This is a genomic window from Methylocystis sp., from assembly GCF_050251305.1.
Classification (GTDB): domain Bacteria; phylum Pseudomonadota; class Alphaproteobacteria; order Rhizobiales; family Beijerinckiaceae; genus Methylocystis.
The window spans coordinates 1-56895 of sequence record NZ_JBFWNB010000016.1 but is presented as its reverse complement, the minus strand read 5'-3'; the positions used below and the strand labels follow the sequence as shown (position 1 = coordinate 56895).

Genomic DNA, 56895 nt, shown 5'->3' with positions numbered 1-56895 from the left:
CGGCGCGCGGCGATCAGCTCTATGTGCGCGAGCGTGAATGGGAGGCGGCGCACGACTATTTCCTCTGGATGGATTGTTCGCCCTCCATGGCCTTCGGATCGTCGCTAGCGACCGACGACAAGCTCTCGCGCGGCGTGACGCTGGGACTTGCGCTCGCCGACGTGCTCGTTCGCGGCGGCGAGCGGGCGGCGGCGCTCGGACTGACCGCGCCGATCTCGGCGCGCGACGTGATCGATCGACTCGCGCGCGCTCTGGCTGAAAACGCCCGCGAAACGGCGCGCGACGATCTTCCGCCGCAGGCGCCGGTGCGTCCGCGCGCGCGCGTCGTGCTGATCTCAGACTTCCTGATCGAACCGGACGCGCTCGCCGCCCGACTGCGGCGCTTCGCCGACGCCGGCGCCTCCGGCGCGATCCTGATGGTGACCGACCCAGCCGAAGAGACCCTGCCATTCGCAGGCGAAACCACGTTTCTTGACACCGACGGCGGCCCCTCCTTTTACGCGGGCGACGCGCGCAGCCTGCGCGCCGCCTATGCGCGACGCTTCGAGGCGCATCGCGACGCCGTGCGGCGCGCCGCGCAGCACGTCGGCTTCACGTTCCTGCAGCATCGCACCGACAGGCCGGCCGCCGAGGCGGCGCTGGCGCTGGCGATGGGGCTGCTCGGTACGAACGGGGTCGGCTTCGAGGAGCGGCGCTGATGGTTTCCTTCGCCGCGCCGCTCGCGCTTCTGGGGCTGATCGGGCTCCCGCTCATTTATTGGCTCTTGCGCGTGACTCCGCCGCGTCCGCGCGAGATCTTTTTTCCGCCGACGAAGATCCTGCGCGAGCTCAAGCCCGACGAAGAGACGCCGTCGAAGACCCCTTGGTGGCTGATGGCGCTGCGGCTCGCGCTCGCTGCAGCGCTGATTGTCGCGATGGCCGGTCCCGTCTGGGCGCCGAGCGGCGTCGTCGCCTCTTCGGCGCCGACGCTGATCGTGATCGACGACGGTTGGCCCGCGGCGCCGACCTGGGACCGGCGCATCGAAGGCGCCGCGTCGATCATCGATTCCGCCGCGCGCGCGGGCGCGCCGGTCGCCGTCGCGCTCACATCTGAAACCCAGGCGCCTGCGCCAAGCGACGGACCGCGCGCCATGGAGAAGCTGCTTTCGGCGCGGCCGAAGCCGTTCTTGCCCGAACGCAAAGCGATCGGCGAACAGACTCTGGCGTTCGCCCGCGCGCATCCCTCCGCGCGCATCGTGTGGATCAGCGACGGCGTCGCGCAGGGCGGCGCCGGCGATTTCGTGCGCGCGCTGAAAGACTCGGGGGCGGGCGGCGTCGAAGTTTACGTCGAAGTTCGCGCGCTGCGGGCGCTCGCCGCGCCGGCGAACGACGCCGCCGCATTGAGCGTCGACGTGCTGCGCGTCGGCGACGAAGCGTCGGCCACCGTCGACGCGCTCGACGCCAAAGGCCAGACGATCGGGCGCGCCGCCGTGGATTTCGGCGGCGCAAGGCGAGTCAGAGCGAAAATCGAGCTGCCCGTCGAACTGCGCAACGAGGTGAGCCATATGCGCGTCGCGGGCGAGAATTCCGCTGGAGCGGTCGCCCTTCTCGACGCGCGCTCGAAAGTGAAGCGCGTGGCGCTGGTCGGCGGAGAGAGCGCCGACCAAGCGCAGCCGCTGCTCTCGCCGGTCTACTATCTCGACAAGGCGCTCGCGCCCTTCGCGCAAATCCGGACGGCGCGTCCCGGCGTCGTCGAGCCGGTGCAGGCGCTGCTCGCCGAACGGCCTAATATTCTGGCGCTCGCGGATGTCGGCCTTCCGCCCGGCGAAACATTCGACGCCGTGTCGCGCTTCGTCGAAGAGGGCGGCGCGCTCGTGCGGTTTGCTGGGCCGCGCCTCGCCAACGCCGACGACGAACTGTTGCCGGTGCGGCTGCGCCGAAACGGGCGCGTGCTCGGCGGCGCCATGTCCTGGGAAGAGCCGAAATCGCTGGCCGAGTTCGACGCCGCGAGCCCGTTCTTCGGACTGCCGGCCTCGAAAGACGTCACCGTGCAGCGCCAGGTGCTGGCCGAACCCGATCCGGGACTGGCCGGCAAGATCTGGGCGCGCCTGTCCGACGGCACCCCGCTTGTGACGGCGGAGCGGCGCGGCAAGGGGCTCATCGTGCTGTTTCACGTCAACGCCGACGCCAGCTGGTCAAATCTGCCGATCTCAGGACTTTTCGTCGAGATGCTGAAGCGGATCAGCGCCATGGCGGGCGAGTCGGCGCCCTCAGGCGAGCGGTCCGACGTCGTCGCCGATCAGTCGGCTCTCGCGCCGATGCGGCTGCTCGACGGATTTGGCGCGCTCGGCGCGCCCGGCCCGACCGCGCAAAGCATTCCGCCGGGCTTTGAGGGGCCTGCGAGCGCCGAACATCCGCCGGGGCTTTACGGCGCAGGCGAGGCGTTCGTCGCCGTGCAGACCTTGCGGCCAGGCGATGAAATCAGCGCCTTTGATTTCGCCGGCGCCGGTCTGACCGCAAGCGTGCTGCGGATCGGCGGCCAGCTCGATCTGCGGGGGCCGCTGCTCGTCTTCGCTCTTGCGGCGTTCATCGCCGACGCGCTGATCGCCATGGCGCTCGCCGGAAAGCTCCGTCTGCGGCCCTTCGGCGCCGCGGCCGCGGCGCTGCTCGGCCTGCTGTGCGTGACGGCGATGATCGACGAAACGCGCGCCGAGACGCCGAAGCCCGCCGCCGCCTCGCAGCGTGACAAGGACGCTGCGCTGACGACGCGGCTCGCCTATGTGCTGTCGGGCGACCAGCATGTCGACGAAACCTCGCGGCTGGGCCTCGAGGCGCTGACGCAGGCGCTGAACGCCCGCACCTCCTTCTCGCCCGGAAACCCGGTCGGCGTCGATCCGGCGAAGGACGATCTCGCCTTCTATCCCATGCTCTATTGGCCGATCGTCGCAAGCGCGCCGCAGCCATCCGCGAGAACCGCGGCGAAAGTCGCCGCCTATATGAAACAGGGCGGCACGGTCGTCTTCGACACGCGCGACGCCCTTTCGCAGCGCGTCGGCGGAGCCTCGACTCCGGAGACGCAATGGCTGCGCGATCTGACGAAAGGCCTGGACATTCCGCCGCTCGAAGTGACGCCGCGCGATCACGTCATCACCAAGACGTTCTACCTTCTCGACGGATTCGTCGGACGCTACGCCAATGGCGAGACCTGGGTCGAAGCGCTTCCGCCGGAGGCCAAAGATCAGGCGGCGCGTCCGGTGCGCGCGACGGACAGCGTCTCGGCGATCATCATCACCTCGAATGATCTCGCCGCCGCCTGGGCGCATGACAAGCGCGGCCAGCCGCTGTTTCCCTTGACCCCCGGCGGCGCGCGCCAGCGCGAATTCGCGCTGCGGGGCGGCATCAACCTCGTCATGTACACGCTGACCGGGAATTACAAATCCGACCAGGTGCATGTGCGCGATTTGCTCGAGAGGTTGGGGCAATGAGCGTCTGCGCTGTTCCCAGCGGCTCCGCATTCAGACGACGGCCGGTGGCGAGCCGGGTCACGCCCGGCCGTGACGGCGCCACAGGAGTCGCGCGCGCATGAGCGATCTCACCCTCGCCTTCGCGCCGCTCATCCCCTGGTCGGCGCTCATCATGCTCGGCGTTCTGGGCGCCGGCGCGCTGGCGCTGATGGCGGCGAAAGGGCAGCGCGGCGCGGCGGTCCGCGCCGTCGCCTTCGCCCTGCTGATGGCGGCGCTCGCCGATCCATCGCTGGTGCGCGAGAAACGCGATCCAGAAAAGAGCGTCGTCGCCGTTATCATCGACAAGAGCGAGAGCCAGAATTTCGGCGCGAGAAGCGCGCAGACGGAAGAGGCGCGCAAGGCGCTCGACTCGGCGGTCGCCAAATTCGGCGACGTCGAAACGCGCACGGCCACAGTCACGAACGATGCGTCCGGCAACGACGGCACCAAGCTGTTCGGCGCGCTCGCCGAAGTCTTGAAGGACGTGCCGCCGGAGCGCGTCGGCGGCGCGATTCTTCTCACCGACGGCGTCGTTCACGATATTCCCGCGAAGGTCGAAGCGCTTGGCTTCAAGGCGCCCGTGCATGCGCTTGTGACCGGCCACCCGGGCGAGCGTGACCGCCGCATCGAGCTTGTCGAGGCGCCGCGTTTCGGCATCGTCGGCAAGGACCAGATCATCCGCGCCCGGGTCGTCGATCTCGGCGGCGACGGACGGCGCATTCCGATCTCGGTGCGGCGCGACGGCAAGGCGCTGCCGACCTTCAGCCCGGTTCCCGGCGATATCGTCAGCATTCCGGTGCGCATCGAACATGGCGGGCAGAATGTCGTCGAACTCGAAGTGCCCTCGGCGCCGGGCGAACTCACGCCGCTCGACAACAAGGCCGTGCTGTCGATCGAAGGCGTGCGCGACCGGCTCAAAGTGCTGCTTGTGTCGGGCGAGCCGCATCCCGGCGAGCGAAGCTGGCGCAATCTTCTGCGCGCCGACGCCAATGTCGAACTCGTGCATTTCACGATTTTGCGTCCTCCGGAGAAGCTCGACATCACGCCGGCGAGCGAATTGTCGCTGATCGCGTTCCCGACCGCAGATCTCTTCGGCCGCAAGATCAACGAATTCGATCTCATCATCTTCGACCGCTATTCGAGCCAGACGACTCTGCCGTCGATCTATTTCGAGAACATCGCCAACTACGTCGAGAACGGCGGCGCCTTTCTCGCGGCGGTCGGTCCCGATTATGCGACGCTGCGCGGGCTCTATTACTCGCCGCTCGAAAACATCCTGCCGGCGCGTCCCGACGGCGCGCTCGTCGAGCAGGCGTTTCGCGCCCACGTCAGCAAGGATGGCGAGAAGCATCCGGTGACGCGCGGACTCGCAGGCGCCGGCGCAGAGCCGCCGAATTGGGGCGAATGGTTCCGACAGGTCAACGCCAATGTGGTGAAAGGCGACTCGATCATGTCGGGCGTGCGCGACAAGCCGCTGCTGGTGCTGTCGCATGAAGGCAAGGGCCGCGTGGCGCTGCTGCTGTCCGACCAGATCTGGCTCTGGGCGCGGGGCTATGAGGGCGGCGGCCCGCATGTCGATCTGATGCGCCGGCTCGCGCATTGGCTGATGAAGGAGCCGGATCTCGAAGAAGAAGCGCTGCGCGCTTCGGCGCATGGCCGCGAGGTCAGCGTCGAACGCCAGACGATGAAGGAACGGCCCGCGCCGGTGATGGCGACGGCCCCCTCCGGCGCGCGCGACGAGATCGCCGTCGCGCAGAGCGAGCCGGGACTGTGGCGCGCGCGTTTCGACGCCAAGGAGATGGGCCTGTGGCGTTTCGAGAGCGAAGGTCTGACGGCGCTCGTCAATGTCGGCCCGCCCAATCTGCGCGAGTTCCGCGAAGTGGCGTCGACGACGGAAAAACTGCAGCCGATGATGGAAGCGACGGGCGGGACGGCGCGGCGACTCTCAAATGGCGGCGCCGACACTGTCGCGATGCCGCGCGTCGTCGAATTGCGCGACGCCAATCGCTACGGCGGCGGGGACTGGATCGGCGTCAGGCAGACCGGCGCCTCGACGCTGGTCGGCGTCGAAATCGCGCCGCTCGGTTTGGGTCTATGGGCGATGCTGGCGCTCGTCGGCGCCGTTGTGGCGGCCTGGGCCTGGGAGGGGCGGCGGTAGTGGTGGCCCTGAATAGACGTGCTCTAATGTTTAACCGTGATAGAGTGACGCCATGAATCAACATCGGGCGCCATCGTTCGTCCCCGAGCCGCAAACCTTGATCGGGACGTCTCGCCGCTTCGGACCATTCGGTCCGGCCTATGAGATCATTGGCGTTGGCGAGGAAGAGGGCGGCGGCGATCGCTGGATGCGTATTCGCGTGCTCGAGTCGGGAGAAGTCGTAGACTACAAGTTTAGCGATATTCTTGATGATCCGAAGGAGCGTTGATGTTCGCCATCGCGTTTGATCTGGTCGTCGCCGAAACGCAAATCCATCATCCCAAAGGCGTCGCACAAGCCTATTCAGACATTCGCGACACGCTCTCCAAATTCGAGTTCGACTGGGTCCAGGGCAGCCTTTATGTCAGCAAGAACGAGGATTTGGCCAAACTCTTCTCCGCGCTCATGGCGCTACGGAACCTGCCTTGGTTTCCCAACGCCGTGCGCGACATACGCGCCTTTCGCGTCGAGCAATGGTCGGACTTCACCCAATTGGTGAAGGGAGCGCCCGGCAATATGGGCGCATGACGCCTTTTTCATTCAATCGGCCTCACGTCCCGGCGCGCTGAGAGCAGGCCGCCGTCCTTCCGTCGAAGGGGCGTTCGCGAAACAAGCCGGGTCGGACGATCGCCGCAGCGCATTTCAACCGAACCTCCACCAGATCACCCTCGGCAAGCGACCATCCCGCAAGGGGGAGGTGGGCGACGGCGTCTCCTGCTAATCTCCGCCGTCTCGGAGATTCGCCTTGCCCCTCTACCGCGCCATTGGCCTCATGTCCGGCACGTCCATGGACGGCGTCGACGTCGCGCTGATCGAAACCGATGGCGACGCCGCCGTCGCCTTCGGGCCGACGGGTCATTACCCCTATAACGACGCCGACCGCGCGCTCCTGCGCAATGCGCTCGCCGAAGCCGCGACACTCGAAGACCGCGACGCGCGGCCGGGCGTTCTCGCCTTCGCCGAGCGCATGGTGACCGACCGTCACGCCGAAGCGGTCGAGGCGCTGTTGCGCGAAAACGAGATCGATCCGGCGAGCATCGATATCGTCGGCTTTCACGGCCAGACGGTGCTGCATCGTCCCAAGCAGGGGCTGACCATTCAGATCGGCGACGGACCGGCGCTCGCCGCGCGTCTCGGCGTCGACGTCGCCTATGATTTCCGCGCCATGGACATTGCCGCGGGCGGAGAGGGCGCGCCGATCGTGCCCGTCTTTCACCGCGCGCTCGTCGCGGCCGGCGGCATGAAGGGCGAAGTGGCGCTGCTCAATATCGGCGGCGTCGCCAATGTCACCTATGTCGCCGAACATGAGGCGCCGATCGCCTGCGACACCGGCCCCGGCAATGCGCTGATCGACGATCTGATGCTCCAGCGCACCGGCGCGCCGATCGACCGTCACGGCCATATGGCGGCGCGCGGACGGGTGAACGAGGCGGCGCTCCTCAAAATGCTGGCGCATCCGTTCTTCGATCTGCCGCCGCCCAAATCGCTCGACCGCAACGCCTTCGCGCTCGACGCCGTCGCCAAGCTTTCGACCGAAGACGCCGCCGCGACGCTGACCGCCTTCACGGCGGCCTCGGTGTTGCGGCTCTTCCCGCATCTGCCGACTCAGCCGCAACTGCTCATCGTCTGCGGCGGCGGCGCGCGCAACCCGATCCTCGTGCGCGAGCTCGTGATGCGCCTGCCATGCAAGGTGACGACCGCTGACGCTGTCGGCTGGTCGGCGGATTCGATGGAGGCGCAGGCCTTCGCCTATCTCGCCGTGCGGCTGCTGGAAGGGCTGCCGATCACCTTCCCGACGACGACCGGCGCGCCGCAAGCGATGCGCGGCGGCGTGCTGGCGCGGGCGGCGTCATAAGGCGCGACGTCAGTCGCCGCGCGCGGGAATGGCGATCCGCGGCGGATTGCCGAGACGCCTGTCGAGATAGGCGTCGACATGCGCGATCAGCGGCTCGACCTTGTTCTCGAAAAAGTGGTTCGCGCCTTCGACCACCGCATGTTCGATCACAATGCCCTTCTGCGTCTTGAGCTTCTCGATCAGCCCGGTCACTTCCTTCAGCGGCGCAACCCGGTCCTGGTCGCCGTGAATGAAAAGTCCCGACGAGGGGCAGGGCGCCAGAAAGGAGAAGTCAAAACGGTTCGCCGGCGGCGCGACCGAGATGAAGCCCTCGATCTCGGGGCGGCGCATCAGCAGCTGCATGCCGATCCACGAGCCGAAGGAGACGCCGGCGATCCAGCAGGCGCGCGCTTCCGGATTGACGGCCTGCGCCCAGTCGAGCGCCGCCGCCGCGTCGGAAAGTTCGCCGGAGCCATGGTCGAAGGCGCCCTGCGAGCGGCCGACGCCGCGGAAATTGAAGCGCAGCACGGAAAAGCCCCGCTCCGCAAAGGCGTAGTAAAGATGATAGACAATCTGATTGTTCATCGTGCCGCCGAATTGCGGGTGCGGATGCAGAATGATCGCAATCGGCGCGCCGCGCGTGGCGGACTGGTGGAAGCGGCCCTCGAGCCTGCCGGCGGGACCGGTGAAGATAACCTCGGGCATTCGTAATCCTTGAGAGACGGGCAGGCGCGCCTTCTACCACGCGGGCCACAGTGAAATGCAAGGAAATTCGGCATTTCGGGGCGCGCCGCATAAATTTGGCCGCTTGGGCCCAAGGATTTCAGAGCCTGCGCCGTCAATAGTCTCAACGGCGTCAATAAGCGGGGGCGATTTGCCGGGCGAAGACACCGACGGCGAACTGGCGCAACGGGCGGCGTCCGGCGACGGCGCGGCTTTCGCCACGCTGGCCGAGCGCCATTACGACCGCGTCTATGCGCTCGCCTGGCGCTGGAGCGGCGCGCGCGCCGAGGCGCAGGACATCGCCCAGGACACGATGGTGAAGATGGCGACGGCGATACGCTCTTTCCGCAATGACTGCGCCGTCACGACCTGGGTCCATCGCATCGCCTATACGACCGCGGTCGATCATATTCGCGCCCGGCGCAGAGTCGTGGCGCTCGATCCCGCGCAAGTTTTGGCGCTTGCGGACGGCGCCGGAAACGACACCCCAGAGGACGACATCATGGGGCAGGACCTTTGGCGCGCCGTGCGCGCGCTGCCCGATCAGCAACGCGACGCCGTGCTGCTCGTCTATGCGCAGGATCTGTCGCACGGCGAGGCGGCGGCGCTGATGGGCTGCTCGGAGAAAACCGTGTCGTGGCATCTGCACGAGGCGCGCAAGCGCCTGAAGACCACGCTGGAGGCGGCGCGATGATCGAACGCGATCTCATGCGCCTCAAGGAGACTCAGGTTCCGCCGCCCGAAGACGGCGCAAAGCGCGCCGCGCTCGCGGCCGCCGCCGCCGCCTTCGAAAAAAGCGCAGCCGACGCCCAAGGATCGGCCGCGCCGCAACGTCTCAGTCCCGCCTCCTCTCCAACGGAAGGGAAACGGACGATGCGACAGACGATCCATTTCAATCGCGCGCTGGCGGCCTCGATCGCCGCGCTGATGATCGGCGCCCCCGCCGCTTTCATGCTTTCGCGCAATTTGACGCCGGGCGGCGACAACCGTTCCGATCTTCCGATCGGCCGCGCCACGCCGCCGGCCGAAATGGCCGCGGCGCCGCGCATGGAGGCGCCGTCGACGATTGCGCCGGCTCCGGCGCCCCCCGCGTCCGTCGCGCGACGCGCAAAATCCAGGACGGCGGCGGGCGCGATTGGCGGCGCAGCCGACACGCGCGCCGGGCCGCCGCAACTCGCCGGTTCGGTGCGCAACGAGGCTGAACAGCGGCTGACGCGATCCGCGCGCGACGCGAGATCCGTTTCCGCCGTCCAGCCGGGCGCGCCGCCGCTGCCGGTCGATGCGCAGGTCGCGCCGGAGAGCGCGTTTCGAGACAGATTCGATTCAAAGGACATCAACCCGGTCAAAGTCACGGCGACGGATCCCGTTTCGACCTTTTCGATCGACGTCGACGCCGCCTCCTACGCCTTCGCCCGGCGCGCGCTCAACGAAGGCCGCCTGCCGCCGAAGGATTCGGTGCGCGTCGAGGAGTTCGTCAATTATTTCCCCTACGACTATCCGAAGCCCGAGAGCGCGCAGACTCCGTTCAAGCCGACGATCACGGTGACGCCCAGCCCCTGGAATGCCGACAACCGCCTCGTGCATGTCGCGATCCAGGGATATGCGCTGCAAAGCGCCGAGCGTCCCCGCGCCAATCTTGTGTTTCTGATCGACGTGTCGGGCTCGATGGCGCCGCAGGACCGACTGCCGCTCGTCAAGAACGCGCTGCGCATGCTCGTCGACGAATTGCGGCCTGAGGACACGGTCGCGGTCGTCACTTACGCGTCGGGCTCCGGCGTCGCGCTCGAACCGACCAAGGTGTCCGACAAGGCCAAAATTCTGGCGGCGGTCGACGCGCTCGGCGCAGGCGGCTCGACCGCCGGCGCGCAAGGCGTACAGGACGCTTACCGGCTGGCCGAGGCGAATTTCGACGCATCCGCGGTCAACCGCGTGATCCTTGCGACGGACGGCGATTTCAATGTCGGCGTCACCGATCAGCGCGAATTGAAGGGGCTGATCGAACGCAAGCGCGAGAAGGGCGTCTTCCTGTCCATACTCGGCGTCGGCCAGGGCAATTACAATGACGCGCTGATGCAGGCGTTGGCGCAGAATGGCAATGGCGCGGCGGTCTATGTCGACAATCTTAACGAGGCGCGCAAGGCGCTGGTCGAGGAAGCGTCGTCGACGCTTTTTCCGATCGCCAAGGACGTGAAGATTCAGGTCGAGTGGAATCCGGCGCGCGTGTCCGAATATCGGCTGATCGGCTATGAAACCCGCGCGCTGCGGCGCGAGGATTTCAACAACGACAAGGTCGACGCAGGCGATGTGGGCTCGGGCCATCGCGTCACCGCGATTTACGAGATCACGCCGGTGGGTTCGCAGAAGAAACTCGTCGACGACCTGCGTTACGGCAAGCAGAAGGCGGCCGCGCCGGCCGCCGGGCAGACGGGCGCCGACGGCGAACTCGGCTTTCTGAAACTGCGCTACAAGCTGCCGAAGGAAGAGGCGTCACGTCTCATCACGCAGCCGATCGGCGACTCGCGGACGATCGACAGCGTCGCGCATGCGCCGCAGGAGGTTCGCTTTTCCATCGCCGTCGCCGCCTTTGCGCAGATGCTGAAAGGCGCGCCCTATCTCGGCAGTTATGGCTATGACGATGTGATTGCGCTGGCGCAAAACGCCAAGGGCGACGATCCGTTCGGCTATCGCGCGGAATTCGTCAATCTGGCGCGGCTGGCCAAGTCCGCGCGGCCCTGAACGACGCGCATAACCCTCTTCGACGGGGGAGGGTTATGCGGCGCGCGCGATCTCCAGCCCACGGAAGATCGCGCAGCGCTGGAAGACCGGCAGGCTCGGCGCGACGCTTTTCTGGTGGCAGAATTTCGCGGTGAGTTTCGCGAGCCCCTTGATGTCGCGGCCCGTCGCCTCGGGAAAGGTCGCGACCAGCCGGTCGATCAGCGCATCGTCCAGCGCCAGATCGAACTGCCCGGCCATGACGCGCCAGATGCGCCGCCGGGCTTCTTCGTCAGGCGGCGCATAGCGGATCAGCGCGATACAGCGCGAGACGATCGCCTCGTCGATATCGTCCACGCGGTTCGTCGTGAGAAACAGCAGTCCGTTGAAATATTCGAGAACGCGCAGGAAGACGCCGACGACGGCGTTCATGGCGATATTGTCGTCGCGCCGCTTGATATAGACGTCGGCCTCGTCGATCAGCATCACCGCGCCCCAGCGCTGCGCGCGCGTGAGAATGTCCTTCAGCGCCGTCTCCATCGTCGAGACATTGAGGCCGAGCTGGCCCGAATGCACGCGGTAAAGCGGACGCTGAATGATCTCCGAATAGACTTCCGCCGTCAGCGTTTTGCCGACGCCGGGCGGTCCGGCGCACAGCACGGTCGTGCCGCCGGATTTGCCCTGAACGATGTCGTCCATCAGCACATCCATCTCGGCCGTCAGAATGTCGATCAGATCCGTCTGTTCCTCTGGCAGAACGAGCTTTTCCTTGAGTTCCGGCTGGTAGCGATACGGCGCCATTTCGTCGACATGCACCCAGACGTAGTGATGCAGATCGAGATGGAACATGAAGATGTAGGGATGAACCGGAATCTGCGTGAACAGCCCCTCAGGGATCAGCGCCCTGATTTCGGCGAGTTCATCCTCCGCCGCGAAGCGATTGCTCTTGCCTGCCTTGCGCAGGAAATGGCCAAGGACGTCGCCCGGCGCCTCCAGCGTCAGACTGCGCCCGGTGAGAATGCTTTCGTCATTGACGAGACGCGCCTCGGAGCCATTGCTCGAAAGCACGATGAGGTCCTTGCGCGACCAATCGGTGTCGCGATGCGTCGACGTCGGATCTTCGGCGTGGAAACCGATTCCCTTCGCCGAGAACTGCGCCCCGTATTTTCCGCGCCAGTCGTAATAGGTCTCGCTCGAAGCCTCGAAGGTTTCGATCAACGCCGGCGTTTCCCGCACGAAGCCGCGCGCCGCCAGGATCTCGCCGATGGTGCGGCCGGCGATGTCGGCGCTCATGATGCGGATCACGTTGGATTGCAGCGTTCCTTTGGCGTTGGCCTTGATCTCGATGAGGATTTTTCCCGCCTCGTCGTTCGAGGCCGGGACGTAATCGAAACGCGTGATGACATAGGGTAGGGGTTTCGACGTGACATTGGCGGTGAAAAGCCAGCCACGTATCGCGTCGGTCGCCAGGTAGCGCACGAGCGCCGGCAAGACGTCTTCGAGGTCCTCCGCGGCGAAGCGGGCGCTCTTCGCCTCCATCGCCGAGCGCAGGGTCTCGAGTTGCGCGGCGCGGGCGCGCAGCTGCGGCCCGGCGTCCCGGAAGAGCGCGCCAAGAAAATCGAGCTCCTCCGCATTGAAGTGCGAGAGATCGGCCTCGACGCGGTCGGAAAAGCGCAGCTGAGCGGAAAGGCATGCGTGGGCCGGAAAACGCGCGACGAGCGCCTCCACATGAGGCCTGTCAATCTCGATCTGCATGAAGCGCCTTTCGCAGGGAAGCCGAACGCGCAGCGCCGATACAAGAAACGCGCCGGGCCCTTCGCGCTCTGCTACACTGCCTAACAAATGCCCACGCGCGTCTATCTCGACCACAACGCAACGTCGCCGCTGCGCCCTGAAGCGCAGGCGGCGATGCTCGACGCCCTCAAGACCCTCGGCAATCCCTCGTCCGTCCATGCCGAAGGCAGGATGGCGAAGGCGATATTGGAAAATGCGCGTTCGGTGGTCGCAGAGGCGCTTGGCGCGCCACGGCGCGGCGTCGTCTTCACCAGCGGCGCGACCGAGGCGGCGAGCCTCGCGCTTTCGCCGGCGCTCAGCGCCGAGGGCGACGCGGCCCCGATCGACGTCCTGCTGATCGGCGCGGGCGAGCATCTCTGCGTCTTGCAGGGCCACCGCTTTCCGTCCGACGCTGTGGAAATCGTTCCGCTGACCCGCGAAGGCGCGATCTCGCTGGAGGCGCTGGACGCGGCGCTGGCGCGACGTTCCGGCCGGCGCCCGATGCTGGCGCTGCAGGCCGTCAACAATGAGACGGGCGTCGTTCAGCCGGTGGCCGCCGCGGCCGCCCGCGTCCATGCGGCGAAGGGCGTCGTCGTCTGCGACGCCGTGCAATCCGTCGGCCGGTGTGAGACGACATTCGCGACGACGGACGCGGACATTCTGTTCCTTTCCTCACATAAGCTCGGCGGGCCCATGGGGGTCGGCGCGCTCGTCTTCCGCGACGAAAGCCTGCATCTGCAGGCGCCGATCTTTCGCGGCGGCGGTCAGGAGTTCGGCCGCCGGGCGGGAACCGAGAATATCCCTGGAATCGCAGGCCTGGCGGCGGCTCTGACGGCCGCGACCGCGGATTTGGCGGGAGAGGCGACGCGGCTCGCCAATTTGCGCGACGCGCTGGAGCGGGAAGTCTTGAAAGTCGCGCCCGACGCCCGATTGTACGGAATCGGGACGCAGCGCGCCCCCAACGCCAGCGCTTTCTCCATCCCTGGCCTCGCCCCGCGCACCATGCTGATGGCGCTCGACCTCGAGAATGTCGCGCTCTCGGCGGGCTCAGCCTGTTCCTCAGGCAAGATGATGGAATCCCATGTGCTTGCGGCCATGGGCGCGACCGAGAAGGAGGCGCTGAGGGCCAGTTTCGGTTGGTCTTCGACGCAAGAGGATGTAGAAGTGTTTGGAAAGGTTCTTGCACGTGTCGCGGATCGCATGCGGTCCCGACATTCCGCCGCCTAGCCGACGCCTAACGGGCTGGGCGGAGGCGGAACGATCGGCCGGCGGGCCTTGAACCCGTCGTGACGAGGAGAAAAGAGAATGGCGGCTCGTCAGGAGACCGTTGCGCGCGTCGAGTCGATCGACGTCGACGCCTATAAATACGGGTTTTCGACCGATATCGAATCGGAAAAGGCCCCCAAGGGCCTGAATGAAGACATCGTTCGTTTCATCTCGGCGAAGAAGAACGAGCCGCAGTGGCTCACCGACTGGCGCCTGGAAGCCTACCGGCGCTGGCTGACGATGCCCGAGCCGCGCTGGGCGCGCGTGCACTATCCGCAGATCGACTTCCAGGATCTCTATTATTACGCCGCGCCGAAATCGACGCCCGGCCCGAAGTCGCTCGACGACGTCGACCCCGAGCTGTTGCGCACCTATGAGAAGCTCGGCATCCCGCTGCGGGAACAGGAGATTCTGGCGGGCATCGAGACCCGCCGCGTCGCGGTCGACGCAGTGTTCGACTCGGTGTCGGTGGCGACGACCTTCAAGGAAGAGCTGGCCAAGGCGGGCGTGATCTTCTGCCCGATTTCCGAGGCGGTGCAGACGCATCCGGAACTGGTGCGCAAATATCTCGGCTCGGTCGTGCCGGTGACCGACAATTTCTACGCGACGCTGAACAGCGCCGTCTTTTCCGACGGCTCCTTCGTCTATGTGCCGAAGGGCGTGCGCTGCCCGATGGAGCTGTCGACCTATTTCCGCATCAACGAGCAGAAGACGGGGCAGTTCGAGCGCACGCTGATCATCGCCGACGAAGGCGCCTATGTGAGCTATCTCGAGGGCTGCACGGCGCCCAAGCGCGACGAGAACCAGTTGCATGCAGCGGTGGTAGAACTCGTCGCGCTCGACGACGCCGAAATCAAATATTCGACGGTGCAGAACTGGTATCCGGGCGACAGCGAAGGCAAGGGCGGCATTTACAATTTCGTCACCAAGCGCGGCGATTGCCGCGGCCGCAACTCGCATATTTCCTGGACTCAGGTCGAGACCGGCTCGGCGATCACCTGGAAATATCCCTCATGCATTCTGCGCGGCGACGGCGCGCAGGGCGAATTCTACTCGATCGCGGTCTCGAACGGCTATCAGCAGGTCGACAGCGGCACCAAGATGCTGCATCTCGGCAAGAACACGAAGAGTCGCATCATCTCCAAGGGCATTTCGGCCGGCCGTTCGCAGAACACCTATCGCGGCCAGGTGTCCGCACATCGCAAGGCGGAGGGCGCGCGCAATTTCACCCAGTGCGACAGCCTGCTGATCGGCCATGGCTGCGGCGCGCATACGGTTCCCTATATCGAGTCGAAGAACCCGACCGCGCAGTTCGAGCATGAGGCTACGACCTCGAAGATCTCCGAGGACCAGCTGTTTTACGCCATGCAGCGCGGGCTTTCGGCGGAAGAGGCGACGGCGCTGATCGTCAACGGCTTCGTGCGCGACGTGCTGCAGCAGCTGCCGATGGAGTTCGCGGTCGAGGCGCAGAAGCTGATCTCGATCTCGCTCGAAGGAAGCGTGGGGTGATGTATTCAGCGCGTCATGGCCGGGCTTGTCCCGGCCATCCACGCCAACCCGCCGTTCGATGCTCGAGATTACGGAACGCCAAGACGTGGATGGCCGGCTCGAGGCCGGCCATGACGCCAGAGATCGGGAAGAGTTTTTGATGATGCTCGAAATCAAGGACCTGCACGTCGCCGTCGGCGAGCGCGAAATTCTCAAAGGCCTTACGCTCTCAGTAAAGGCCGGCGAGGTCGCGGCGATCATGGGCCCGAACGGGGCCGGCAAATCGACTCTCTCCTACGTCCTCTCCGGCCGTGAAGGCTATGACGTCACCCAGGGCGAAGTGCGGCTCAACGGAGAGAACATTCTCGACCTCGATCCCGCGGAGCGCGCCGCCAAGGGCGTCTTTCTCGCATTCCAGTATCCGGTCGAAATTCCCGGCGTCGCCACCATGACCTTCCTCAAGGCGGCGCTCAACGCGCAGCGCCGCGCCCACGGCGAGCCGGAATTGCAGACGCCGGAGTTCATGAAGCGCGTCAAGGAGGCCGCGGCGGCGCTCGGCGTCGCGCAGGACATGCTGCGCCGGCCGCTCAACTCAGGATTTTCCGGCGGCGAGAAAAAGCGCATGGAAATCCTGCAGATGGCGCTTCTGCAGCCGCGTCTCGCCATTCTGGACGAGACCGATTCAGGGCTGGACATCGACGCGCTGCGCGTCGTCGCGGACGGCGTCAACGCGCTGCGGGCGCCCGACCGCGCCTTTGTCGTCATCACGCACTATCAACGCCTGCTCGACTATATCAGGCCGGACACCGTGCATGTGATGGCGCAGGGCCGCATCATGCGGTCGGGAGGCCCGGATCTTGCTCTGGAGCTCGAAGAGCGCGGCTATCAGGATTACATCGCGCAAGAGGCGGCATGAGGCGATGATCACACTGGCGAGCGAAGCGGAAGCGGCGCTGTCGTCTTTCTACGAAGAGATGCGCGACAAGGGCGCGTCGCGCCTGCGCGCGGCCGCTTGGGCGGCGTTCTCCGAGCTCGGCCTGCCGAACCGCCGCGTGGAGTCCTGGCACTACACGGACCTGAAATCGGCGATGAGCCGGCCGGCGCCGCTCGCCACCGCCTCGCATGGCGCATTGCAGCTGCCGCGCGCCCATGATTCTCTCCGATTTGTCACGCTCGACGGCGTGTTCCGGCCCGATCTCTCGGACATGGCGCGGCTCCCGGAGGGCGTCGCCATCCAGTCGCTCCGCGACGCGCTGGCGCAGGGCGCGGCGCATCTGATGTCGGCGCTCGCCAGCGCAGACATTGGCGCGCAGGATCCGATCCTGGCGCTCAACGCGGCGCTGATGCAGGACGGCGTCGTCGTCCAGATTGCGCCGGGCGTTCGGATCGACCGCGCGATCGAACTCGCGACGCTGGTCTCCGCCGACGCGCCGCAGTCGACCTACACGCGCGCGCTCGTCGTGCTCGGCGAAGGCGCTCACGCGACGTTGATCGAAACGATTGGCGATCTGTCGGGAGCGGCGGCGCAAGAGAATGGCGCGCTCGTGCTTCGATTGGCGCCGCATGCGCGCGTCGATCTCATGACGCATCTTTCCGGCGGCGTCGATCAATCGGTTCGCGTCGCGTCGCTGCTCGTCCATCTCGACGAGAACTCCGCCGTCAATTCCGTTGCGCTGGTCGAGGGCGAGGGGTTGAACCGCCGGCAGATCTTCGCCCGGCTCGACGGCGAGAACGCGCGCGCGGTCTTCAATGGAGCCGCACTGGGACGCGGACGACTGCACGCCGACACGACCCTCGTCGTCGATCATGTGAAGCCCTTTGGACAGAGTCGGGAATGTTTCCGTAATATTCTCGACGACCAGAGCGTCGGCGTGTTTCAAGGCAAAATCGTCGTGCGCCCGGACGCGCAGAAGACCGATGGCGTGATGCAGTCCAAGGCGGTGCTGCTCTCCGAACACGCGACGATGAACAACAAGCCGGAGCTCGAGATCTTCGCCGACGACGTGCAATGCGCTCACGGCGCGACATGCGGCAGGCTCGACAAGGACCAGCTGTTTTATCTCTGCGCGCGCGGACTGCCGCGCAGAGAGGCTGAAGCTCTGCTTATCGAGGGTTTCGCCAATGAGGCGATGGAAGCGCTCGAAGACGAGCAATTGAAGGCGTTTCTTTGCGAACGCGTCAGGGCATGGCTCTCTCGAAGGATCAGTCGATGAACGAAATTGCGCGCATTCAGACAGGCTACGACGTCGAAGCGGTTCGGGCGGACTTTCCGATCCTTTCGGAGCGTCCTTATGGAAAGCCGCTCGCCTATCTCGACAACGCCGCCTCGGCGCAAAAGCCGCGCGCCGTGCTCGACCGGTTGATGCATTTCCATGAGCATGAATACGCCAATGTGCATCGCGGCCTGCATTACCTCGCCAACGCCGCGACCGAGGCCTTCGAGGGCGCGCGCGAGACCGTCCGCCGCTTTCTCAACGCGGAATCCACCGAAGAGATTGTTTTCACGCGCGGCGCGACCGAAGCCTTGAATCTTGTCGCCGCCTCCTTCGGCCAGGCGCATATCCGCGAAGGCGACGAGATCATCCTGTCGATCATGGAGCATCACTCCAACATCGTCCCCTGGCATTTCCTTCGCGAGCGCAAGGGCGCGGTGCTGAAGTGGCTGGAGGTCGACAAGGACGGCCGCTTCGATCTCGAGGCGTTCGAAAAGCTCTTCTCGCCGCGCACCAAGATCGTCGCGCTCACGCATATGTCGAATGTGCTCGCCGCGCCGGTTCCAATCTCCGACGTCGCGCGCATCGCGCATGCGCACGGCGTTCCGCTGGTCGTCGACGGCTCGCAGGGCGCCGTGCATCTCGATGTCGACGTGCAGGCGCTCGACGCCGATTTTTACGTGCTGACCGGCCATAAGCTCTACGGCCCGACCGGGATCGGCGCTCTCTACGGCAAGCGCGAATGGCTCGAGGCGCTGCCGCCGTTCTGCGGCGGCGGCGAAATGATCGAAACGGTGACGCTCGATTCGGTCACCTATAACACCCCGCCGCATCGTTTCGAGGCGGGCACGCCGCCGATCGCGCAAGCGGTGGGGCTTGGCGCGGCGCTTGACTATATGGAGCGCATCGGCCGTGACGCGATCCGCGCGCATGAAGCGGGGCTGACCGCCTATGCGCATCAGAAACTGTCGCAGATCGAGGGGCTGAGAATCTATGGCCATGCGCCCGACAAGGGGCCGATCGTCGCCTTCGACATGGCGGAGGCGCATGCCCACGACATCGCCACGATCATCGATCGTTCGGGCATAGCGGTGCGCGCGGGAACGCATTGCGCCATGCCGCTCCTGTCCCGTTTCGGCGTCACCTCCACCTGCCGCGCGTCTTTCGCGCTATACAATACGCGCGAGGAGATCGACAGGCTGGCGGAAGCGCTGGAGAAGGCGCGCTCTCTTTTCGCCTGAGGAGAAATTCGTGTTCATGAACGATGCTCCCAACATCAGCGAAACCCAATCCGCGCCGGCGACGGACCGAACGTCTCGCGCCATTGAAACCGATCGTCTGACGAACGACATCGTCAAGGCGCTTAAATCCGTCTACGATCCGGAAATCCCGGCTGACATCTATGAGCTTGGCCTGATTTACCGGGTCGATATTTCGGACGAGGGGCTGGTCGAAATCGACATGACGCTCACGGCGCCGGGCTGTCCGGTGGCGGGCGAAATGCCGATGTGGGTCAAGAATGCGGTGAGCGCCGTGCCGGGCGTCAGCGACGTCAAGGTCAACATGGTGTTTGATCCGCCCTGGGATCAGAGCCGCATGTCGGATGAGGCGCGCGCCGCGCTCGATATGTGGTGAGCGGACGCGCTCGATAGGATCATGCAATGACGTCAATGCAGAAGATGAGCGTGATGAATGTCAGCCCCGCGGCGGCCGAGCGCGTGCGGGGGCTGCTGGCGTCCGCCTCGGCAGGGCAGGGACTGCGCGTCTCCGTGGAAAAAGGCGGCTGCGCCGGTATGTCCTACAAGATGGAGATCGCCGAGCCGAAAAAGGGCGACGAGGTGATTGACGTCGGCGATGGTCGGGTGATCGTCGACGCTGCGGCGGTCCTCTATCTCCTTGGCACGACGATGGACGTGAAAACGACGCAGTTCTCCTCGACCTTCGTCTTCGAAAACCCCAATCAGACGTCGGCCTGCGGCTGTGGCGAAAGCGTCGAGCTGACGCCGGCCGCCCCGGAAGAAATCGGCGCAGCGTCAGGGGCGGGGAGCTCCTGATTTCATCGAGGCGGCCATGGGCGGCGCTATGGATCGCGCGCGCATCGAGGAGCTGTTCGCGCCCTGCACCGCGGTCTCCGTCAAGCGCATGTTCGGCGGCCATGGCGTTTACGCCGACGGCCTTTTCTTCGCCATTGAAACAGGCGGCGAAATCTATCTGAAAGCCGATCAACATAGTGCGCCGCGATTTCAGGAGGCCGGCTCCAGGCCGTTCGTCTATGAGGGCAAAGACCGGCCGGTGACGATCTCTTATTGGAGCATTCCTGAGCCGGCGCTCGAGGATGGCGAGGAACTCGCCCGCTGGGTCGGACTGGCGGTTGACGCCGCGCTCCGGGCGGCCGCGAAAAAGCGAAAAACGGCCGTGGAGGCGCGCAAGACGGCGCAAGCCCGGCATTCGCCGCAAAAAGGACGCCGGACACAGCGATAACCAATTGAATTATTTAGTCATTCATAAGACGGCAGGGCTGGCGTCGGCCGTTCGAATCGCCTATAGACATCTGAACGCGACGCTACCCTTGAACTGGCGCTCATTTGGCCGACGACGACACCAAAAAAGACGATTCCGACAAACCGGGCTCTGACATCAGGCCGGTCTCCATCGCCGACGAGATGAAGCGCAGCTATCTCGATTACGCGATGAGCGTCATCGTCTCGCGCGCGCTGCCGGATGTGCGCGACGGCCTGAAGCCGGTGCATCGCCGCATTCTGTTCTCGATGCACGAGAACGGCCATACGCCGGACAAGGCCTATGTGAAGTCGGCGCGCATCGTCGGCGACGTGATGGGTAAATATCACCCGCACGGCGACGCCGCGATCTACGATGCGCTTGTGCGCATGGCGCAGCCCTTTTCGATGCGGCTGCAGCTCATCGACGGGCAGGGCAATTTCGGTTCGGTCGACAATGATCCGCCCGCGGCGATGCGCTACACCGAGTCCCGACTCGCAAAGCCCGCGCTGGCGCTGCTCGAAGATATCGACGAAGGCACCGTCGACTTCCAGTCCAACTACGACGGCAAGGAACACGAGCCGACGGTCCTTCCGGCCCGTTTTCCCAATCTGTTGGTCAATGGCGCCGGCGGCATCGCCGTCGGCATGGCGACGAACATCCCGCCGCATAATCTCGGAGAGGTGATCGACGCCTGCATCGCGCTCATCGATCGGCCCGATCTCAGCGTCGCCGAACTGATGGAGATCGTGCCGGGTCCGGACTTCCCGACCGCTGCGACGATCCTCGGGCGCGGCGGCATCCGCAATGCGTTCGCGACCGGCCGCGGCTCGATCATCATGCGCGCCAAGTCCGAGATCGAATCGCTGCGCAAGGATCGCGAAGCGATCATCTTCACCGAGATTCCTTATCAGGTGAACAAGGCGGCGCTGATCGAACGCATCGCCGATCTGGTGCGGGAGAAGAAGATCGAAGGCGTCGCCGATCTGCGCGACGAGTCCGATCGCGACGGCATGCGCATCGTCGTCGAGCTGAAACGCGAGGCCGTCGCCGACGTCGTGCTCAATCAGCTCTGGCGTCACACGGCGCTGCAGACGAGCTTCCCCGTCAATATGATCGCGCTGAACGGCGGTCGTCCCGAGCTGATGACGCTCTATGACGTGCTGCGCGCCTTCGTCGATTTTCGCGAGACGGTCGTCACCCGTCGCACCAAGTTTCGCCTGACCAAGGCGCGCGACAACGCCCATCTGCAAGTCGGCCTCGCGATCGCCGTCGCGAATATCGACGAGGTCATCCGCCTCATCCGCACTTCGCCCGACGCCGCGGCGGCGCGCGAAGCTCTGATGGTCTGCGACTGGCCGGCCAAGGACATGGCGCCGCTGGTCGAGCTGATCGCCGATCCGCGCCACAAGCTCAGCGACGACGGAACCATCCGCCTGTCGGAAGCGCAGGCGCGCGCCATCCTTGATCTGCGTCTGCAGCGGCTGACGGCGCTTGGCCGCGAAGAGATCTCCGAAGCGCTGAACAAGCTTGCCGCCGAGATCGCCGATTACCTCGATATTCTCCGCTCGCGCGAACGTCTGTTCGGCATCGTCAAGGACGAACTCCTGGCGGTGCGGGAAGCGCATGCGACGCCGCGACGCACGCAGATCATCGAGGCGGACGGCGAGGTCGAGGACGAGGACCTGATCGCGCGCGAAGACATGGTGGTCACCGTCTCGCACGCCGGCTACATCAAGCGCGTGCCGCTCTCGACCTACCGCGCGCAAAGGCGCGGCGGCAAAGGCCGTTCCGGCATGCAGACGAAGGAGCAGGATTTCGTCCACCGGCTCTTCGTCGCCAACACGCATACGCCGGTGCTGTTCTTTTCGTCTCTCGGCAAGGCCTATAAGGAAAAGGTCTGGCGATTGCCGCTCGCCGCGCCGCAGGCGCGCGGCAAGGCGCTCGTCAATCTGCTGCCGCTCGAGCAGAACGAGCGCATCACCACCATCATGCCGCTGCCCGAGGACGAGGAAAGCTGGGCGACGCTTGACGTCATTTTCGCGACGACGGGCGGCACCGTGAGGCGCAACAAACTGTCGGATTTCGTCGACGTGCGCCGCAATGGATTGATCGCGATGAAGCTCGACGAAGGCGAGGCCATCGTCGACGTGGCGACCGCCACCGAGCACAACGACATTCTGCTGACCACGCGCGACGGCCAGTGCATTCGCTTCGCCGTGCCGGAGGTCCGCGTCTTCCAGGGCCGCACCTCGATGGGCGTGCGCGGGGTGGCGCTGGGAGCCGGCGATCGCGTGATTTCGCTTTCGATTCTCAATCATTTCGACGCCGTCGGCGAAGAGCGCGCCGCCTATCTGAAACGCGCCAATGCGCTGCGCCGGCGCATGGGCGAGGACGTCTCGCCCGAGGCGGGAAGCGAGACCGAAGAGGCGACGACGGCCGTCGAATTGTCCGACACCCGCTTTTACGAGATGCAGGCGGCCGAGCAGATCATTCTGACCGTGTCGGAGAACGGTTACGGAAAGCGTACGAGCTCTTACGAATATCGTACGACCGGTCGCGGCGGCAAAGGCATCGTCGCCATGGCGGTGAACGCCAGGAACGGCAAGCTGACCGCGTCCTTCCCCGTCGGCCACGGCGATGAGATCATGCTGGTGACGGACGGCGGCCAGTTGATCCGCTGCTCCGTCGACGGCATCCGCATCGCCGGACGCGGCGCGCAGGGCGTCATCGTGTTCGACACGGCCGAAGACGAGCGCGTGGTTTCCGTCGAGCATATCGGCGACGTCGGCGAGGGCGAGGACGCCGAAGCCTGACCAGACGCTCGACCAAGGGGCTAGGCGCAATGAGCGAGGGCGACGACGACGCAGACGGCCCCGTGCTGGTGACCGGCGCGCCGCGGCGCATCGGCCTCGCCATCGCTGAGCGCTTCGCCCGCCAGGGCCGGCCGGTCGTGCTCCACGCCTCTCCCCGCTCCGCGGAGGAGGCGGAACTCGCGGCGCACGCCATCAGACAGCGCGGCGGACGCGCCGCGACGGCGGTCGCCGATCTGGCCGACGCCGAGTCAACGCAGCGCCTCATCCGGCTGGCCGGCGAGGCCTTCGGGCCGCTGCGGCTCCTCGTCAACAACGCCTCGATCTTCGAGATCGACTCGGCTGCGGATTTCTCGGTTGAGATTTACGAGCGGCAGATGCAGATCAATCTGCGCGCGCCGCTGTTGCTGTCGCGCGACTTCACCGCAGCGCTGCCGGCGGGCGTCGACGGCGCCATCGTCAACATCCTGGACCAGCGCGTTTGGCGCCTCACGCCGCGCTATTTTTCCTACACTTTGTCGAAATCGGCGCTTTGGGCGGCGACGCGCACCATGGCGCAGGCCTTCGCCCCGCGCATCCGCGTGAACGGCGTCGGACCGGGACCGGTGTTTCCGAATGCGGCGCTCGGCGAGCGCGAATTCGAGATGGAGGCGCGCGGCGTGCCGTTGCAGCGCGCCGCCGACATATCTGGCGTGGTGGACGCCGTCGTTTACCTCAGCCACGCAAAAAGCGTGACCGGGCAGATGATCGCCGTCGACAGCGGCCAGCATCTTGGCTGGCGCACGCCGGATGTGGGGCCGGAATAGGCGGGGGGTCGTCGCTCAGTCGGCGCTCGGCAGGCGGCGGATCGTGAATTCGATGCGCCCGTCGTCCAGCTCCCGCCAGAACTCGATCTCGGTCATATAGGCGGCTTTGGGGTAACGCTCGAACCAATCGCGCGCCTTGGCCCGCGCCGCGCCGCGCTCCAGGGTGAAGGTTTCGCGCCGCCAGCCGCTCGCCGCCCGCGCGCTCCGCTTATCGGCGAAGCGCCGCGCAAAATCCTTCGGCGCCCTTTTGGATACGCTCATACTCGTGCTCCGAGCGACCAATTTAGCGCACGGCGCGCGGGAAGGGGAGTCGCAGGTCGGCTATGACTTATTCGTCCGGGTTTCCCGCTGCGGCGTCGCCTGACGCAAAGCTCCTGATTCTTGGTTCGCTTCCAGGTCGACGTTCTCTGGAAGTCCAGCAGTATTACGCGCAGCCTCGCAACGCCTTCTGGCCGATGATGGGCCATCTGTTCGGTTTCGATCCGAGCATTTGCTATGCCGATCGTCTCCGCAGCTTGAATTCGCGCGGCGTGGCCCTCTGGGATGTTTGCGCGAGCGCGCATCGCGTCGGCAGCCTCGACCAGCGGATCGCGCCGTCTTCCGTGTGCTTGAACGATTTCGAACTCTTTTTCGAGACGCATCCGAAGATCGCGTTGATCTGCTTCAACGGCGCAAAAGCCGCCAGTCTGTACCAACGCCAAGTTCTGCCCACCCTGTCTGACCGCGCCGCGGCGATCGCCTCACAACGACTGCCCTCGACGAGCCCGGCGCATGCATCGCTGACAATCGCCCAAAAGCAGGAAAAATGGCGGTCTGCGCTTGCCTCTTATCTCGATTGACGTGGACCGCTTCCCCGCGCCAGCAAACCGCGCTAGACCCAACTCATGTCTGAGCGCCCCCCTTATATGATCACGACGGCCATTCCCTATGCGAATGGCGCGCCGCACATCGGCCACGCCTATGAGCGCATCGCCACCGACGCCTTCGCGCGATGGCAGCGGCTTGACGGCTATGACGTGCTGTTTGTCACCGGCATGGACGAGCACGGGCAGAAGATGCAGCGCACGGCCGAGAAGGAAGGGCTGACGCCCTGGGCGCTCGCCGACCGCACCGCCGGGCAGTTCGCGCGGATGGGCGAGGCGCTGAACGCCCGCGCCGACGACATCGTGCGCACGACTCAGGAGCGCCACAAGCAGACGGTGCTCGAAATCTGGCGGCGCATGGAGGCGAACGGCGATCTCTACCTCTCCAAATACGCCGGCTGGTATTCGGTGCGCGACGAGGCCTATTACGACGCGGACGAACTCACCGAACGCGACGGCAAGAAATTCGCGCCGACGGGCACCCCGGTCGAATGGGTGGAGGAGGAGAGCTGGTTCTTCAAACTGTCGGCCTATGCGGAGAAACTGCTCGCCCATTACGCGGCGCATCCGGAGTTCATCACGCCGGAGCACTACCGAAACGAGATCGTCGCCTTCGTGAAGCGGGGGCTGACCGACCTCTCGGTTTCGCGGACCACCTTCGACTGGGGGATCGAGATCCCGCCCAGCGCCGACACGACCGCCAAACATGTGATGTATGTCTGGGTCGATGCGCTTACGAATTACATAACAGCTACGGGATATCTTACGGAAGACATAAACAAGGCGCGGTTCTGGCCCGCCGACGCTCATGTCATCGGCAAGGACATCACCCGCTTCCATGCGATCTACTGGCCGGCGTTTCTCCTGTCCGCGGGCGCGCCTTTGCCCAAGCAGGTGGTGGTGCACGGCTTTCTGTTCTCCAAGGGCGAGAAAATGTCGAAGTCGGTCGGCAATGTCGTCGATCCGATCGAACTCGCCGAACGCTACGGCGTCGACCAGCTGCGCTATTTCTTTCTGCGCGAGATTCCCTTCGGCCAGGACGGCAACTATTCGCATGAGGCGATCGTCAATCGCATCAACGCCGATCTCGCCAACGACCTCGGCAATCTTGCGCAGCGGTCGCTGTCGATGATCGCCAAGAATTGTATGGGCGCCGTACCTCGTAAACATGAGCTGACGGACGCCGACAGGGACATTCTCGCGCAGGCGGCCGAGGCCCTCGCCAAGGCGCGCGCCGCCATGGCGGATTATGCGCCGCATCACGCGCTGGCGGAAATTTTCCGGGTCGTCGCCGAAGCCAACCGCTATTTCGCGGCAGAGGAGCCGTGGGCGAAGAAGAAGACGGATCCGGCGCGCATGGAGACCGTTCTCTATGTTACGGCCGAAACGCTGCGCCGCCTCGCCATCCCGCTGCAGCCGTTCATGCCCGAGTCGGCAGGGAAGCTTCTCGATCTCCTGGACGTCGGCCCCGACGAGCGCGACTTCGCGCACGCCGGCGAGGCGAACGCCCTGCAGCAAGGCGCGCCGCTGCCGCCGCCTGCGCCGGTATTCCCGCGGTTTATAGAGGAGGACGCCGGATAGCGGGCTCCGCCCCCCGCGCAACGCCGCCGGCCTGACCCTTGAATCGCCGGAAAGCGTGCGAGCGCCCGCCACGCAGTCACCACAATCACCCGTTTCAAATGCCGCGCGACGCGGCGCGACGAAGTGGCGTTGGACTGCACGCTTGTCGGCTAAAGCTCAGGCGTGCATATATGCCGCCCCGGGCTCCTTCTGAAGGAACCGCGCATTGCGCCGCTCGACCGCGTTTGCGCAGCCGCACCGGCTTCGTTGTCTCGTAATCAAAACGTCTCAAAACGGCTCTTTCTCACAGAGGAAATCATGAAATGGCGCGTGGCATTTCAACGATCCTGACGGCGCTCATCTCCGGCGCGATCGGTTTTGGAATTGGCATATACGCGGCGCCCACCGAAGGCGTCGCCAACCTGAAGGCCGCGATCGAGGGCAAGTTCAAGCCCGCGGCTCCGGAAGAGGAGACCGCGCCGGAACAGGCCGCTCCGGAAGAGGCCGCGCCGAGCGAAGCGACGGCGCCGCCAGCCGAAACGGAGGCGCCCGCGCAGCCTGACGCCTCGGCTGCGCCGGAGCCCGAGACGCCTCCGGCCGACCAGCCGCCGGCCGTCGTCGAAACGCCTGCGCCGGAGCCCGCGCCTGAAGCCGCTCCCGCGCCCATGGAAACAGAAGCGGCGCCGCCGCCTCCGCCGCAGGAGGAAGTTGCGCCCGCGCCCGAGGCGGCGCCGGAACCGCCCCCGCAGCCGGTCAAGCCGAAGCCGAAGAAAAAGTCTAAGCCGAAGCCGAAGCCCGCAGCTCCCGCCGAGGAGCCTGCCGATCAGCCTGCGCAGTAACGCGCACGCCAAGGTCTATGGCGCGTCGACGGCCCCTGATTCGCTCGCTCGAGCGGGGAGGGGCCGTGCGGCGCGCCAAGCCGTTCCAATCCCGAGGACATTCCGATCCCGAGCTATGCGTTGAGCAGCGAAACGGCGCGCTTCATCGGCGACATACCGAAATATTATGACCAGGGCCTCGGCCCGGTGATCTTCGAGGATTACGCAGTCGATATCGCCGGTCGGACCGCCGCGCGCCGACCCGCCGACGTGCTCGAAACCGCCGCCGGCACCGGAATCGTCACGCGCAGGCTGCGTGACGCGCTCGGCCCGCAGTCGCGCCTGACCGCGACCGATCTCAATGAACCTATGCTCGACGTGGCGAAGGCGAAATTCGACGCCAAAGAGCAGGTGACGTTCCGCGCAGCCGACGCGACCGCGCTGCCCTTCGCCGATGGCGCTTTCGACGCGATCGTCAATCAGTTTGGGCTGATGTTCTTTCCAGATAAGGACCGCGCCCATCGCGAGGCGCGACGCGCGCTGCGGCCGGGCGGCCGCTATCTGTTCAGCGTCTGGGACGACGCGCGCTACAATCCGTTCGCCCGTCTGGGGCTCGAAGTGGTCGACCGCTTCTTTCCCCAGGATCCGCCAAAGTTTTTGAAAGCGCCCTTCTCCTGCGCGGAGATCGATCCGATCAAGGAGTCGCTGATCGGCGCCGGCTTCACGGACATCACCGTTTCCATTCAGGCGCGCGTCAAGGATGTGGCCGACCCAGTCGCTTTCGCGCGCGGTTTGGTTCTCGGCAGCCCGCTGTTTGAACAGATCCGCGAGCGCGGCGGCGTCTCGCCGGAGACGCTGGTCGAAGCGCTGGCCGGAAGGCTCACGCAGGAGCTTGGCGCGAATCCCATGCGGATGCCGATGCAGGCGATTCTCTATGAGGCCAGGGCGGCGTAGGGCCGGCCTATTGTGGCGCGGTCATCAGCTCCAGCACATGGCCGTCCGGGCTTTTGAAATAGACGCCGCGGCCGCCATTCCAGTCATTGAGCCGCCCGTCGGTGAACCGGCCCGGCGCGCTGCCAAAGGCGACGCCTTCGTCTTTCACGCGCCCGAAGATGTCGTCAAACTCTTCGTCGCCGACGTGGAACGCATAATGGTTCGATCCGAACGCCTCATCATTGTCGAACAGCAGGGTGAGCGCGCTGTTGATCTTCACCGGCGCGAAATGGCCCTTGGGGCCGTCGTAGCGCAAGCCGAAGATCCGTGCGAACCAGCGCGCCGCGGCCTCCTTGTCGCGCGCCGGCACAATGGTGTGATTGAGGTTGATGGCCATCGATCGAACTCCGCCACTTCTGCAGACGTCTTTCAGATGGGGAGCGCCGGCGTTCGCGTCACGAGCGTCGCGGCGCCTCATGCGCGACGGGCCCATGTGGCGGACAGCATCCCGTCCGGCTGGCGCTGTATGCGCGCCCCGAAGGGCGCGCTTTCGCGATCAAGCCTCTGCGCCAGCCATTCCGCGTCAGCGCTCGACGCGAACTCAAGGCGCAAGCGCCGCAGATGCAGCGGGATCAATTGAAGCCGCAGGAGATCGCCGCTCGCCGCGTCGACATCTGCGAAATACATCAGCGAGAGATCGCCGCGATAGCTCTCGAAGCCGCTGATGCCCTCGTAATCGTTGAGAAAGTCGCCGCAACCATAGAGGACCAATCGGTCGCGATGGACTTCGAATCCCTTCGGATGATGCGACGAATGGCCGTGAATGATCGAAGCGCCGGCGTCTTCGATCAGCCGATGCGCGAATTGTCTTTGGGCGTTCGAAACGCGATAGCCCCAGTTCGATCCCCAATGGATGGAAACCACGAGAATATCCCCGGGCCGCGTGGCGTTTCTCGCAAGATCGCAGGCGATGGCGGCGCTCGCCAGGGAAAGGTCGGGCAGAAGGTTGACGCCGGGCGAAGCGCGCGTCGCCGCCCAATCGAAGGGCGTCCCGCTGTCGGGCAGGGCGAAGGACAGCACAACGACCCGGCCCTTGCCCGGAATCTCCAAAACCGCCGGCCGCTGCGCGTCTTCGATCGTGCGCCCTGCGCCGGCGACGGCGACGCCAAGCCGCTCGAGCGTGTCGAGCGTTTCGACCAGCCCCGATGGGCCCCAATCGAGAACATGATTGTTGGCGAGCGCGCAGCAATCGATTCCGAAGGCGCGCAGACATTCCGCATTTTGCGGACTGACGCGATAGTTGATCGCCTTGTGTTCGGCCGTCTCGCTGCGCGTCACGCTCGTTTCGAGATTGACGATGCGCAGGTCCGGCGCATAGGCCCGAAGCGCGGCGCACGCGTCGCCCCAGATATAGGACGGATCGACCGCCCGCGGGATCGGCCCCGACGCCGCTTCGGCTAGCCGAACATAGTCTTCCGCCGACGCGACATATTCCTCATAGAGCTTCGACGGGCAGGGCCAGGGAAGGATCTGATCCACACCGCGGCCGATCATCACGTCGCCGCACAGGAAGAGCCTGACGGCATGCGCGCCGTCGCCGGCGACGCTCATATCGTGGGTGGAAGGTTCTCTTCGTCGTCGCCGGAGAGAAGCGAGACGATTTCCCCGGCGACATCCTTGAGCGGCGCGCCGGCGCCGAAGACGTCCCGATCGCCGGACATCCACATCGCCGCCTCCTCGACGTCAACGATCGTCGGCCGCAGCTCCATGATCGCGGACAGCGTCGCGTCGTCGATGTCGCCAAACACGTCCGTCACATCCTTGATCGTCGCCAATGGACGCCCGTCGCCGTCCTGCGCGAAAGTCTGCGTCACTGAATTTCTCCTTGGAGAAGAACGCTTTGCATGGCCTTAAAGCATATAGAGCCGCGCGCCTGCGCCGCGAAGGCGCGCGCCGCAAATATTTGTATTTTCCGCCGGCCGAGCCATATTGCGGCTTTGGCCAAGCGCGCCATCCAAGCTGCGGAACGGTAGAAACGACTGCGTCCGAGCCATGATGCGGCTACTTCCTGACCGAGTCCGATGCTGATCGACACCCATTGTCACCTGGATTTCCCCGATTTCGCGCCCGAGCTCCCGGAGACGATCGCCCGCGCCAAAGCGCGCGGCGTCGGCCGGATGATTACGATCTCCACGCATCTGTCGCGCTTCGATCAGGTGAAGGCGGTTGCGGAAGCCTATCCGGACGTCTTCTGCACCGTGGGGACGCATCCGCACCATTCGCATCAAGAAGAGGAGCCGACGGTCGAGGCGATCATGGCGCTGTCAAAGCATCCGAAATGCGTCGGATTGGGCGAGGCGGGTCTCGACTATCATTATGATTACGCGCCGCGCGAACTGGCGCAGCGCATTTTCCGGATTCACATCCAGGCCGCGCGCGAGACCGGACTGCCGCTCGTCATTCATACGCGCGACGCCGACGACGACTGCGCCGCAATTCTGAAGGACGAAATGGGGAAGGGGGCTTTTCCCGCCCTGCTCCATTGCTTCACGAGCGGCCGGGCGCTCGCCGAAACGGCGCTCGAGCTTGGTCTCTATATTTCCTTTTCCGGCGTCGTGACGTTCAAGAATGCGGACTATCTGCGCGAGATCGCCCGCGACGTGCCGCTGGAGCGGATGCTGGTCGAAACCGACGCGCCCTTCCTTGCGCCGACGCCCCATCGCGGCAAGCGCAACGAGCCGGCCTTCGTCGTCGACACCGCGCGCACGCTCGCCGAGATCAAGGGCGTCAGCGCCGCCGAACTCTCGGTCGCCACAACCGAAAATGCGTTGCGGCTCTTTTCCAAAATGCCGCCTCTGGACGCAGCCGCGTGAGCCTCAGGATCAGGATTCTCGGTTGCGGCTCGTCCGGCGGCGTGCCGCGGGTCGGGCAGGGTTGGGGCAAGTGCAACCCTGACAATCCGAAGAACCGGCGTCGTCGTTGCTCGATCCTCGTCGCGCGCGGTCCGACCGAAGCGGCGACGCAAGTGCTCGTGGACACCGGTCCCGATCTGCGCGAACAGCTGATCGACGCCGACGTCAAGCGGCTCGACGCCATCTTCTACACCCATCCGCACGCCGACCATACGCATGGCGTCGACGACGTCCGCGGCCTGGTCATACTGAGCGGACGCCGCATACCGGCCTATATGGACGAGCCGACCTCGCGGTCCTTCGCCCGAAAATTCGACTATATTTTCAAGACGCCGCCGGGGAGCTTTTATCCGCCGCTGATGACCGAGCATCGGCTGCATCTCGGGCGCGCCGTGACCGTCGACGGGCCTGGCGGCGCGATCGTCGGCACGCCGTTCCGTCTGGACCATGGCGACATGGACGCGCTCGGCTTCCGTTTCGACAATGTGGCCTACACGCCGGACCTTCACGCGATCCCGCCGGAGAGCGCGCAGTATCTCGAAGGGCTCGATCTCTGGATCATCGACGCGCTGCGCTATCAGCGCCACGGCACGCATCTGTCCGTCGAACAGGCGCTCGAATTCATCGCGCAATTCAGGCCAAAACGCGCCGTGCTGACCGATCTGCACGTCGACCTGGACTACGACGCGCTCGCCGAAAGGCTTCCGCAAGACGTGACGCCGGCCTTTGACGGCATGACGATCGACGTCTGACGCCGCGCCCGTCTCCAAAAACGACTTCTTTAAGTTCCATAATATGGATTATGCGAATCATCGCTGTCGAGCCCCCATTGGAAAGGTCGCGGCTCTCCCCGTTGACGCTTTGAGCCGCCGCCGATATCCCACGAAGGGAAATTGTATCAACCGGGGAATAGCTAGCGGGCCCTGCACAAGGATTCTTTTCTTGAAGTCTCATTTTTCGAGCGCATCGCTTGCAATAGCGGCGCTGCTCCCTTCGGCCCTGCCATCGCAAGCCATGGACTGCGCCAAGGCGGCGTCGCTGGTCGAAACGACGATCTGCGCCGATGCGCAGCTCAAATGGCAGGACGACGCCATCTCCCGCAACTACTTTGCCGCTTTGAAATCCTCGCGCACTATAGGAGACAAGGCTTCGCACGACCTGATGCAGGCGGAGCAGCGGAGGTGGCTGTCCAGAAGGGAGGCTTGCGGCCTGCTAGCAAGCCGGGGGACTGACCGACTGCGTCGAGAAGGAGACGCGAGCCCGGCTTTCGGCATTGCCGACGGAGTTTGACGCGCCGGAAGAGGTTCCACGTGTCGGCCTCAAACTCGGAAGCGAGATACTGACCTGGGGGACGGAAGACGGACGGCGCACACTTACCCACCGAGGACGAGTGGTGATAGAAGAGCGTTACATCGCTCGCGTTTATCCCCCTTTTATGGTCAACGATCGCTGGAAGAGCGGCGAGACTGACGCCGTATTGATCCAAGAAGGTGGGGTCGCGTCCAGTGATTGCGCCTTCTTCGCCATTGTGGAGAGCAGAAGGCCTGGCGTGGTGACACGCCACGAGCTCGGGGAGGAGTGCGTCGGGACGCTAGATTCTCTGCCGATACGCGATGCGGACGGCTTTGCTTTCATCTCACCCGCGACCCCGCTCGGCGAAGGAACGATTCGCCGGTGGCGCGCCAATACGGGGCAAATTGTTGAGAGCAGCACTCAGTTTCGACCCGAGCCCGGCTCGACGATGAAGAGCCTCGCCACAGGCCAAAAACCGGAAATCATCGAGCCGCTGCGAAACGCCGAGTTTTTCTCAGCCGTCTCGCGCCTGAGCGCGCAGAACAAAATGCCGGTGATTGAAGCTTTATGGGATATCACGAACGGCTGCGGTGGCTGCAACCTCGAGCATCCGGAACTCTACGGCGTGGCGATTGATCAGAAGACGATCGCCTATTCCGGGTGCAGCTGGTTCTGGCGTGGAGGCCATTTTTTCTGCGGGCGAACCGACGCCCTAGCCGTATGGGATCGTGTGGGCGGCGGCTTCTACTTCGCGATGGACGAACATCGTGACGACGGTCGTCACGGCGACAAAACGCGGGTCGAGCCGCCGCTCGCCTCGTGGCCTGCGCCGGCTCACGCCCGCTACGAGAACTGGCGCAGGGGCGAGAGCTGGACGGCGGATGCGGCGCATTGAGGCTATACTGACAAACCTGCTTAATCTAAGGTGCTGCAAACGCTATCATTCCTGCCTATGCCGTAAAATTTCCGCGCCAGTCAAACCATGGCGACTCTTTGGATTTTTGGAACGGCCCAAGGAATTCACTGGCCTTCAGGGCCCAAGTTCTGGTAAAAGGCTCGCTGCGCGGGACTATATGGCATTCACGAGGCACATCATCGTCGTTTCCGAACGGGCGCGTTGTCGCGACGCGCGAACGGAAACGCCTGGGCGCACAAAGGTTGGCATAGCGGTCTTGCCGTTTTTGGCGGAGACGAGCAGGTAGACATGAGCAAAGGTAGAGATTTCCGGGGCCCCCGCAAGCGCGGATTTGATGACGACGCCCCGTTTGGCTATGACGCGCCGCGGCCAAGCCGGGCGCCGCGGTCACCGTTTGGCGGCGGATTCCCTGACGCGCCGCCGCCGATGTCGAACGAGCCCGCCATTGACGCCATCGTGAAGTGGTTCAAGCCCGATAAGGGCTTCGGCTTTGTTGAACTCGGCAATGGCACCGGCGACGCCTTCCTTCATATCGGAGCCGTTCAGGCGGCGGGATATGACTCATTGCCGCCGGGCGCGAAATTGCAGGTTCAGGTCACCAGCTCGGTGAAGGGCCAGCAGGTGGCGCGCATTCTCGAAGTCGATCTGGCGGGCGCCGCCGAGCGCGCGCCGCCGCCGCGCAGCGGCGGCGGCTTCGACAGTCCCCGTCCCCGTCGCCAGGCGCCCGATCCGTCGACCGCCGTTCCGGTCTCCGGCAAGGTCAAATGGTTCGATGAGACGAAGGGCTTCGGCTTCGTGCAGTCGAACGACGGCGGCAAGGACGTGTTCGTGCACATCTCCATTCTCGGTCCGTCCGGCGTGAACCGGCTCGCCGAAGGGCAGCCCGTCACCATGCAAGTCGTCGACACGGCGAAAGGCAGAGAAGCGCTGTCGATCAGCCTGGATTGATCTGCGCTCAGCTTCTTATCGACGCGCCGCGTTCCTCTTCAGAGGGCCGCGGCGTTTTCATTTGGAGAGATCCGATGTCCGGCCGAGCAGTTGGCGAGGTCGCCCGACTGATCGAAATCATGGCGGCGCTGCGCACGCCCGGCAGCGGCTGCCCCTGGGACCTTGAACAGGATTTCCGTTCGATCGCGCCTTACACGATCGAGGAGGCCTATGAAGTCGCCGACGCCATCGAGCGCGACGACCTCGCCGACCTCAAGGACGAATTGGGCGATCTCCTGCTCCAGGTCGTGTTCCATGCGCGCATGGCGCAGGAGCAGAAAGCATTCCAATTCAAGGATGTGGTCGACGCGATCTGCGACAAGCTGATCCGACGGCATCCGCATGTGTTCGGCGACGGACAGTCGCTCGACGCCGATGGCGTCACCGCCCAGTGGAGCGACATCAAAGCGCGCGAAAAGGCGGCGAAGCAGGGCGCGCTGCCCGCCAGCCTGCTTGAGGGGGTGCCGCTCGCCCTGCCCGCGCTGACGCGCGCCCTGAAGCTTCAACAGAAAGCGTCGAAGGTCGGATTTGACTGGGACGACGCGCAGCAGGTTCTCGACAAGATCCGCGAAGAAACTGAAGAGGTCGCCGCGGAACTCGCGGCGCCCGGCGCGCAGGCGTCGCCGGCGCTCGAAGAGGAAATCGGCGATCTCTTATTCGTCGTCGCCAATCTTGCGCGCCACGCCAAAGTCGATCCCGAACAGGCGCTGCGCGGCGCCAACGCCAAATTCGAGCGACGCTTCGGCCATATCGAGCAGCGTCTGGCCGAGACGGGGCGTTCGCCTGAAGCGGCGTCTCTCGACGAGATGGAGGCGCTCTGGGTCGAGGCGAAAGGCGCCGAGCGCAAGCCGCGCTGACGACAGCGCAGCCGCTTGAGCGCTACGACGCCCGTCTGCGCGACGCGTCGGCGTCGCGTATCATCTCGGCTTGCGGAAACCGTCGCGCAAAACCGTCCGATCGCTCGGGATCGATGCGAACGACGAGATGCACCCCGCCCTGCGGCAGCGCTTCGCGCTCGAGCACTTCTGTATGCGCGTGCAGCCAGGCGAGCCCTTCGCCGTCCGCGACGTCCAAATCCAGCGCGAAGCAGATGCGGCCGGCCGCGAGAGTCGCCTCAATTCGGGCCAGCAATTCGTCGAGGCCCTGCCCCGTCAAGGCCGATACAAGCATCGGCCGGCGCGGACTCGCGATCCCGTTCGCAGCGGCCTGAAGCGCCGACAGCCGCTCCGGATCAAGCGCGTCGATCTTGTTCCAGACCTCCAAAATCCGCCCCTCCGCATCGCCCTTGAGGCCGAGTTCGTCGAGGATCGACTCGACGTCCTTCGCCTGGGCTTCCCAATCTTCGTGCGAGACGTCGCGAATATGGAGAACGACGTCGGCGAGGGTCACCTCTTCGAGAGTCGCCCGGAAGGCTGAGACGAGCATCGTCGGCAGGTCGGAGATGAATCCCACCGTGTCGGAGAGCAGGACGCGCGCGCCATGCGGCAGTTTGATCTGGCGCAGCGTCGGATCGAGGGTCGCGAACAACATGTCCTGCGCCAGCACCTCCGCCCTGGTCAATCTGTTGAACAGCGTCGACTTTCCAGCGTTGGTGTAGCCCACGAGCGCGACGACCGGATAGGGAACGTCGCGCCGCGTCTTTCGGTGCAGCGCGCGGGTGCGCTTCACCTTGTCGAGATCATGCTCGATGCGCCGCATCCGCTCTTCGATCAGGCGCCGGTCGGTTTCGATCTGCGTCTCGCCAGGGCCGCCGAGAAAGCCGAAGCCGCCGCGCTGCCGCTCAAGATGGGTCCAGGAGCGCACGAGCCGCGACTTCTGATAGGCGAGATGCGCGAGCTCGACCTGCAGCGCGCCCTCCTTTGTGCGCGCGCGTTCGCCGAAAATCTCGAGAATGAGCCCGGTCCGGTCGATGACCTTGGCGTCCCAGGCCTTTTCAAGATTGCGCTGCTGCACGGGCGACAGCTGGCAATCCATGCTGACCAGCGCGACATCCTTCGCCTTGACGATTTCGGCGATCTCTTCCACCTTGCCCTTCCCGAGAAAAGTCGCCGGCCGGATATCGTTCAGCGACAGCGCCAGTTGCTCGACAACGTCGAGGTCGATCGCCTGGGCGAGCCCGACCGCCTCGGCAAGGCGCGCCGACGGGTCGCGCGCATGCGCCGCGCCGCCTTGGTGCGCCGCGCCGCTCTGGGCCGGATAGGGCCCAATCACCAACGCCCGCGCCCCGCCGCCGTTCGGCGTGGCCTCGTCCCTGGCTTCGCTGTCGAACCTCAATCGCCTACCGTTGCTTTTCGGCCTGCTGCCCCTCGTCGTCGCCCGGCTCAAACATTTGTATGGGGTGTCCGGGCATGATCGTCGAGATGGCGTGCTTGTAGACGAGCTGCGAATGCCCATCTCGCCGCAGCAACAGGCAAAAATTGTCGAACCAGGTGACGATTCCCTGGAGCTTGACGCCGTTGACGAGGAAGATGGTGAGTGGGACTTTATTCTTCCGGACAAAATTCAAAAATGTATCTTGCAGATTCTGCGAACGCTCTGACGACATCGGCTGTCCTGTTCTGTTTTTTGAGCCGAGCGGAATGACGCCGCCCCCAAGGGATCGTTCTTCTTTTTTCGCCGCCGTATTCATTAGAACCTTTCAAATCGCGAAGCGCAAGGTCAAGTCGCGCTATTGCCCCCGCCAGCCCGTCGGAGGCGCGGCCTTGACACAGCCACAGCGCGCGCAGCGAGATTAATCTACTGCTTGAGCTATTATCAATAAGCGTATGTTTTTAGGCCTCGACCGAGAGCGACTTCAGTTTTCGGTGTAAGGCTGAACGCTCCATGCCGATGAACTCCGCCGTCCTCGAAATATTCCCGGAGAAGCGGTTCAGCTGCGCGACGAGATATTCGCGCTCGAATACTTCGCGCGCCTCTCTGAGCGGCAGGCTCATCAGTTTTTCGCCGCGCACGCCCGCGGGCGTCGCCGGGACGAGTTCGCCGACGTCGGCGGGCAGCATTTCAGCGGTGATGGTCGCGCCGGAATCGCCCGATGTGAGAATCATCAGGCGCTCGACGTTATTTTTCAGCTGCCGGATGTTCCCCGGCCAGTCATGCAACTGGAGGACGGCAAGAGCGTCTTCCGAAATCCGGCGGCGCGGCATGCCGGAGGCCAGCGACATGTTTTCCATGAAATAGTTGATGAGCGCGGGGATGTCCTCCCGCCGTTCCGCAAGCGAGGGAACGCGGATCGGCACCACGGCGAGGCGGTGAAACAGATCCTCGCGCAGCATTCCCTCTTCGATCGCCGAGGCGAGATCGCGCGCCGAAGAGGAGATGACGCGCACGTCCACCTCGACCTTGTTCGATCCGCCGACCCGCTGGAAGGTCTGATCCACGAGAACGCGCAGGATTTTCGCCTGGGTGTCCTTCGGCATGTCGGCGATCTCGTCGAGGAACAGCGTGCCGCCATGCGCCTCCTCGAGCGCGCCGATCTTGCGCTCGCCGTCGGGGCCCTCGCGCCCGAAGAGCTCGATTTCCATGTTCTCCGGCGTAATCGTCGCCGAATTGATGACGACGAAGGGCCCTCCGGCCCGGCTCGACGCGTCATGGATGCAGCGGGCGGCGAGCTCCTTGCCGGTTCCCGGCGCGCCGGTGATCAGCACGCGCGAATTCACAGGCGCCACGCGGGCGATCAGCTGCTGCAGTTGATGCGCCGCTGGAGAATCTCCGACGATGCGGTCGAACGCGCCGGCGCGCTGGCGGAGCGCCGAAAGTTCGCGTCGCAACTGATAGGCTTCAAGCGCCCGTTCGGCGACGAGCACCAGCCGATCGGCCTTGAACGGCTTCTCGATGAAGTCATAGGCGCCGATCTTGATGGCGCTGACCGCGGTTTCGATGTTGCCGTGGCCGGAAATCATGACCACCGGCAGGCCTTTATGCTGCTTCTGCACGACTTCGAGCACCTGAAGCCCGTCGAGCCGCGATCCCTGCAGCCAGATATCGAGAAAAACCAGATGGGGACGCCGACTGGCGATGGCCGCAAGCGCGTCGTCGGCGTCTTTGGCGGTTCGGACGCCATGGCCTTCGTCGCTCAAAATTCCAGCGACGAGCTCTCTGATGTCCTCTTCATCGTCGACAATCAAAATATCGGTCGCCATTATTCCCCACTCTGCCCCGCCTCGCTTGCGTGCGCCGGCTGGTTGTCAGCCCGAACGCCCGCCGCGCGCGGCTCTTCCTTCGACGACGTCTCCGCGGCGAGCGGCACGATGAGCCTTACGCAGGCGCCTCGTCCCGACGGCGCGTCCAGCAACTCCAGCCGGCCTCCGTGATCCTCGATGATCTTGGCGACGATCGGCAGGCCCAGACCCGTGCCGTCCGATCGCGTCGTCATGTAAGGTTCGAGCAGGCGCTGCCGGTTCATCGCCGGGAAGCCTTTGCCATTGTCGATCACGTCGACTTCCGCCATGCGATCGCGCACATCCAATTTGATTTCGACTCGTCCTTTGTCCTGAACGTCCTTTTCTTCGCGTGCGGCGATGCCTTCGATGGCGTTCTTCACGATATTGGTGAGCGCCTGCGACAGCAAGCGGCGATCGAATTGGGCGATGACGGGAGTCTCCGGCAAATTTTCCACAATGTCGATATCGGCGTTGCCGACGCGCATGAGAAACGCCACCTGCCGGATGCATGCGTTGAGATCGTCGCGCTCCGGCCGCGCTTTCGGCATACGCGCAAAAGATGAAAACTCGTCGACCATCCGCTTGATGTCGTCGACCTGACGCACGATCGTGTCCGTGCATTGGTCGAAAATGTCGCGGTCTTCCTGGATGACCTTGCCATATTTGCGGCGCAGCCGTTCCGCCGAGAGCTGGATCGGCGTCAGCGGGTTCTTGATCTCATGCGCGATGCGCCGGGCGACGTCCGCCCAGGCGGACGTGCGCTGGGCCATCACGAGATCGGTGATGTCGTCGAGCGTCACCACGTAATTGTGATGTCCGGCGTCAGCGCGCGCCGACGTGACCCGCACATTGAGCGTACGCTCCGCGACGCCGCGCTTGATGGTGATCTGACTCTGCACGGCGCGCGGGAAGACCTCAGCCGCATCCTTCAGGATCGGAACGATTTCGGGCAGAACCGAAGCAATGGGGGCGCCGACGGTCGCCTGCCCCGATTCGTCGGTCAGCGACAGTTCCTCCGCCGAGCGGTTGAGGATCGTGACGACGGTCTCCGAATCCACGCCCATGACGGCCACCGGCACGCCGGATAGCACCGCTTCGGTGAATTCGCGGCGCTCGTCATTGATGCGATTGGCTTCGATCAGGCGACTCTGCTGGAGGTTGAGCTCCGTCGTCATATTGTTGAAGACGTCGCCCAGTCGCGCCAGATCGCCATGTTGCTTGTCGACGTTGACGCGAACGTCGAGATTGCCCGCCGACACTTCGTCCGTCGCGGCGATCAGATCGCGGATCGGCGTCACCAGCCGATCGGCGAAATCGAGGCCGAACCAGATCGACGACAGCAGCATGATCGTCGTCAAGAAGGCGTACATCAGCACAAAGGCGCGCTGCACGGCGGCGCGGTATGAGTCGAAGGTGTCGTAGCTGCTGATCAGGCTTTGCGCCTGTTTGGGAAACTCCACCGCGATCGGGTCGATCGGTCGGGTGACGTAGAGGAACGTGTCCTGAAAGGCGTTGAGGGCGCGCAGCGCCACGAAGCTCTTGCCCTCGTCGATGACGAGGCACAGAGGCTCGCCGCGCCGCGCGTCGTCAAACTCCGATTGGGGCGGCGCGATGATGATTGACGACGCGTTCTGCGCCACGTCGATGCGATCCAGAATCTCGCCGTTCGATTTCACAAGCGCTGCGACGGAGAAGCCGAGAAAATACGCCCGCGACTGGAAGATCTGATGGAAGTAAGGCCTGTCCGAGTTGAACAGGATGGCGGCGCGATCGAGGTCTGACGCGGTGAGCTGCGCCTCCTGCAGCAGCGCCCGGCACTGGCTCTCGCGGAAGACGGCCGCGGCTTCCGCCGTATTGTGGACGAAGACCTTGACGCTCGACATGAAGGCGGGATTGAGCACGCGCTCGAGAGTCAGAGAGCCCGCCACGGCCAGCAGAATGGCGGGAATCAAGGCGATGACCGCGAAAAAGCCAACCGTGCGCACATGCAGGCGCGCCGCGGCTTCGCCCCGCCGCCAGACGCGATAGAGGCGCCACGCCTTGACGAGCACCATCGCCAGCAGAATGGCGACGAGGACGCCGTTGACGATGAGCAACGGCAGCACGCGGTCGTCGGTCGGCGAGAGCGCGCCGAATTCCGCGATGACCAGAAACGTGGCCAAAGCGCAGCCTACGGCCCCGATCACGATGATCGGGCCGAACCAGCTGCGAAGCGGCGCTCTGCCTTTCGCTATTTTCGGAGAAGCCGAGTCTCCGGTCGGGGCCATGGCGCCTGTATAGGCTCGGCCCGCGCCGCTTGCAATTGAACGGTCGGGGCCCTCGTCATCTCGGCGAGCGCATCAGCCTTATGTCCAGATCGTTCACTTTCTTGCGGAGCGTGTTCCGGTTGAGGCCGAGCAGCTCCGCCGCCTTGATCTGATTGCCGCGCGTCGCCGCGAGAGCGGCCGAGACCAGCGGTATTTCGATCTCGCGGATGATGCGATGGTAAAGGCCTGGCGGCGGCAATTGATCGCCATAGTCGCGGAACAGCTTGGCGAGATGAAGCTCGACCGAGGTCGAGAGCGTTTGCCCGTCAAGCAGTTCCGGCGACGACCCAGCGGGGGCGGCGCTCTTCTCGCCGCCCGCCTCCACCTGCCGAATCTCATGTTCCAGCTCGGCCTCGACGAGCTGGTCGGAAATGACCTCCTGCGGGTGCAGGGCCGCGAGTCTGCGAATGAGGTTTTCGAGTTCGCGGATATTGCCCGGCCAGCGATATTTCTTCATCCGGTCGAGCGCGGCCTGATCGATATATTTCTGCGGCAGGCCCTCGCTCGCCGCCACCTTGAAGAAATGGTGGACGAGATCCGGAATGTCTTCGATGCGTTCGCGCAACGGCGGCAAGCGGAGCGGCACGACGTTGAGGCGGAAATACAGGTCCTCGCGGAACAGGCCCTGCTGGATGAGGATTCGTAGATCCTTGTTGGTGGCGGCGATGATCCGGACATTGGTCTTGATCGGGGTGCGGCCGCCCACCGTCGTATATTCGCCCTGCTGCAGCACGCGCAGCAGACGGGTTTGCGCCTCCATCGGCATGTCGCCGATTTCGTCGAGAAACAGCGTGCCGCCCTCAGCCTGTTCGAAACGGCCGGCCGATCGCTGATTGGCGCCGGTGAAGGCGCCCTTCTCATGGCCGAAGAGCTCGCTCTCGATCAAATCGCGCGGAATCGCCGCCATATTGACCGCGACGAAGGGGCCCTTCTTGCGCTTCCCGTAGTCGTGCAGGGCGCGGGCGACGAGCTCCTTGCCCGTCCCCGACTCGCCGTTGATCATCACCGTAAGGTCGGTCTGCATCAACCGCGCCAGCGAACGGTAGATCTCCTGCATCGCCGGGGAGCGGCCGACGAGCGGCATCCCCTCGATTTCCTCATGGCCATCTTCGTCGGGCTGCTTGCGCGGCTCAGCCATGGCGCGCCCGACGATGCCGACGAGCTCCTTCAGGTCGAAGGGTTTGGGCAGATAGTCGTAAGCGCCCCGCTCCGAGGCGCGGATGGCCGTCATGAAGGTGTTCTGCGCGCTCATGACGATGATCGGGAGCTCGGGACGAAGCTTCTTGATGCGCGGCAGGAGTTCGAAGGCGTTCTCGTCGGGCATCACGACGTCGGTGACGACGAGATCGCCCTCCCCCGATTGCACCCACCGCCACAGCGTCGCCGCCGCGCCGGTTGTGCGCACTTCATAGCCGGCGCGAGAGAGCGCCTGCGCCACGACGGTGCGTATGGAAGCGTCGTCGTCAGCGACCAGAATTTCTCCTCGCGTCATTGGTCAATTCTCCCGCTTTTGCGAGATTTCATGCACGCTGTTCCTCGCGTTGCTCGGGCCGTTTCGCCCGGTACATCGGCATCAGCACCCGAAATGTCGTGCGTCTAGGCAGGGATTCGCACTCCACGATGCCGCCGTGGTCGTTGACGATCTTCGCAACCAGTGCAAGTCCGAGGCCAGTTCCTGTCGACTTGGTCGTGACAAAGGGATCAAACAGATGCGCGACGATGTCGTCGGGAACGCCCGGGCCGTTGTCGCGCACGCAGAATTCGAGCGGCAGTCCGATCGGGCTCTTCTCGCCAAGCGCGCGCAGGCTGACGCCCGGCCGGAAGGCGGTGGAGAGCTCGATCTCCCCATCCACGGCCTCGCCGACGGCCTCCGCCGCGTTCTTCACCAGATTCAGGAAGGCCTGCACCAGCTGATCGCGGTTGGCGTAGACCGGCGGCAATGAGGGATCGTAGTTTTCGACGAAGCGAACGTTGCGCGCGAAACCGGTCTGGGCGACCCGCTTCACGTGATCGAGCACCGAATGGATATTGACCTGCTCACGCTGCAGCGGGCGCGCGTCGGAGAAAACCTCCATCCGGTCGACCAGGCGCACGATCCGATCGGTTTCGTCGCAAATGAGCCGCGTCAGCGCACGATCCTGGTCGCCCAGCGACGTTTCGAGCAGCTGCGCCGCGCCGCGAATGCCCGACAGCGGATTCTTGATTTCATGCGCCAACATTGAGGCCAGCCCAGAAACCGAGCGGACGGCGCCGCGATGAGTCAGCTGCCTGTCTATTTTGTCGGCAATTGTTCGCTCCTGCAGCATGACCAGCACAAGCCCTTCGCCCTCGGGAAGCGGCGCGCAATGCACGTCCACCCTCCGGTCGGCCTCCTGGCCGGGCCGGCCGAGATCGATCTTGTATTCATTGATGGTCGCGCCGCGCTCGCGGACCTGCTCGATCAGCGCGGTCAACGGCGATCCGAACGGCAGCAGACGCTCCAACGTCTGGCCGATGAGCAAAGGCTTGCCCAGTTCGAAGAAGGCCTCGGCGGCGGCGTTGGCGTCCTCGATGACGCCATCGCGCGCGACAGTCAGGATCGCATTGGGCAAAGCCTCGAGCATGCAGGATCGACCGACCTCATTGATGACCTTGAGCGGCTCATAACTGGTGCAATGCGCGCCGTTTCGGCGAGGCCTATCCGAAACGCTCATGCCGCTATCTCCGGCTCTGCGGACAGTCCGCGCAGGAAGATCAGATCAATCAGCCGCGCGGCGTCGTCGGGCGACGTCGTCGTGACAAGGGCGCGCCGACGGTTGGCGCCGGCGCCTCCCGCCCAACGATCGACATAGGCGGCGAGATGCTTGCGCGCGTGCCGCAGGCCAGCCGCAGCGCCCATTGAGCGAACCAATCCCTCGAGATGTTCGCGGGCGATTTCGGCGCGCTGCGCGGCGGTCGGCGCCGCGCGGCGTCCGCCGCTCTGGATAAAATGGGCGATATCGCCAACGATCCAGGGCCGCCCCAGCGCCGCCCGGCCGATCATCACGCCGTCGGCGCCGGAATGCGCCAGCATCTCAACGGCGTCTTCCTCGCCGGCGCAGTCGCCATTGGCGATCACTGGAACGCGCACCGCCGCCTTCACGTCGGCGATCGCCCGCCAATCGGCGCGGCCAGAATAAAACTGCTGCCGCGTGCGGCCATGCACGGTGATCATCTTCGCGCCTTCGGCTTCCGCGCGACGCGCCAGCTCCGCCGCGTTACGGCTCGAATCGTCCCATCCCAACCGCATCTTGACGCTCAGCGGCACGCATATTGCGTCGCGTGCTGCGGAAATCAGCCGCGCCGCGTGATCGAGATCGCGCATCAGCGCGGCGCCCGCGAGGCCTCCGGTGACACGCTTGCAAGGACAACCCATGTTGATGTCGATCCAGTCAGCCCCAGCGGCTTCGGCGCATCGCGCGGCGGCCGCCATTTCGTCCGGTTCGCGCGCGGCGATCTGAATGATCCGCGGACCTTCGCCGGCGCGCGCGAGGCGCAACGCCGTCTCCCGGTCGCCGCGGGCGACGCCTGCCGCCGTCACCATTTCGCTTATCGTCGCCGACGCGCCGAAGCGCGAAGCGATCCGGCGCATGGTCGGATCGGTCACGCCGGCCATCGGCGCCAGCAGCGCACGGCCTGTCAACTTGATCCCGCCAATGTTCAAAGGCGGAAGTTCAAAGCCGCCTAGATTTTCGGCAGCAGCCATCTTGCACACATCATAAGCAGTTCTCTTCGCACTTGCAACATTGCTTTTCGTCCGCCCCTTGGCATTTGACGCCGCGGGCGAAAACCCCGACAGAGAGCGGCATGGGCGCCGCTCACGACCAATCCTCAATCGCCATTCTCGTCGTCGCCGCGGGGCGCGGCTCGCGGGCCGGCGATGGCCTGCCAAAACAATACCGTGCGCTCGCCGGGCCGACTCTGCTCGCGCGAACCTTGCGCGGACTGCATATGGCCATGCCCCAGGCCTCTCTCAAGGTCGTCATCCATAAGGACGACCTTGAACACTATGCCGCAAGCGCAGCAGAGCTCGCGTCCTGGGAGCGGGAGCGGCTCATGACGCCGACGTTCGGCGGCGCAAGTCGGCAAGAAAGCGTCAGAAACGGCCTTGAGGCGCTCGCCGCCGAGGGCGCGCCGGACATCGTGCTGATCCATGACGCCGCACGTCCCTTCGCGGACGCCGCTCTGGTCGGGCGCGCGATCCAAGCCGCCGAAATTCATGGCGCCGCCGCCCCGGGCGTGCCGCTCGCGGATACGATCAAGGAGATCGACGCCGCGGGGATCGTGGTCGCCACCCCGGATCGGGCGAGACTCCGCGCCGTGCAGACCCCGCAATCATTCCGCTTCGATCTGATCCTGGAGGCGCATCGCGCGGCGGCGGCGGGCGGGCGCGAATATACCGACGACGCCATGATCGCCGAGGCGGCCGGCGTGAAGGTGCATATTTTTGAAGGCGACGCCGCCAATTTCAAACTCACCACGCAACAGGACTTCGCCCGCGCCATGGAGCTGCTCAAGCAACCCGGATTCGCCGATCTCCCCGACATTCGCATGGGTCAGGGCTATGACGTGCACGCCTTCGGGCCGGGAGACGCCGTGTGGCTCGGCGGGGTCTCGATTCCGCATACGCACGGCCTCGCCGGCCATTCCGACGCCGACGTGCTGTCGCATGCGATCACCGACGCCATCCTTGGCGCGATCGCCGAGGGCGACATCGGCGCGCACTTCCCGCCGTCCGATCCGCAGTGGAAGGGCGCGGCGTCCTCGATCTTCCTGGCGCGCGCCTGCGACCTCGTGCGCGCGCGCGGCGGCGCCATCGCCAATGTCGACGCCACGATCATTTGCGAAGCGCCGAAGATCGGCCCGCACCGCGAAGGGATTCGCGAAAGCCTCGCCGCCACGATGGGCGTCGACATTGGCCGCGTCGCGGTCAAGGCGACGACCACCGAGAGGCTGGGCTTCACCGGCCGTCAGGAAGGCATGGCGGCGCTGGCGATCGCCACGGTGCGGCTGCCGTGAGCGACTGACAAGAAGTCAGCGCCGTCATTCGTCAGGCCAAAGTGAAGCCATCCCCCGTTAGGCGGCGGAATTCTTCTTGCCGGCTTCGTCTCCCGCCGTCCAGTGCGCGGGGCGCGATAACCCGTCCGGGATAACCGTACGGTGGTCGCCATGCGCCCGGCCAAGATCATTGTCGTTCAAACCGACGGCATTGTGGAGCGCGGCGCCGTGAAGGTGCGCGCCATGCAGCCTCGCGCCCTCGAGGTCGGCCTCCACCAAATGCGCCCCCTCGAGATGAGAATCGCCGACGTGGGCGAAGCGCAAAGACGCGCCGGCAAGGCGCGCGCCCTGCAGATGCGAGTCGAACATCAGGACATCGTCGAGCAGGGCGGATTCGAGTTTCGCGCCTTGCAGATGCGCTTCGTCGAGCAACGTGTCCCTCAAACTGGCGCGGAAGAGAATGGCGCCTTCCAGGCAGGAGCCGGTGAAGACGGCGCCGTCGAAATCGAGCCGCGCCAGATCGGCGCCCGCGAGATGGCAGCGCGACAGATCGAGCCGCCGCGGCCGCGTCAGACGCCGGCTGCGATGCTCATGCGCCTTTTGCGCTTCGGAGCGCCGACCCACGACGGTGAGCGCCGCCTGCACGTCGACGGACGGCCCCAATTCAGCCGCGCGCATTTTCAGCGTCGCATGCTCGACCTCGCTTCGCTCGGCCGGACGCTTGGCGTAGATCGCCTGGATTTCCGGCGCACACGGATCGGGATCGCCGGCGTTCATCCTGACATAGGCGCAGAGCACCTCCATGATCTGCCAGTGCAGCGCCAAATAATCGGCCGCGAGCTTCTCAAGCGCGTAGATCGCGCCAAGGCGCACTTCCCGATTGGCCGCGGTCCGCACCCCACCATCGTCGACGGTTTCATCCCGCGTCGCGCCCAGCTGCTCGATCGCCTTGGTCAGCAGCCCCATGTAGAGCTGCTCCTGCGCCACATGCCTTTGCCGATCGGCGATCCAGGTCCGCCAAACGAGGAAATAGACGCCGAACACGCCGGCCGCCGTGAGCGTCAATTTATTGATGTCGTCGACGCCGCCCTGCTCGAGCGCCGTCCCCAGCCGCGGCAGAACCATCCAACCGATCCAGCCGACGAAACAGCTAAAGAGGATAAGAAATGCGACGATCCCAGTCTCGGCGGGATGCTGCGTTATCTTTCTCAAATGAAATGTCATAAATCGCCTCGAAGCGAATGGCTTACCGCATCAAATCCTAACGCGCAGCGGCGGGAAAGCGAACAGAGAAGCCAAAGCCAGGCGCGCCGACGGCGGGAGCGCGGCGGCGCTTTCATCAAAAACGACTTATAAGCTGCTATTTTTGTTGAATATTTTGAGCAATGACGCTTGGGGACCCTTCCGTTCGGACGCGATGCTTCGACCGCTCGTTGACCCTCATGCGAGGGCCGAGGTTCGTCTGGCGCCATGCGGGCGGCCCAGGACATTTGCCGCCGCGGCGGCGGCCCGTCGCGCGATCAAACCAAACAACCGCCCACGGCCTTCTGCTATAAGACCGCTCTGCAGAGCCGAGGCCCGTCATGATCCGCGTGACCGAAAGAATCGCGCTCCACGAGTGGGAAATCGTGGAAGAATTTGCGCGCGCCTCGGGGCCTGGCGGCCAGAACGTGCAGAAGGTCGAAACGGCGGTGCGGCTGCGCTTCGACGCGCGCAATTCGCCCAGTCTGCCGTATGAAGTGAAAGCGCGGCTCGCGCGCCTCGCCGGCCGGCGGCTGACCAAGGAAGGCGTCGTGTTGATCGACGCGCGCCGCCACCGCACGCAGGAGCGCAACCGGGCCGACGCGCTCGAACGGCTGCTGGCGCTGATCCGCGCCGCCGCTGCGCCGCCCCCGCCGCCGCGCAAGAAGACCCGACCGACGCTCGCGTCGAAACTCCGGCGGCTCGCCGGCAAGAAACAGCGCGGCGACGTCAAAGCCCTACGGGGAAAGCCCGCCAATGACTTATGAACAACGTAACTATGTTTTATGGGATACGTAATGAGCAAACATATGCCATACGTAAACGCTATCTCGCTGCTTGACGGCGCTCGCTGCAAAGGCCTGCGTCTGGCGACGGCCGAATCCTGCACCGGCGGCCTCGTCGCCGCGGCGCTCACCGAAATCGCCGGCGCTTCCGACGTCTTCGACCGGGGTTTCGTCACCTATTCCAACGCCGCGAAAAGCGACATGCTCGGCGTCGCGCAAGCGCTCATTGACGCGCATGGCGCCGTCAGCGCCGAAGTGGCGCGCGCAATGGCGCAAGGCGCGCTCGAACGATCCGCCGCCGACGTCGCAGTCGCGGTGACGGGGGTCGCCGGCCCCGGCGGCGGCACGGAAGAAAAGCCCGTGGGGCTCGTGCACTTCGCCTGCGCCAGTCGGAACGGCGGCGTCGACCATGTCGAGCGGCGCTTTGGCTCGCTCTCGCGCGCCGAGATCCGCGCCGCCTCCGTCGCGCAGGCGCTGGAGATGATGATCGCGACGGTCGCGGCGGCTCAGCGGCGGCCGTAAACCTCATCCGCACGCTTGGCGAAAGCGTCCGAATATTTGTGGAACGCCTTGTCGAACATCGCGCCCATCACCAGGCCGAGGGCCATGCTCTTGAATTCATAGGCGATGAAAAAATCCACCGTCGACCGGGGCGCGGCGGCGCTGGCTCCCGGCTCGTCGCGAAACGTCCACCGATTGTCGAGCTTGCGAAACGGACCCTCGGCGCATTCGACCCGGATATCCAGCTTGTTCGAGTCGCAGCTGACTCGGCTCACATAGCGTTCGCAGATCGCCTTGAAGCCGACCTGCATCTCGACAATGGAGACTTCCACCCCCGGCGCAACCTCGGACCGGCGGCGGACGCGAATGCCCTCGCAGAGCGGCACGAACTGCGGATAGGACGCGACGTCGCGCACCAATTCGAACATTTCTGCAGCGCTGTGCGGGACATGGCGCCGGTTGCGGAAACTCTTCATGAGCCAAAGCTTCTAATTCATTGGCGGGAGCGGCAAAAGCCGCCGCGCTCCGGCGGCTGGAACATTTGCGCCAGGGCGTAGTTCTATCGACGAGCTCCCGCTGCCTCTCAAGAGGCCGAGCGCTCGATGGAGGAAACAATGGCGGACAAAACAAATTTCACTGCGGATGAGTGGAAAAAAGTTCTCGAATCGCCGCTGCTGGCCGGCTTCGCCGTGAGCGCCGGCGATCCCAGCGGCTTCATCGGCACGCTGCAGGAGGGATTCGCGAGCGCGAAAGTTTTGGCCCAGGCAAAATCAGATCCCAATGTGGATGCGCTCGTGAAGGCGGTCGTCAATGACCTGTTGACCGCGGACGGACGCGCCGCCGCGCGCGAGGGCATCAAGGGCGTCGTCGACGGCGCAAAGCCCGCCGAATTCAAGGATCGCGCGCTCAGCGAACTGCGCCGCACCGCGTCGATTCTCGATTCAAAGGCGCCGAATGAGTCGAAGGCGTTCAAGAATTGGCTGAATCAAATGGCCAATCTGGTCGCGGAAGCGGGCGTCGAAGGCGGCTTCCTGGGCTTTGGCGGCGTGAAGGTCAGCGACGCCGAACGCGCCACTCTCGCGGAAATCTCCACTGCGCTGAGCGCTTAAGCGCCGGCGCAGCGAATCCGGCTGGCGGGGAGGCCGGCGGCCCAAGGCCGCCGCCGGCGAAACGCGTTTCAGCGCGCTGCGAAATGTCGTTCAGCCCGCCGCGGGTCGCGACCCCTCCTCCCTGCCAGGCGGCCGCTTCGCGCCGAAGGGGGCTTACCTTACGCTTGTTCCGCTTGGCTGACGGCGAGCCTCTGCAGCCGCGCCTCGCGCAGCTTGGCGAAATCTTCGCCGGCATGGTGCGATGACCGGGTCAGCGGCGACGCGGCGACATAGAGAAAGCCCTTGGCGTAGGCGAGCGTCTTATAGGATTCGAATTCCTCCGGCGTCACGAAACGCTCGATGGCGCGATGTTTCCGGGTCGGCTGCAGATATTGGCCGATGGTGATGAAGTCGACGTCGGCCGACCGCATATCGTCCATCACCTGCATCACTTCGAGGCGGCTCTCGCCGAGGCCGACCATGATGCCGGATTTGGTGAACAGCGACGGGTTCAGCTCCTTGGCCTGCTGAAGCAGCCGCAGCGAGTGGAAATAGCGGGCGCCCGGCCGCACCGTGACATAGAGCCCCGGCACGGTCTCCAGATTATGGTTGAAAACGTCGGGGCCCGCCGCGACGACCTGCTCCAGAGCGCCGGGCTTCCGCAGGAAGTCAGGCGTCAGGACTTCGATCGTCGTATCCGGACAGACTGAGCGGATCGCGCCGATGGTCTGCGCGAAGTGGCCGGCGCCGCCGTCCGCGAGATCATCGCGGTCGACCGAGGTGACGACGACATGCGACAGGCCGAGCGCGCGGGCAGCTTCCGCCACCCTGCCCGGCTCGCCGGGATCGAGCGGGTTCGGCAGACCGGTGGCGACATTGCAGAACGCGCAGGCGCGCGTGCAGATCTCGCCCAGGATCATGAATGTGGCGTGCTTCTTCTCCCAGCATTCGCCGATATTGGGACAGGCCGCCTCCTGACACACCGTCGACAGGCCCGCGTCCTTCAACAGGACGCTCGTCTCCGCCCAAGCCTTCGAACCTGGCGCCTTGACCCGTATCCATGGCGGCTTGCGCAGGATCGGTCCGTCGGGCCGGTTCGCTTTTTCGGGGTGGCGGAGATGCGACGCGTCCCGCTTTTTTCGCGGATCGTCGTTCAAGAGATCGAGCACGGTCAAAGGCGGAGAGACTCCTCTCTCGCCAAGCTAGGCGCATCAACGCCAGAGGGCAATGTCGTCAGCCGAGCCGTTAAACTGATGCAGCGCCCGGCACCCGGCGCAGAACAGCGCCGCCCCAAACGCCGCCGCGATCAGCACGGCGTCGGCGCCGCGCGGCCCGACTCCGGCGCGCACCGCGAATTCGGCCGACAGCCATGCGCCGGTGACCGCCGCAAGGAGCAAAGCTCCAGCGGTCACATGCGAATGCATCAAATGCGAAAGCTTCGTCGCGAACCAGCCGATCGCGCCGCCGATGAGCAACAAGGCGAGAAACTGCGCATTGGGCGCCCCGACAATTGCGGCTGTGGCGGAGAGCGTCGCGTCCATGGATGCCTCCCGGGCGAGCAAGGAAAGAGATCGTTAACGCTGACGCCGGGTTAACGATCATGCGGGGGTTTTGTTCCCGAGGACCGGACGGAATTTTCGGCGCGCCCGCGCCGGGATTTCTCAGCCAAAATCCCTGTGATGAATATTGGTATTAAATCAATAAATATCAGTATGTTATGACTTAAAGTTATAGTTTAAAATGAATTTTGCTAGAAATACTCGACCTCGAGCACGCCGGGGATCGCCCGCAGCGCGCCGGCCACGTCAGCATTGACCGGATAGGTCCCCGGCAGGCGGATTTCGATTTCCTCCCGGCTGGCGTCGCGCTTCAGAAGGATCGACACTTCCCCGTCGCCCCGGCCGCTCAGTCTGGTCTTAATCCCATCGAGAGGCTCCTCGTCGCCGACGACGACGCGCAGCCCCTTCTGCGCCCGCGCCGCCGCTGCGGCCAAAGGCTCGACGGTCACGATGCGAGCCCGGACGTCCTCGCCTTCCACCGCCGCCGAAAGCGTGACCAGCACCGCCGCGCCCTTCTCCAACAGGTCGCGGTATTGCGTCAGGCCCTCCTGGAACAGGATTGCCTCATATTGGCCGCTGACGTCGGAAAGCTGCACGATGCCCATTTTCGACCCGGACTTCGTCCGCCGCTCCGCACGGTCCAGGACCACGGCGGCGAGACGGCCGGCGGTCGCCCCCAACTTGACCGAGGCGGCGAATTCGCTCCACCGCGACACGCGGAGCTTGGGCAGGAGGCCGGCGTACGCGTCGAGCGGATGTCCCGAAAGAAAGAAACCCGCGGCTTCGAATTCGCGCCGCAACGTCTCGGCCGCCGTCCAGGGCGGCGTCTTGGGTACCGCGAGGTCCGCCGGCTCGGCTTCGCCAAACAACGCATTCTGCCCGGCTTTGCGGTCGTCGGCGTGCCGGTTCGCGGCGGCGAGCATTGGCTCGATCGCGGCGAACACCCGCGCCCGATTGGTTTCGATTTCGTCGAAGGCGCCGCAGGCCGCGAGGTTCTCGAGAGTCTTCTTGTTCACTTCGCGGGGGTTCAGCCGTCTCGCGACATCGGCCAGGCTCGCGTATCGGCGCCCGCCGCGCGCGCGCGCAAGCGACTCCGCTTGCCCCTCGCCGACGCCCTTGATCGCCGACAGCGCATAGCGGATCGCGAGCTTTCCGTCGCCGCCGGGCGCGACGTCGAAGTCGACGCCCGAATGATTGATCGACGGCGGCTCGACGGCGATGCCCATCCGCCGCGCCTCGTCGCGAAATTCGGCAAGCTTGTCGGTCTGGCTTTTGTCGAAGGTCATGGAGGCCGCGAGAAATTCCGCGGGATAATGCGTCTTGAACCAGGCGGTCTGATAGGCGATCAGCGCATAGGCCGCGGCATGGCTCTTGTTGAAGCCATAGTCGGCGAATTTCGCCAGCAGGTCGAAGATGAAATTGGCGAGGCCCGCCTTCACGTCACGTTCGATCGCGCCTTTGACGAAGCGCTCGCGCTGAGCGTCCATCTCGGCCTTGATCTTCTTGCCCATGGCCCGGCGGAGCATGTCGGCCTCGCCCAGCGTGTAGCCGGAAAGCACCTGGGCGATCTGCATCACCTGCTCCTGATAGATGATGACGCCGAAGGTCTCCTTCAGGATCGGCTCAATCTTGGGATGGTAGTAGTCCGCTTCCTCGTCGCCGAGCTTCACCGCGCAATAGGTGGGGATGTTGGCCATCGGGCCGGGCCGATAGAGCGCCACCAGCGCGATGATGTCCTCAAAGCGGTCGGCGTGCATCTCGACCAGCGCCTTGCGCATTCCGGCGCTTTCCAACTGGAAAACCCCGACCGTCTCGCCGCGGCCTAACAGCGCATAGGTCGCCGGATCGTCGAGCGGCACCTTCGCGAGATCGAAATCGGGATCCCGGCGGCGGGCCAGCGCGCTCGCCGTGGCGAGCACGGTGAGCGTCTTCAGGCCGAGGAAGTCGAATTTGATCAGCCCGGCCGGCTCGACCCACTTCATGTTGAACTGGGTCGCGGGCATGTCGGACTTCGGATCGCGGTAGAGCGGCGTCACCTCATGCAGCGGCCGGTCGCCGATGACCACGCCGGCGGCATGGGTCGAGGCGTTCGAGTAGAGCCCTTCGAGCGATCCGGCGATCTTGAACAGGCGGCGGACGCGCTCGTCCTCCTCCACCGCCTCGCGCAGTTTCAGTTCGCTCGCCAGCGCCTCGGCCAGCGTGACGGGCTTTGCCGGGTTCTGCGGCACGAGCTTGGCGAGCTTGTCGACCTGTCCGAGCGGCATTTCGAGAACGCGGCCGACGCTGCGCAGGACTCCCCGCGCCAGGAAGGAGCCAAACGTGATGATCTGCGCGACCCGGTCGGCGCCGTAGCGGCGCCTGACGTAGTCGATCACTTCGCCGCGCCGAGTCTGGCAGAAATCGATGTCGAAGTCGGGCATCGAGACGCGTTCGGGGTTCAGGAAGCGCTCGAAGAAGAGACCGAAGCGGAGCGGATCGAGATCGGTGATGGTCAAGGCGTAGGCGACGAGCGACCCCGCGCCGGAGCCGCGCCCCGGACCGACGGGAATGCCTTGCGACTTCGCGAATTTGATGAAATCCGACACGATCAGGAAGTAGCCGGGAAACCCCATCTTCTCGATCGTGCTCAATTCGAAATCGAGCCGCGCGGCATATTCCTCCCGGCTTCGGCCGTCCGCCGGACCATGCGCGGCCAGACGCTGCTCCAACCCTTCCAGCGCCTGACTCCGCAGTTCCTGCGTTTCGATCTCGTCGAGCGAACGCGCGTCGCGCGCCTCCTGCACGAAGCGCGGCATGATCGGTTTGCGGGTTTTCGGTCTGAAGCTGGCGCGGCGGGCGATCTCCAGCGTGTTCGCGGTCGCTTCCTGAAGATCGGCGAACAGCGCGCGCATTTGCGCCCGTGTCTTGAAATAATGCTCCGGCGAAACCCGTCGCCGATCATCGACGCCGGTCACGGCGCCTTCGGCGATGCAGAGCAGCGCGTCATGCGCCTCGAAATCAGCAGGTTGAGCGAAGTAAGGCTCATTCGTCGCCGCCAGCGGCAAGCCGCGGCGATAAGCGAGGTCAAGCAGTTGCGGCTCGACGTCCCGCTCATTCGGCAGATTGTGCCGCTGGATTTCGACATAGAGCCGGTCGCCATAGAGGCGCTCGAGCGCCGCGAGGCGCGTGCGCGCCAGCTCCGGCCTCCCATTGGCCAATGCGCGATCCAATGCGCCATCCGGGCCGCCGGTCAGCGCAATCAGCTCGTCCGCGTCGGCGGCCAGCGCGTCGAGCCTCACATGCGGCTCGTCGCCCTGTTCGGTTTCAAGAAAGGCGCGCGAGCCCAATCGCATCAGATTGCGATAGCCGGCCTCCGTCTTGGCGATGAGAACGATATTGGCGAAGCGATCGTCGCGCGCCGCGCCGGCCGAGTCCTTTCCGTCGCCGAAATCGACGCGAAGCTGGACGCCCGCGATCGGCTGGATCCCAGCTTTTGCGGCTTTCTCCGAAAACTCTAACGCGGCGAAGAGGTTGTTGGTGTCGGTGACGGCGAGCGCCGGCTGCTCGTCGCGCACCGCGAGGTCGATGAGCCTGCCGAGCGTCAGCGCGCCCTCGCGCAGCGAAAAAGCGGTGTGGACATGCAGATGGACAAAGCCGGCTTCGGCGGCTGGCATGATCTGGGGCCTCGATGGGGCGCGGCGGAATCAGGGCAGATTCTACAGCCGATCGCCCCGCATCGAAACTCTCCCGCCCCGACGCCTTCAGGTCCGGGCGGCAGGCGCGCGATCGCTCAATATGTGAAGCGGTGAACGTTCACGCCGTATTCGTTGAGCAGCCGGTTCATTGCGGGCGAGAGGCGGACCACGCGGAACGCGTTATGGTTCGACGAGCAATCGTTTTTCAGCCCGACATATTTGGCGTGAAGCGCATTCGCCTCGGTCTCGCCCACGTTGGAACGGACCTGGCTGAGAACGGCGTTGACCTCAGCCCCGCCATATTGCTGAACCAGGGAACAGCCGATGCGCACGTCCTGCGCAAAAGCGGGGGTCATTACGGCGTTCGAGAAAAAAACGCCAAGCAGGACTCCGGCGGCAATCGCCGGCTTTCCATGTCTCATGTAATGCTCCTTCGGTAACGCGGCCGTTCTGCCGTCGCTGCGCCAAAGGTCCAGCGAAAAAGCGTCACAGCGCTCGGCTCAAAGCCCGGCGGAGGCGAAACGCCTCCCCGGAGCGGTATGTCCTAGCCGCGTTTTGGACGAACGTGTTTAACGCATGTCACTCGGCAGGGCTATAGGCCTTCGCCGCCGATTCCATCGGCTTGAACGCTTCCTTCGCCATCGAGCTATAGATCTCTCCGAGCTTGGTCGCTTCGGCGATGAAATCCTCATAGGCGGTCTTGGCGAAATCGCTCTGGAGCTGGAAGGCTTCGTCGATCTTCTTGACCGCAATGAGCTTTTCAGCCAGTACGCGGCTCTTTTCGAAGGACTTCTTGGAATAATCCGTGGTCTCGGCGGCGATGCTCTGCCAGCCCTTCGTCACCGCGGCGGCGGCGGCGGACATGGCTTCGAACTGCTCCTTGCCGAGCATCTGAACGCTGTCAAAGTTATTTGCCATGGGTTCGTCCTCATGATTTTGGCGCAAAGGCGCCTTATGCGGCGCTATACGCCTGCGACGATTTATTTATATGCAATGCACAAAATAAAGTCAATAAAATTGTTGCGACGCAAAAATCGTCACGGGCGTCAGGCTAGCGCTTAACCCGCGGGTAACCGCAAGCGCTTAGTTTGCTGAATCGTCACTTTTGACGTGGCCGGACGGTCGCGCAACCAACAGTGAAGTCATGAGGCGCGTGAATGCTGAGATCGAGTTCGTCGGACCGTCTGTCACGGTCCCGCTCCCTCGCGGCAAGCTTTGCCACGGTTCTGACCCTGATCGCGATTTCAGTCGCGCCTGCGGAGGCGCGACGGGGACACCACCACCATCGCGGCGATTCCGCTAAGCGCGCCACGGCCGCGCGGTCGCAAGCGGCCAGCGATCCCATCGTTGGCGAGCATCGGGGTTTTTCGGCCATTGTCGTCGACGCCAATAGCGGACGCACGCTCTATTCCCGTTCGGAGCACGAGTTGCGTCACCCCGCCTCCGTGACGAAAGTGATGACGCTCTATCTCCTGTTCGAGCAGATCGAAAGGGGTCGGCTGCGCCTCGATTCGCCGCTGATGATCTCCCAGCACGCCGCGGCGCAGGCGCCGTCCAAGCTCGGTCTGCGCCCCGGCCAGACGATCAGCGTCGACAATGCGATCAAGGCGGTCGTCACCAAATCCGCGAATGACATCGCCTGCGCGATCGCCGAGAACGTCGCCGGCGATGAGCATACTTTCGCGCAGATGATGACGCGCAAGGCGCATTCGCTCGGCATGCGCAATACGAATTATGAAAACGCCTCGGGCCTGCCGGATCCAAACCAGGTGACGACAGCCTATGATCTCGCCATCCTCGGACGCGCCATCCAGGACCGCTTTCCCCGCTACTATCGCTATTTCTCAACGCCAAGCTTCGCCTACAATGGCGCGCTGCACCGAAACCACAATCATCTCCTCGGCCAGGTCGAGGGCATGGACGGCATCAAGACCGGCTACACCCGCGCGTCCGGCTTCAACCTCCTCACCTCGGTGCGCCGTCGCGGACGTCACATCGTCGCCGTGGTGATGGGCGGCAAGACCGGTTACGCGCGGGATCGCGCCATGGCCGGGCTGATCGAAGAACACATCGACGGCGGCTCTTCGGTGCGAACCGCGGAAGCGATCACTGAAGATCCCCGCGCCGCCCAGGCGCAGCAGCGGCTTGCCGAAGAGCGGGCGCAGCGCGCGGAGCGCGCCGCCGAACGCGCGCGGGCCGTCGCCGAGCGGATGGCTTATGCCGAGCCGCAGGAAAGCCTCGTCGACCAGACGCCGGAGCCCTTCGTTCGCCGGCAACCCCCTCCGGTTCCGTCAGCGGACATTCCGCAGCGTGAAAGCGTCGAAACTCCCGCCGTGCGTCCCGCCTATGTGTCGGGCGGACAGAACCGGCCAGCGAGTAAGTGCGCGTCCGGCAACGACAAGGGGCGGCGAGGCGCGACGCCTGTCTCGGCGCGCGACGGCTCGACGACCGTCGGCGCCCGCAAGCTCGACGGCACG

53 protein-coding genes (1 of these 53 only partly in view) are annotated in these 56895 nt (G+C 64.9%); 33 read left to right on the top strand and 20 right to left on the bottom strand.

The window, feature by feature from the left end; all coding sequences use genetic code 11:
* The 6 genes from AB7F41_RS07800 to AB7F41_RS07775 form a co-directional block, all read left to right on the top strand.
* Nucleotides 1-698: the 3' portion of a DUF58 domain-containing protein gene (locus AB7F41_RS07800; protein WP_428381109.1), read on the top strand. 238 nt of this gene lie to the left of the window's left edge; 698 of the gene's 936 nt are visible here — the last part of the coding sequence; its start codon lies off the left edge, out of view; its stop codon occupies nt 696-698.
* A complete protein-coding gene (locus tag AB7F41_RS07795; protein WP_428380991.1) occupies nt 698-3463 on the top strand; it encodes a DUF4159 domain-containing protein in 2766 nt (921 codons plus the stop codon). The genes AB7F41_RS07800 and AB7F41_RS07795 overlap by 1 nt, the downstream gene beginning before the upstream one ends.
* Before the next feature lie 97 nt (nt 3464-3560).
* A complete protein-coding gene (locus AB7F41_RS07790; RefSeq protein ID WP_428380989.1) occupies nt 3561-5639 on the top strand; it encodes a hypothetical protein in 2079 nt (692 codons plus the stop codon).
* 52 nt (nt 5640-5691) lie between these two features.
* Entirely contained in the window at nt 5692-5907 is a 216-nt protein-coding gene (locus tag AB7F41_RS07785) for a DUF5397 family protein (protein ID WP_428380987.1), read from the top strand.
* Entirely contained in the window at nt 5907-6206 is a 300-nt protein-coding gene (locus AB7F41_RS07780; protein WP_428380985.1) for a virulence factor, read from the top strand. The genes AB7F41_RS07785 and AB7F41_RS07780 overlap by 1 nt, the downstream gene beginning before the upstream one ends.
* 244 nt (nt 6207-6450) lie before the next feature.
* Complete coding sequence (locus tag AB7F41_RS07775) at nt 6451-7533, top strand: anhydro-N-acetylmuramic acid kinase (RefSeq protein WP_428381107.1); 1083 nt, start codon at nt 6451-6453, stop codon at nt 7531-7533.
* A 9-nt stretch (nt 7534-7542) separates the two neighbouring features.
* Here the strand turns inward: AB7F41_RS07775 and AB7F41_RS07770 are convergent, their stop codons facing one another.
* Nucleotides 7543-8217, bottom strand: a complete 675-nt coding sequence (locus AB7F41_RS07770) for an alpha/beta hydrolase (protein WP_428380983.1) — start codon at nt 8215-8217, stop codon at nt 7543-7545.
* 169 nt (nt 8218-8386) lie between these two features.
* Here AB7F41_RS07770 and AB7F41_RS07765 point away from each other — a divergent pair, with 169 nt between their 5' ends.
* Nucleotides 8387-8929: an RNA polymerase sigma factor gene (locus AB7F41_RS07765; protein ID WP_428380981.1), complete on the top strand. Its 543-nt coding sequence runs from the start codon at nt 8387-8389 to the stop codon at nt 8927-8929.
* On the top strand, nt 8926-10971 hold the full coding sequence (locus AB7F41_RS07760; protein ID WP_428380979.1) for a YfbK domain-containing protein: 2046 nt from the start codon (nt 8926-8928) through the stop codon (nt 10969-10971). Before AB7F41_RS07765 ends, AB7F41_RS07760 begins: the two co-directional genes overlap by 4 nt.
* A 33-nt stretch (nt 10972-11004) precedes the next feature.
* Here the strand turns inward: AB7F41_RS07760 and AB7F41_RS07755 are convergent, their stop codons facing one another.
* Nucleotides 11005-12702 (bottom strand): ATP-binding protein, encoded by a 1698-nt coding sequence (locus tag AB7F41_RS07755; RefSeq protein WP_428380977.1) that lies wholly within the window; start codon nt 12700-12702, stop codon nt 11005-11007.
* 87 nt (nt 12703-12789) lie between these two features.
* Between AB7F41_RS07755 and AB7F41_RS07750 the strand changes: the two genes are divergently transcribed.
* The 10 genes from AB7F41_RS07750 to AB7F41_RS07705 all read left to right on the top strand — a co-directional run bounded on the left by AB7F41_RS07750 (nt 12790) and on the right by AB7F41_RS07705 (nt 23805).
* Nucleotides 12790-13947, top strand: a complete 1158-nt coding sequence (locus AB7F41_RS07750) for a cysteine desulfurase family protein (RefSeq protein WP_428380975.1) — start codon at nt 12790-12792, stop codon at nt 13945-13947.
* Between the two features lie 78 nt (nt 13948-14025).
* Entirely contained in the window at nt 14026-15495 is a 1470-nt protein-coding gene (gene sufB, locus AB7F41_RS07745; RefSeq protein ID WP_428380973.1) for a Fe-S cluster assembly protein SufB, read from the top strand.
* A gap of 142 nt (nt 15496-15637) precedes the next feature.
* Nucleotides 15638-16390, top strand: coding sequence for a Fe-S cluster assembly ATPase SufC (sufC, locus tag AB7F41_RS07740; protein WP_428381106.1), 753 nt, complete (start codon nt 15638-15640; stop codon nt 16388-16390).
* A 4-nt stretch (nt 16391-16394) separates the two neighbouring features.
* Nucleotides 16395-17687: a Fe-S cluster assembly protein SufD gene (gene sufD / locus AB7F41_RS07735; protein WP_428380971.1), complete on the top strand. Its 1293-nt coding sequence runs from the start codon at nt 16395-16397 to the stop codon at nt 17685-17687.
* Nucleotides 17684-18928 (top strand): cysteine desulfurase, encoded by a 1245-nt coding sequence (locus AB7F41_RS07730; RefSeq protein ID WP_428380969.1) that lies wholly within the window; start codon nt 17684-17686, stop codon nt 18926-18928. The genes sufD and AB7F41_RS07730 overlap by 4 nt, the downstream gene beginning before the upstream one ends.
* Nucleotides 18929-18944: 16 nt before the next feature.
* The gene (locus AB7F41_RS07725; protein ID WP_428380967.1) at nt 18945-19322 is read left to right on the top strand and encodes an SUF system Fe-S cluster assembly protein; all 378 of its coding nucleotides are present in this window, start codon (nt 18945-18947) and stop codon (nt 19320-19322) included.
* Nucleotides 19323-19348: 26 nt separating this feature from the next.
* On the top strand, nt 19349-19741 hold the full coding sequence (locus AB7F41_RS07720; protein WP_428380965.1) for a HesB/IscA family protein: 393 nt from the start codon (nt 19349-19351) through the stop codon (nt 19739-19741).
* 16 nt (nt 19742-19757) lie between these two features.
* Nucleotides 19758-20168, top strand: coding sequence for a TfoX/Sxy family protein (locus AB7F41_RS07715; RefSeq protein ID WP_428380963.1), 411 nt, complete (start codon nt 19758-19760; stop codon nt 20166-20168).
* 104 nt (nt 20169-20272) lie between these two features.
* A complete protein-coding gene (gyrA, locus tag AB7F41_RS07710; protein ID WP_428380960.1) occupies nt 20273-23002 on the top strand; it encodes a DNA gyrase subunit A in 2730 nt (909 codons plus the stop codon).
* Nucleotides 23003-23031: 29 nt separating this feature from the next.
* The gene (locus AB7F41_RS07705; RefSeq protein ID WP_428380958.1) at nt 23032-23805 is read left to right on the top strand and encodes an SDR family oxidoreductase; all 774 of its coding nucleotides are present in this window, start codon (nt 23032-23034) and stop codon (nt 23803-23805) included.
* 15 nt (nt 23806-23820) lie between these two features.
* Here AB7F41_RS07705 and AB7F41_RS07700 read toward each other — a convergent pair whose 3' ends face one another.
* Entirely contained in the window at nt 23821-24066 is a 246-nt protein-coding gene (locus tag AB7F41_RS07700; protein ID WP_428380956.1) for a hypothetical protein, read from the bottom strand.
* 62 nt (nt 24067-24128) lie between these two features.
* Between AB7F41_RS07700 and AB7F41_RS07695 the strand changes: the two genes are divergently transcribed.
* From AB7F41_RS07695 to AB7F41_RS07680, 4 genes are all read left to right on the top strand, one after another.
* On the top strand, nt 24129-24644 hold the full coding sequence (locus AB7F41_RS07695) for a DNA-deoxyinosine glycosylase (RefSeq protein ID WP_428380954.1): 516 nt from the start codon (nt 24129-24131) through the stop codon (nt 24642-24644).
* Between the two features lie 45 nt (nt 24645-24689).
* Nucleotides 24690-26249 (top strand): methionine--tRNA ligase, encoded by a 1560-nt coding sequence (gene metG, locus AB7F41_RS07690; RefSeq protein ID WP_428380952.1) that lies wholly within the window; start codon nt 24690-24692, stop codon nt 26247-26249.
* A gap of 302 nt (nt 26250-26551) precedes the next feature.
* Nucleotides 26552-27067, top strand: coding sequence for a hypothetical protein (locus AB7F41_RS07685; RefSeq protein WP_428380950.1), 516 nt, complete (start codon nt 26552-26554; stop codon nt 27065-27067).
* A gap of 120 nt (nt 27068-27187) precedes the next feature.
* On the top strand, nt 27188-28000 hold the full coding sequence (locus tag AB7F41_RS07680; RefSeq protein WP_428380948.1) for a class I SAM-dependent methyltransferase: 813 nt from the start codon (nt 27188-27190) through the stop codon (nt 27998-28000).
* A 7-nt stretch (nt 28001-28007) separates the two neighbouring features.
* Here AB7F41_RS07680 and AB7F41_RS07675 read toward each other — a convergent pair whose 3' ends face one another.
* From AB7F41_RS07675 to AB7F41_RS07665, 3 genes are all read right to left on the bottom strand, one after another.
* A complete protein-coding gene (locus tag AB7F41_RS07675; RefSeq protein WP_428380946.1) occupies nt 28008-28376 on the bottom strand; it encodes a VOC family protein in 369 nt (122 codons plus the stop codon).
* Between the two features lie 77 nt (nt 28377-28453).
* The gene (locus AB7F41_RS07670; RefSeq protein ID WP_428380944.1) at nt 28454-29590 is read right to left on the bottom strand and encodes a CapA family protein; all 1137 of its coding nucleotides are present in this window, start codon (nt 29588-29590) and stop codon (nt 28454-28456) included.
* A complete protein-coding gene (locus AB7F41_RS07665; protein WP_428380942.1) occupies nt 29587-29853 on the bottom strand; it encodes a hypothetical protein in 267 nt (88 codons plus the stop codon). The genes AB7F41_RS07670 and AB7F41_RS07665 overlap by 4 nt, the downstream gene beginning before the upstream one ends.
* Nucleotides 29854-30060: 207 nt before the next feature.
* On the opposite strand from AB7F41_RS07665, the gene AB7F41_RS07660 reads away from it, so the two are divergent.
* The 6 genes from AB7F41_RS07660 to mazG all read left to right on the top strand — a co-directional run bounded on the left by AB7F41_RS07660 (nt 30061) and on the right by mazG (nt 34944).
* On the top strand, nt 30061-30852 hold the full coding sequence (locus tag AB7F41_RS07660; RefSeq protein WP_428380940.1) for a TatD family hydrolase: 792 nt from the start codon (nt 30061-30063) through the stop codon (nt 30850-30852).
* Nucleotides 30849-31643: an MBL fold metallo-hydrolase gene (locus tag AB7F41_RS07655; RefSeq protein WP_428380938.1), complete on the top strand. Its 795-nt coding sequence runs from the start codon at nt 30849-30851 to the stop codon at nt 31641-31643. Before AB7F41_RS07660 ends, AB7F41_RS07655 begins: the two co-directional genes overlap by 4 nt.
* Before the next feature lie 190 nt (nt 31644-31833).
* Nucleotides 31834-32181, top strand: coding sequence for a lysozyme inhibitor LprI family protein (locus tag AB7F41_RS07650; protein ID WP_428380937.1), 348 nt, complete (start codon nt 31834-31836; stop codon nt 32179-32181).
* 100 nt (nt 32182-32281) lie between these two features.
* Nucleotides 32282-33079 (top strand): hypothetical protein, encoded by a 798-nt coding sequence (locus AB7F41_RS07645; RefSeq protein ID WP_428380935.1) that lies wholly within the window; start codon nt 32282-32284, stop codon nt 33077-33079.
* A gap of 309 nt (nt 33080-33388) precedes the next feature.
* Nucleotides 33389-34048: a cold-shock protein gene (locus AB7F41_RS07640; protein WP_428380933.1), complete on the top strand. Its 660-nt coding sequence runs from the start codon at nt 33389-33391 to the stop codon at nt 34046-34048.
* Between the two features lie 74 nt (nt 34049-34122).
* Entirely contained in the window at nt 34123-34944 is an 822-nt protein-coding gene (gene mazG / locus AB7F41_RS07635) for a nucleoside triphosphate pyrophosphohydrolase (RefSeq protein ID WP_428380931.1), read from the top strand.
* Between the two features lie 22 nt (nt 34945-34966).
* Here mazG and hflX read toward each other — a convergent pair whose 3' ends face one another.
* The 7 genes from hflX to dusB form a co-directional block, all read right to left on the bottom strand.
* The gene (gene hflX, locus AB7F41_RS07630; protein ID WP_428380929.1) at nt 34967-36361 is read right to left on the bottom strand and encodes a GTPase HflX; all 1395 of its coding nucleotides are present in this window, start codon (nt 36359-36361) and stop codon (nt 34967-34969) included.
* 4 nt (nt 36362-36365) lie between these two features.
* Nucleotides 36366-36632 carry an RNA chaperone Hfq gene (gene hfq, locus AB7F41_RS07625; RefSeq protein ID WP_428381104.1) on the bottom strand — a complete coding sequence of 89 codons (267 nt, stop codon included), beginning with the start codon at nt 36630-36632 and terminating at the stop codon, nt 36366-36368.
* A gap of 226 nt (nt 36633-36858) precedes the next feature.
* Nucleotides 36859-38226 (bottom strand): sigma-54-dependent transcriptional regulator, encoded by a 1368-nt coding sequence (locus tag AB7F41_RS07620; RefSeq protein WP_428380927.1) that lies wholly within the window; start codon nt 38224-38226, stop codon nt 36859-36861.
* The gene (locus tag AB7F41_RS07615) at nt 38226-40514 is read right to left on the bottom strand and encodes an ATP-binding protein (protein WP_428380925.1); all 2289 of its coding nucleotides are present in this window, start codon (nt 40512-40514) and stop codon (nt 38226-38228) included. The genes AB7F41_RS07620 and AB7F41_RS07615 overlap by 1 nt, the downstream gene beginning before the upstream one ends.
* A gap of 55 nt (nt 40515-40569) precedes the next feature.
* Nucleotides 40570-42045 (bottom strand): nitrogen regulation protein NR(I), encoded by a 1476-nt coding sequence (ntrC, locus tag AB7F41_RS07610; RefSeq protein WP_428380923.1) that lies wholly within the window; start codon nt 42043-42045, stop codon nt 40570-40572.
* 28 nt (nt 42046-42073) lie between these two features.
* The gene (locus AB7F41_RS07605) at nt 42074-43246 is read right to left on the bottom strand and encodes a two-component system sensor histidine kinase NtrB (protein ID WP_428380921.1); all 1173 of its coding nucleotides are present in this window, start codon (nt 43244-43246) and stop codon (nt 42074-42076) included.
* Entirely contained in the window at nt 43243-44277 is a 1035-nt protein-coding gene (dusB, locus tag AB7F41_RS07600) for a tRNA dihydrouridine synthase DusB (protein WP_428380919.1), read from the bottom strand. The genes AB7F41_RS07605 and dusB overlap by 4 nt, the downstream gene beginning before the upstream one ends.
* 101 nt (nt 44278-44378) lie before the next feature.
* Here dusB and AB7F41_RS07595 point away from each other — a divergent pair, with 101 nt between their 5' ends.
* Nucleotides 44379-45590, top strand: coding sequence for a bifunctional 2-C-methyl-D-erythritol 4-phosphate cytidylyltransferase/2-C-methyl-D-erythritol 2,4-cyclodiphosphate synthase (locus AB7F41_RS07595; protein WP_428380917.1), 1212 nt, complete (start codon nt 44379-44381; stop codon nt 45588-45590).
* Between the two features lie 57 nt (nt 45591-45647).
* Here AB7F41_RS07595 and AB7F41_RS07590 read toward each other — a convergent pair whose 3' ends face one another.
* The gene (locus tag AB7F41_RS07590) at nt 45648-46793 is read right to left on the bottom strand and encodes a pentapeptide repeat-containing protein (RefSeq protein WP_428380915.1); all 1146 of its coding nucleotides are present in this window, start codon (nt 46791-46793) and stop codon (nt 45648-45650) included.
* A 359-nt stretch (nt 46794-47152) separates the two neighbouring features.
* On the opposite strand from AB7F41_RS07590, the gene arfB reads away from it, so the two are divergent.
* Both arfB and AB7F41_RS07580 read left to right on the top strand, forming a co-directional pair.
* Nucleotides 47153-47578, top strand: a complete 426-nt coding sequence (gene arfB / locus AB7F41_RS07585) for an alternative ribosome rescue aminoacyl-tRNA hydrolase ArfB (protein WP_428380913.1) — start codon at nt 47153-47155, stop codon at nt 47576-47578.
* Between the two features lie 30 nt (nt 47579-47608).
* On the top strand, nt 47609-48118 hold the full coding sequence (locus AB7F41_RS07580; protein WP_428380911.1) for a CinA family protein: 510 nt from the start codon (nt 47609-47611) through the stop codon (nt 48116-48118).
* Here AB7F41_RS07580 and AB7F41_RS07575 read toward each other — a convergent pair.
* The gene (locus AB7F41_RS07575; protein ID WP_428380909.1) at nt 48103-48573 is read right to left on the bottom strand and encodes a type II toxin-antitoxin system RatA family toxin; all 471 of its coding nucleotides are present in this window, start codon (nt 48571-48573) and stop codon (nt 48103-48105) included. The two genes, AB7F41_RS07580 and AB7F41_RS07575, sit on opposite strands and share 16 nt — an antisense overlap.
* A 138-nt stretch (nt 48574-48711) precedes the next feature.
* Here AB7F41_RS07575 and AB7F41_RS07570 point away from each other — a divergent pair, with 138 nt between their 5' ends.
* Nucleotides 48712-49206, top strand: coding sequence for a hypothetical protein (locus AB7F41_RS07570; protein WP_428380907.1), 495 nt, complete (start codon nt 48712-48714; stop codon nt 49204-49206).
* Between the two features lie 158 nt (nt 49207-49364).
* On the opposite strand, the gene lipA is transcribed toward AB7F41_RS07570, so the two are convergent.
* The 5 genes from lipA to AB7F41_RS07545 all read right to left on the bottom strand — a co-directional run bounded on the left by lipA (nt 49365) and on the right by AB7F41_RS07545 (nt 55336).
* A complete protein-coding gene (gene lipA / locus AB7F41_RS07565) occupies nt 49365-50360 on the bottom strand; it encodes a lipoyl synthase (RefSeq protein WP_428380905.1) in 996 nt (331 codons plus the stop codon).
* A 36-nt stretch (nt 50361-50396) separates the two neighbouring features.
* On the bottom strand, nt 50397-50726 hold the full coding sequence (locus tag AB7F41_RS07560; RefSeq protein ID WP_428380903.1) for a hypothetical protein: 330 nt from the start codon (nt 50724-50726) through the stop codon (nt 50397-50399).
* Nucleotides 50727-50935: 209 nt separating this feature from the next.
* Nucleotides 50936-54397, bottom strand: a complete 3462-nt coding sequence (gene dnaE, locus AB7F41_RS07555) for a DNA polymerase III subunit alpha (RefSeq protein WP_428380901.1) — start codon at nt 54395-54397, stop codon at nt 50936-50938.
* 116 nt (nt 54398-54513) lie between these two features.
* The gene (locus AB7F41_RS07550; protein WP_428380899.1) at nt 54514-54840 is read right to left on the bottom strand and encodes a hypothetical protein; all 327 of its coding nucleotides are present in this window, start codon (nt 54838-54840) and stop codon (nt 54514-54516) included.
* Nucleotides 54841-54997: 157 nt separating this feature from the next.
* On the bottom strand, nt 54998-55336 hold the full coding sequence (locus AB7F41_RS07545) for a phasin family protein (protein WP_428380897.1): 339 nt from the start codon (nt 55334-55336) through the stop codon (nt 54998-55000).
* Between the two features lie 239 nt (nt 55337-55575).
* Here AB7F41_RS07545 and AB7F41_RS07540 point away from each other — a divergent pair.
* Nucleotides 55576-56895 (top strand): D-alanyl-D-alanine carboxypeptidase family protein (locus AB7F41_RS07540; RefSeq protein WP_428406499.1); only part of this gene is annotated, 1320 nt, incomplete at its 3' end.

Excerpts from the sequence above, each read along its gene's own strand:
- AB7F41_RS07795 (WP_428380991.1), top strand. The coding sequence starts at position 698 with ATGGTTTCCTTCGCCGCGCCGCTCGCGCTTCTGGGGCTGATCGGGCTC.
- AB7F41_RS07790 (WP_428380989.1), top strand. The coding sequence starts at position 3,561 with ATGAGCGATCTCACCCTCGCCTTCGCGCCGCTCATCCCCTGGTCGGCG.
- AB7F41_RS07785 (WP_428380987.1), top strand. The coding sequence starts at position 5,692 with ATGAATCAACATCGGGCGCCATCGTTCGTCCCCGAGCCGCAAACCTTG.
- AB7F41_RS07780 (WP_428380985.1), top strand. The coding sequence starts at position 5,907 with ATGTTCGCCATCGCGTTTGATCTGGTCGTCGCCGAAACGCAAATCCAT.
- AB7F41_RS07775 (WP_428381107.1), top strand. The coding sequence starts at position 6,451 with ATGTCCGGCACGTCCATGGACGGCGTCGACGTCGCGCTGATCGAAACC.
- AB7F41_RS07770 (WP_428380983.1), bottom strand. The coding sequence starts at position 8,217 with ATGCCCGAGGTTATCTTCACCGGTCCCGCCGGCAGGCTCGAGGGCCGC.
- AB7F41_RS07760 (WP_428380979.1), top strand. The coding sequence starts at position 8,926 with ATGATCGAACGCGATCTCATGCGCCTCAAGGAGACTCAGGTTCCGCCG.
- AB7F41_RS07755 (WP_428380977.1), bottom strand. The coding sequence starts at position 12,702 with ATGCAGATCGAGATTGACAGGCCTCATGTGGAGGCGCTCGTCGCGCGT.
- AB7F41_RS07750 (WP_428380975.1), top strand. The coding sequence starts at position 12,790 with ATGCCCACGCGCGTCTATCTCGACCACAACGCAACGTCGCCGCTGCGC.
- sufB (WP_428380973.1), top strand. The coding sequence starts at position 14,026 with ATGGCGGCTCGTCAGGAGACCGTTGCGCGCGTCGAGTCGATCGACGTC.
- sufC (WP_428381106.1), top strand. The coding sequence starts at position 15,638 with ATGCTCGAAATCAAGGACCTGCACGTCGCCGTCGGCGAGCGCGAAATT.
- sufD (WP_428380971.1), top strand. The coding sequence starts at position 16,395 with ATGATCACACTGGCGAGCGAAGCGGAAGCGGCGCTGTCGTCTTTCTAC.
- AB7F41_RS07730 (WP_428380969.1), top strand. The coding sequence starts at position 17,684 with ATGAACGAAATTGCGCGCATTCAGACAGGCTACGACGTCGAAGCGGTT.
- AB7F41_RS07725 (WP_428380967.1), top strand. The coding sequence starts at position 18,945 with ATGAACGATGCTCCCAACATCAGCGAAACCCAATCCGCGCCGGCGACG.
- AB7F41_RS07720 (WP_428380965.1), top strand. The coding sequence starts at position 19,349 with ATGACGTCAATGCAGAAGATGAGCGTGATGAATGTCAGCCCCGCGGCG.
- AB7F41_RS07715 (WP_428380963.1), top strand. The coding sequence starts at position 19,758 with ATGGGCGGCGCTATGGATCGCGCGCGCATCGAGGAGCTGTTCGCGCCC.
- AB7F41_RS07705 (WP_428380958.1), top strand. The coding sequence starts at position 23,032 with ATGAGCGAGGGCGACGACGACGCAGACGGCCCCGTGCTGGTGACCGGC.
- AB7F41_RS07700 (WP_428380956.1), bottom strand. The coding sequence starts at position 24,066 with ATGAGCGTATCCAAAAGGGCGCCGAAGGATTTTGCGCGGCGCTTCGCC.
- AB7F41_RS07695 (WP_428380954.1), top strand. The coding sequence starts at position 24,129 with ATGACTTATTCGTCCGGGTTTCCCGCTGCGGCGTCGCCTGACGCAAAG.
- metG (WP_428380952.1), top strand. The coding sequence starts at position 24,690 with ATGTCTGAGCGCCCCCCTTATATGATCACGACGGCCATTCCCTATGCG.
- AB7F41_RS07685 (WP_428380950.1), top strand. The coding sequence starts at position 26,552 with ATGGCGCGTGGCATTTCAACGATCCTGACGGCGCTCATCTCCGGCGCG.
- AB7F41_RS07675 (WP_428380946.1), bottom strand. The coding sequence starts at position 28,376 with ATGGCCATCAACCTCAATCACACCATTGTGCCGGCGCGCGACAAGGAG.
- AB7F41_RS07670 (WP_428380944.1), bottom strand. The coding sequence starts at position 29,590 with ATGAGCGTCGCCGGCGACGGCGCGCATGCCGTCAGGCTCTTCCTGTGC.
- AB7F41_RS07660 (WP_428380940.1), top strand. The coding sequence starts at position 30,061 with ATGCTGATCGACACCCATTGTCACCTGGATTTCCCCGATTTCGCGCCC.
- AB7F41_RS07640 (WP_428380933.1), top strand. The coding sequence starts at position 33,389 with ATGAGCAAAGGTAGAGATTTCCGGGGCCCCCGCAAGCGCGGATTTGAT.
- mazG (WP_428380931.1), top strand. The coding sequence starts at position 34,123 with ATGTCCGGCCGAGCAGTTGGCGAGGTCGCCCGACTGATCGAAATCATG.
- hfq (WP_428381104.1), bottom strand. The coding sequence starts at position 36,632 with ATGTCGTCAGAGCGTTCGCAGAATCTGCAAGATACATTTTTGAATTTT.
- AB7F41_RS07620 (WP_428380927.1), bottom strand. The coding sequence starts at position 38,226 with ATGGCGACCGATATTTTGATTGTCGACGATGAAGAGGACATCAGAGAG.
- AB7F41_RS07615 (WP_428380925.1), bottom strand. The coding sequence starts at position 40,514 with ATGGCCCCGACCGGAGACTCGGCTTCTCCGAAAATAGCGAAAGGCAGA.
- ntrC (WP_428380923.1), bottom strand. The coding sequence starts at position 42,045 with ATGACGCGAGGAGAAATTCTGGTCGCTGACGACGACGCTTCCATACGC.
- AB7F41_RS07605 (WP_428380921.1), bottom strand. The coding sequence starts at position 43,246 with ATGAGCGTTTCGGATAGGCCTCGCCGAAACGGCGCGCATTGCACCAGT.
- dusB (WP_428380919.1), bottom strand. The coding sequence starts at position 44,277 with ATGGCTGCTGCCGAAAATCTAGGCGGCTTTGAACTTCCGCCTTTGAAC.
- AB7F41_RS07595 (WP_428380917.1), top strand. The coding sequence starts at position 44,379 with ATGGGCGCCGCTCACGACCAATCCTCAATCGCCATTCTCGTCGTCGCC.
- AB7F41_RS07590 (WP_428380915.1), bottom strand. The coding sequence starts at position 46,793 with ATGACATTTCATTTGAGAAAGATAACGCAGCATCCCGCCGAGACTGGG.
- arfB (WP_428380913.1), top strand. The coding sequence starts at position 47,153 with ATGATCCGCGTGACCGAAAGAATCGCGCTCCACGAGTGGGAAATCGTG.
- AB7F41_RS07580 (WP_428380911.1), top strand. The coding sequence starts at position 47,609 with ATGAGCAAACATATGCCATACGTAAACGCTATCTCGCTGCTTGACGGC.
- AB7F41_RS07575 (WP_428380909.1), bottom strand. The coding sequence starts at position 48,573 with ATGAAGAGTTTCCGCAACCGGCGCCATGTCCCGCACAGCGCTGCAGAA.
- AB7F41_RS07570 (WP_428380907.1), top strand. The coding sequence starts at position 48,712 with ATGGCGGACAAAACAAATTTCACTGCGGATGAGTGGAAAAAAGTTCTC.
- AB7F41_RS07560 (WP_428380903.1), bottom strand. The coding sequence starts at position 50,726 with ATGGACGCGACGCTCTCCGCCACAGCCGCAATTGTCGGGGCGCCCAAT.
- dnaE (WP_428380901.1), bottom strand. The coding sequence starts at position 54,397 with ATGCCAGCCGCCGAAGCCGGCTTTGTCCATCTGCATGTCCACACCGCT.
- AB7F41_RS07550 (WP_428380899.1), bottom strand. The coding sequence starts at position 54,840 with ATGAGACATGGAAAGCCGGCGATTGCCGCCGGAGTCCTGCTTGGCGTT.
- AB7F41_RS07545 (WP_428380897.1), bottom strand. The coding sequence starts at position 55,336 with ATGGCAAATAACTTTGACAGCGTTCAGATGCTCGGCAAGGAGCAGTTC.